At 46.3% G+C, this 57,671-nt stretch carries 40 protein-coding genes (2 of these 40 only partly in view); 18 read left to right on the top strand and 22 right to left on the bottom strand.

Translation table 11 applies throughout. The features are described 5' to 3' along the window. The 5 genes from PUW25_RS10905 to PUW25_RS10885 form a co-directional block, all read right to left on the bottom strand. Window positions 1–118, bottom strand: the beginning of a protein-coding gene (locus PUW25_RS10905) for a MarR family winged helix-turn-helix transcriptional regulator (protein WP_047914011.1). The gene continues 320 nt to the left of window position 1, outside the view; the window shows 118 of its 438 coding nt (coding positions 1–118); its start codon is at window positions 116–118; its stop codon lies beyond the left edge, outside the window. Window positions 119–244: 126 nt separating this feature from the next. Next, window positions 245–1,276, bottom strand: a complete 1,032-nt coding sequence (locus PUW25_RS10900) for an NADH:flavin oxidoreductase/NADH oxidase (RefSeq protein WP_205053226.1) — start codon at window positions 1,274–1,276, stop codon at window positions 245–247. Window positions 1,277–1,586: 310 nt separating this feature from the next. Continuing rightward, the gene (locus PUW25_RS10895; RefSeq protein ID WP_047914013.1) at window positions 1,587–3,269 is read right to left on the bottom strand and encodes a glutamine--tRNA ligase/YqeY domain fusion protein; all 1,683 of its coding nucleotides are present in this window, start codon (window positions 3,267–3,269) and stop codon (window positions 1,587–1,589) included. A gap of 388 nt (window positions 3,270–3,657) precedes the next feature. Beyond that, on the bottom strand, window positions 3,658–4,494 hold the full coding sequence (locus tag PUW25_RS10890) for a class I SAM-dependent methyltransferase (RefSeq protein ID WP_238546500.1): 837 nt from the start codon (window positions 4,492–4,494) through the stop codon (window positions 3,658–3,660). 109 nt (window positions 4,495–4,603) lie between these two features. Continuing rightward, window positions 4,604–5,380: a hypothetical protein gene (locus PUW25_RS10885; protein WP_047914014.1), complete on the bottom strand. Its 777-nt coding sequence runs from the start codon at window positions 5,378–5,380 to the stop codon at window positions 4,604–4,606. Between the two features lie 362 nt (window positions 5,381–5,742). Between PUW25_RS10885 and PUW25_RS10880 the strand changes: the two genes are divergently transcribed. Beyond that, window positions 5,743–6,498 (top strand): DeoR/GlpR family DNA-binding transcription regulator, encoded by a 756-nt coding sequence (locus PUW25_RS10880; protein ID WP_047914015.1) that lies wholly within the window; start codon window positions 5,743–5,745, stop codon window positions 6,496–6,498. 56 nt (window positions 6,499–6,554) lie between these two features. On the opposite strand, the gene PUW25_RS10875 is transcribed toward PUW25_RS10880, so the two are convergent. The 4 genes from PUW25_RS10875 to PUW25_RS10860 form a co-directional block, all read right to left on the bottom strand. Beyond that, on the bottom strand, window positions 6,555–8,123 hold the full coding sequence (locus PUW25_RS10875) for a YcdB/YcdC domain-containing protein (RefSeq protein ID WP_047914016.1): 1,569 nt from the start codon (window positions 8,121–8,123) through the stop codon (window positions 6,555–6,557). A gap of 169 nt (window positions 8,124–8,292) precedes the next feature. Continuing rightward, on the bottom strand, window positions 8,293–9,483 hold the full coding sequence (locus tag PUW25_RS10870) for an MFS transporter (RefSeq protein ID WP_047914017.1): 1,191 nt from the start codon (window positions 9,481–9,483) through the stop codon (window positions 8,293–8,295). A gap of 35 nt (window positions 9,484–9,518) precedes the next feature. Next, window positions 9,519–9,965: a MarR family winged helix-turn-helix transcriptional regulator gene (locus PUW25_RS10865; RefSeq protein ID WP_047914018.1), complete on the bottom strand. Its 447-nt coding sequence runs from the start codon at window positions 9,963–9,965 to the stop codon at window positions 9,519–9,521. Between the two features lie 201 nt (window positions 9,966–10,166). Beyond that, entirely contained in the window at window positions 10,167–11,924 is a 1,758-nt protein-coding gene (locus PUW25_RS10860) for a glycoside hydrolase family 2 protein (RefSeq protein ID WP_420799947.1), read from the bottom strand. A gap of 172 nt (window positions 11,925–12,096) precedes the next feature. On the opposite strand from PUW25_RS10860, the gene PUW25_RS10855 reads away from it, so the two are divergent. Further along, window positions 12,097–12,999 (top strand): ArsR/SmtB family transcription factor, encoded by a 903-nt coding sequence (locus PUW25_RS10855; RefSeq protein ID WP_205053234.1) that lies wholly within the window; start codon window positions 12,097–12,099, stop codon window positions 12,997–12,999. 223 nt (window positions 13,000–13,222) lie between these two features. On the opposite strand, the gene PUW25_RS10850 is transcribed toward PUW25_RS10855, so the two are convergent. Genes PUW25_RS10850 through PUW25_RS10825 form a run of 6 tightly spaced genes read right to left on the bottom strand, consistent with a single transcriptional unit; the run spans window position 13,223 to window position 25,346 of the window. Continuing rightward, window positions 13,223–13,417 (bottom strand): MbtH family protein, encoded by a 195-nt coding sequence (locus PUW25_RS10850; RefSeq protein WP_205053235.1) that lies wholly within the window; start codon window positions 13,415–13,417, stop codon window positions 13,223–13,225. Window positions 13,418–13,433: 16 nt separating this feature from the next. Next, the gene (locus PUW25_RS10845) at window positions 13,434–20,600 is read right to left on the bottom strand and encodes an amino acid adenylation domain-containing protein (protein WP_274338289.1); all 7,167 of its coding nucleotides are present in this window, start codon (window positions 20,598–20,600) and stop codon (window positions 13,434–13,436) included. Window positions 20,601–20,648: 48 nt separating this feature from the next. Further along, window positions 20,649–21,602: an isochorismatase family protein gene (locus PUW25_RS10840; protein ID WP_047914023.1), complete on the bottom strand. Its 954-nt coding sequence runs from the start codon at window positions 21,600–21,602 to the stop codon at window positions 20,649–20,651. Window positions 21,603–21,635: 33 nt separating this feature from the next. After that, window positions 21,636–23,264, bottom strand: coding sequence for a (2,3-dihydroxybenzoyl)adenylate synthase (locus PUW25_RS10835; protein ID WP_274337011.1), 1,629 nt, complete (start codon window positions 23,262–23,264; stop codon window positions 21,636–21,638). Further along, a complete protein-coding gene (dhbC, locus tag PUW25_RS10830) occupies window positions 23,264–24,526 on the bottom strand; it encodes an isochorismate synthase DhbC (protein WP_047914025.1) in 1,263 nt (420 codons plus the stop codon). The genes PUW25_RS10835 and dhbC overlap by 1 nt, the downstream gene beginning before the upstream one ends. 34 nt (window positions 24,527–24,560) lie before the next feature. Continuing rightward, entirely contained in the window at window positions 24,561–25,346 is a 786-nt protein-coding gene (locus tag PUW25_RS10825) for a 2,3-dihydro-2,3-dihydroxybenzoate dehydrogenase (protein WP_047914049.1), read from the bottom strand. A 550-nt stretch (window positions 25,347–25,896) separates the two neighbouring features. Here PUW25_RS10825 and PUW25_RS10820 point away from each other — a divergent pair. Continuing rightward, complete coding sequence (locus PUW25_RS10820; RefSeq protein WP_047914026.1) at window positions 25,897–26,901, top strand: ABC transporter substrate-binding protein; 1,005 nt, start codon at window positions 25,897–25,899, stop codon at window positions 26,899–26,901. An 84-nt stretch (window positions 26,902–26,985) separates the two neighbouring features. Here the strand turns inward: PUW25_RS10820 and PUW25_RS10815 are convergent, their stop codons facing one another. The 3 genes from PUW25_RS10815 to PUW25_RS10805 all read right to left on the bottom strand — a co-directional run bounded on the left by PUW25_RS10815 (window position 26,986) and on the right by PUW25_RS10805 (window position 32,852). Further along, window positions 26,986–27,915 carry an EamA family transporter gene (locus PUW25_RS10815; RefSeq protein WP_274337010.1) on the bottom strand — a complete coding sequence of 310 codons (930 nt, stop codon included), beginning with the start codon at window positions 27,913–27,915 and terminating at the stop codon, window positions 26,986–26,988. Window positions 27,916–28,046: 131 nt separating this feature from the next. Beyond that, entirely contained in the window at window positions 28,047–30,860 is a 2,814-nt protein-coding gene (locus PUW25_RS10810; protein ID WP_205053241.1) for a DUF5689 domain-containing protein, read from the bottom strand. Between the two features lie 255 nt (window positions 30,861–31,115). Beyond that, a complete protein-coding gene (locus tag PUW25_RS10805) occupies window positions 31,116–32,852 on the bottom strand; it encodes an ABC transporter ATP-binding protein (protein WP_205053242.1) in 1,737 nt (578 codons plus the stop codon). A 189-nt stretch (window positions 32,853–33,041) separates the two neighbouring features. Between PUW25_RS10805 and PUW25_RS10800 the strand changes: the two genes are divergently transcribed. From PUW25_RS10800 to PUW25_RS10775, 6 genes are all read left to right on the top strand, one after another. Then, window positions 33,042–34,502, top strand: coding sequence for an ABC transporter permease (locus PUW25_RS10800; protein ID WP_420799946.1), 1,461 nt, complete (start codon window positions 33,042–33,044; stop codon window positions 34,500–34,502). 20 nt (window positions 34,503–34,522) lie between these two features. Next, window positions 34,523–36,022 (top strand): ABC transporter permease, encoded by a 1,500-nt coding sequence (locus PUW25_RS10795; RefSeq protein ID WP_205053816.1) that lies wholly within the window; start codon window positions 34,523–34,525, stop codon window positions 36,020–36,022. A gap of 42 nt (window positions 36,023–36,064) precedes the next feature. Next, complete coding sequence (locus tag PUW25_RS10790) at window positions 36,065–37,888, top strand: ABC transporter substrate-binding protein (protein ID WP_274337009.1); 1,824 nt, start codon at window positions 36,065–36,067, stop codon at window positions 37,886–37,888. Between the two features lie 380 nt (window positions 37,889–38,268). Next, window positions 38,269–38,850 carry a hypothetical protein gene (locus PUW25_RS10785; RefSeq protein WP_047914030.1) on the top strand — a complete coding sequence of 194 codons (582 nt, stop codon included), beginning with the start codon at window positions 38,269–38,271 and terminating at the stop codon, window positions 38,848–38,850. A gap of 52 nt (window positions 38,851–38,902) precedes the next feature. Continuing rightward, a complete protein-coding gene (locus PUW25_RS10780; protein ID WP_274337008.1) occupies window positions 38,903–39,532 on the top strand; it encodes a DedA family protein in 630 nt (209 codons plus the stop codon). A gap of 49 nt (window positions 39,533–39,581) precedes the next feature. Continuing rightward, complete coding sequence (locus PUW25_RS10775; RefSeq protein ID WP_205053246.1) at window positions 39,582–40,826, top strand: cytochrome P450; 1,245 nt, start codon at window positions 39,582–39,584, stop codon at window positions 40,824–40,826. A 134-nt stretch (window positions 40,827–40,960) separates the two neighbouring features. On the opposite strand, the gene PUW25_RS10770 is transcribed toward PUW25_RS10775, so the two are convergent. The 3 genes from PUW25_RS10770 to PUW25_RS10760 all read right to left on the bottom strand — a co-directional run bounded on the left by PUW25_RS10770 (window position 40,961) and on the right by PUW25_RS10760 (window position 43,403). Next, on the bottom strand, window positions 40,961–41,593 hold the full coding sequence (locus PUW25_RS10770) for a hypothetical protein (protein WP_205053247.1): 633 nt from the start codon (window positions 41,591–41,593) through the stop codon (window positions 40,961–40,963). Between the two features lie 29 nt (window positions 41,594–41,622). Next, complete coding sequence (locus PUW25_RS10765; protein ID WP_205053248.1) at window positions 41,623–42,087, bottom strand: hypothetical protein; 465 nt, start codon at window positions 42,085–42,087, stop codon at window positions 41,623–41,625. A gap of 122 nt (window positions 42,088–42,209) precedes the next feature. Further along, window positions 42,210–43,403, bottom strand: coding sequence for a GTP-binding protein (locus PUW25_RS10760; protein WP_274338606.1), 1,194 nt, complete (start codon window positions 43,401–43,403; stop codon window positions 42,210–42,212). A gap of 158 nt (window positions 43,404–43,561) precedes the next feature. Here PUW25_RS10760 and PUW25_RS10755 point away from each other — a divergent pair, with 158 nt between their 5' ends. The 8 genes from PUW25_RS10755 (at window position 43,562) to PUW25_RS10720 (ending at window position 51,418) form a co-directional block, all read left to right on the top strand. Continuing rightward, window positions 43,562–44,269 carry a response regulator transcription factor gene (locus PUW25_RS10755; RefSeq protein ID WP_205053249.1) on the top strand — a complete coding sequence of 236 codons (708 nt, stop codon included), beginning with the start codon at window positions 43,562–43,564 and terminating at the stop codon, window positions 44,267–44,269. Next, a complete protein-coding gene (locus tag PUW25_RS10750) occupies window positions 44,266–45,249 on the top strand; it encodes a sensor histidine kinase (protein WP_205053250.1) in 984 nt (327 codons plus the stop codon). Before PUW25_RS10755 ends, PUW25_RS10750 begins: the two co-directional genes overlap by 4 nt. Before the next feature lie 200 nt (window positions 45,250–45,449). Then, window positions 45,450–46,199: an ABC transporter ATP-binding protein gene (locus tag PUW25_RS10745; protein ID WP_143042056.1), complete on the top strand. Its 750-nt coding sequence runs from the start codon at window positions 45,450–45,452 to the stop codon at window positions 46,197–46,199. Continuing rightward, window positions 46,196–48,139, top strand: a complete 1,944-nt coding sequence (locus tag PUW25_RS10740) for an ABC transporter permease (RefSeq protein WP_274337007.1) — start codon at window positions 46,196–46,198, stop codon at window positions 48,137–48,139. Before PUW25_RS10745 ends, PUW25_RS10740 begins: the two co-directional genes overlap by 4 nt. A gap of 50 nt (window positions 48,140–48,189) precedes the next feature. Beyond that, complete coding sequence (locus tag PUW25_RS10735) at window positions 48,190–48,804, top strand: DedA family protein (protein WP_047914039.1); 615 nt, start codon at window positions 48,190–48,192, stop codon at window positions 48,802–48,804. Window positions 48,805–48,848: 44 nt separating this feature from the next. Next, window positions 48,849–49,706: an undecaprenyl-diphosphate phosphatase gene (locus PUW25_RS10730; protein WP_274337004.1), complete on the top strand. Its 858-nt coding sequence runs from the start codon at window positions 48,849–48,851 to the stop codon at window positions 49,704–49,706. Window positions 49,707–50,097: 391 nt separating this feature from the next. Continuing rightward, complete coding sequence (locus PUW25_RS10725) at window positions 50,098–50,814, top strand: GGIII-like transmembrane region-containing protein (protein ID WP_274337003.1); 717 nt, start codon at window positions 50,098–50,100, stop codon at window positions 50,812–50,814. Window positions 50,815–51,040: 226 nt separating this feature from the next. Continuing rightward, a complete protein-coding gene (locus tag PUW25_RS10720) occupies window positions 51,041–51,418 on the top strand; it encodes a hypothetical protein (protein ID WP_205053256.1) in 378 nt (125 codons plus the stop codon). A 147-nt stretch (window positions 51,419–51,565) separates the two neighbouring features. On the opposite strand, the gene PUW25_RS10715 is transcribed toward PUW25_RS10720, so the two are convergent. Continuing rightward, window positions 51,566–52,336: a GTP pyrophosphokinase gene (locus PUW25_RS10715; RefSeq protein WP_274337002.1), complete on the bottom strand. Its 771-nt coding sequence runs from the start codon at window positions 52,334–52,336 to the stop codon at window positions 51,566–51,568. A gap of 237 nt (window positions 52,337–52,573) precedes the next feature. Here PUW25_RS10715 and PUW25_RS10710 point away from each other — a divergent pair, with 237 nt between their 5' ends. Further along, window positions 52,574–57,671, top strand: the 5' portion of a protein-coding gene (locus PUW25_RS10710) for a DUF7507 domain-containing protein (RefSeq protein WP_274337001.1). Its footprint extends 1,613 nt past the window's final position; only the first 5,098 of its 6,711 coding nucleotides appear in the window; it begins with the start codon at window positions 52,574–52,576; the stop codon falls past the right edge of the window.

Below are 57,671 nucleotides of genomic sequence, written 5' to 3'. Positions count from 1 at the left end.
TTAATGACAGATCATGTTTAGCCTGCAATGACTGATCAAGCAGACTCTCTATATTCATTTGGATGTGAGTCAGTGATAACCAGCTCGTTATAAGGTCATGCTCTTGATTCATGTCCATAAGTAATTCCCCTCGGCTTCATAAGATGAATCTCTAACAATAATCTTACTACTTATCATCTTATTATAACAAACAACTTCAGATTACAGAAGTTCGATTCATCCTGATAAAAGCCAGAGAGAGAGTTTAGCCTAACCGGAATCCACCTGCGTATTGTCTTGGGACATCTGTTTGTTTACGCAGAGATTCGGCAGCAGTTAAAGGCCAGTACGGATTCTTAAGCATCCCTCTGCCTACAGCAACCAGATCAGCATCCTCATTACCGATCACGGAATTGGCTAATCCCGGCTCATCCAGTCTACCAACAGCAATGACTGGAACATTCAAGCCCTGCTTAATTACTCTGGCAAGCGGCACCTGATAAGCCGTATGAGTGCCTGGTCGTCCATCCGCACCAATAGGACCTTCTCCTCCAGAGCTTACATGGAACATGTCAACGCCTGCTTCTTTGTAGGCCTTGCTGAATTCAAGACTCTCCTTAATGCCATATCCGCCCTTCACATATTCTTTAGCGGAGATCCGCATGATGAGCGGCATATCCTCCGGCATTTCACTCTTCACCGCACGGATAATCTCCACACCGAATTTAGTCAGATCCTGACCATATTCATCCGTTCTTCTGTTCGTGAGCGGGGAATGGAATTGATGGATCAGGTAGCCGTGTGCACCGTGAAGCTCGATAACATCCACACCTGCCTGTACGGCACGGCGAACAGCAAGTCTGAATTTCTCCACCATCCCCTTCACTTCCTCAGTAGAAAGCTCACGCGGGGTCTTGGATTGTTCGTCAAAAGCAATAGGTGAAGGAGCAACCGGCACCTCTGCATCCTCTGCTTTACGACCCGCATGGGCGATCTGAATACCTACCTTTGCTCCGTATTTGTGTGCATCCTCTACAATACGAGCCAATGGCGCTACCTGTTCATCTGACCACAGACCGAGGTCATAGTCACTAATTCTTCCGTCGGGCTCTACATCGGTCATCTCAATGATGATCAGTCCGGTTCCGCCAATAGCTCGACTGACATAGTGTGTGTGATGCCAATCATTCACTACGCCATCTTTTTTGGTAACTGAATATTGACACATCGGAGGCAGGACAATTCTGTTCTTAAGCTCAAGCCCTTTAAGTTTATACTCGCTGAACATATCGATCATTTAACGTATCTCTCCTTTGAATATATAGGATTTAAGTTAGAAGCTTTACCAGCTGAATTCGATGACTATGATGCATGTGCATGCATGTATATTAACGGATTCGAATAGCTGTGTCAATGATAGGCCGTTCAAAATGCTTGAATTATGGCTGGGTATCACTCGAGGCCTCATTACATAGGTTGCTACATCTTCATGCTCATCATACGTGCAGACTACTGATGATCGAGATATTTAAAGTCCCTCTCCGCACAAATGAAGGCCGGGAAGGACTTTATCATGAATCTTATATAACTGAACAGCCAGACCAAGATCACTCCCGATTTTTCTTCCAACCATCCTTCAAAGCAACAATTCGATTAAAAACGATGCCCGCTGATTCAGGAGATTTGGGATCTACACTGAAATAGCCGTGCCGTATAAATTGATACGTCTCATCTTGAGCTGCCGAATTGATCATCGGTTCAATCCATGCATTCATAACTGCCATCGAGTGAGGATTAACCAGCTCTTCCCAATGATTATCAGATTCAGCAATAACCGCGTCCTCTTTAAGCAAATGGTCGAACAATCGGACTTGTGCCTTCTCCGCATGGGATGCAGATACCCAGTGTATGGTCGATTTTACTTTTCTGCCATTATAGCCGGTTCCGCTCTTGGTCTCTGGGTCATACGTACAATGAAGCTCTATCATTTCCCCGGTGTCCATATCCTTTATGACAGACTCACATCGAATATAATATGCTCCTTTTAAACGAACTTCTTGTCCGGGAGATAATCTAAAATATCCTTTCATCGGATGCTCCATAAAATCTTCTCTCTCAATAAACACTTCTCGTGAAAATGGAACCTCCCGCTCACCTAATTGCTCATTCGTTTCATTGTTTTTGATTGGAAGCATCTCTACCTCCCCTTCAGGATAATTCGTGATGACCACTTTCAGGGGATCTAGCACAGCCATGACACTGATCGCTCTGCCCTTCAGATCCTGACGAATAAAATGATCCAGCATAGCCGATTCTACAGTGCTGTTCTGACGAAGCATGCCCACCTCGGTCATAAACCGAAAAATACTCCCCGGAGACACACCTCTTCTGCGATAAGCCATCAGAGTTGGAAGCCTTGGATCATCCCAGCCATCAACGAATCCACCTTCAACCAGCTCTCTCAAATACCGTTTGCTCGTCACTTGACCCGTAAGATTCAATCGTCCGAATTCTCTTTGCTTTGGAGGCTCCGGTATTTCCAGCTCCTCCAGCACCCACTCATACAACGGGCGATGCTCCTTGAACTCTGCCGAGCACAGCGAATGGGTAATCCCTTCGATGGCATCTTGTATCGGATGGGCAAAATCATACGTTGGGTAAATACACCATGCCGTCCCTGTACGGTAATGCGGAGCATGAATGATCCGATATAATACTGGATCTCTAAGTGTGATATTGGGTGAGGACATATCTATCTTCGCACGCAGCACCTTGGCTCCACTCTCAAATTCCCCTTTCCTCATTTGCTCAAACAAATTTTTGTTCTCTTCTACTGAGCGCTCCCGATACGGACTATTCTTGCCGGGCTCTGTAAGTGTGCCCCTGTGTTCTGTTAGTTGTTCTGGATTTAGATCACATACATATGCCTTTCCTTTACTGATCAAAGTAACCGCTGCCTCATAGATTCGCTCAGAATAATCCGAGCCATAATACGCCTTAGGTGAGAGACCAAGCCAGCGGAGATCCTCCTCTATCGCTTGAACATATTTCAGATCTTCCTTGAGCGGGTTCGTATCGTCAAAACGAAGATTAAATACACCGTCAAAATGCTTCGCAATCGACGAATTGACATGAATCGCATATGCGCTTCCAATATGCAGGTACCCATTTGGCTCTGGAGGAAACCGCGTATTGATTGATCTGTTATAGACCCCGTCCTCCACATCTTGCTGAATCAGACTGGTTAAAAAATCACTTGTAGCTTCCTTTTTGTGCTCTGCTTCTTTCATTGTACATTGCCTCCTCCGGATTGAAACCATTTCGTAACTTCATCAACAGGTGAATAAAACAAAAAAATCCCGCCTCCAAGACATCTGTCTTGGGGACGAGATTTGATCAACCGTGCTGCCACCCCTGCTTCATGAATACATCACTGTATCCACCTCTTCAAGTACGGCATAATGCCCTGGCAATATACTTATACTCTAGCTCTATAACAGGAGCTCCTGTCACACCATCGCCTTAAATCCCAGGTTCCGATGCGCTGCTCAGAGGCTTGATTCAACGGCAGACTTCCTGCTCCTTCTCAGCTTCCGGAGCTCTCTGATGAGGAATTCTGTTCATTTACTCTTCTCTTCATCGCGTTTATTCATCCATTAATTTTTATAATAATAGCACTTAGAATGCCGAATGTAAACCAGATCCATACGTATCTAGTTCCTTTTCCTTCTGACATACATAGATTAGTTCCGGTTTGCTGTCCACAGGCGGGTTCTCTTCCCAGTCACCATAGAGCTCAATCACTCGAAATCCGTGTCGGGCGAGCAGCCGCTCCATTTCCATCGGATACGTATATCGCAGCTGGATCGTCGTTCTAAGCTCGTTCTCAATCGTTAGATCATCCTGTTTCGTTTTTCGAACAATAATATAATTCTGTACTTGAGTCAGTGCATCGTAATGACTAGTCGTAAATACATCCACTTGTTTTCCGTCATCCGTTACATAGGTTCTCCAGTACTCTTCCTCAGCAGGCTGCAGCAGCTCTTCCGCACTCGGAAACCGGGTATTGAATAGGAATACACCGCCTGACTTCAAATGAGCAGCTACAGACCGCAGCAGCTTATCCTGTGCTTCGTTCGTCAGAAAATGCTGAAAGGCATTGCCCACCATATAAATCATCGAGCTCTTCATATCCAGTTCCAGCTCTTCACAATTCTGCAGTTCAAACCGGATATCCGTGTGCTCTTCCTCTGCTTTGAGCTTCGCTCTCTCCAGCATCCCTTCGTGTACATCCACACCAATAACGGAATAACCTTTATCAGCGAGAGGAATAGCCGTACGTCCTGTGCCACAGGCCAGATCAATAAGAGTGCCTCCCATTAAAGATGCCCATTTCTCAATCAATGCAAAATCACCATCAAATTCGTCATTTTCCATGTCATACATGATTGGATCACTATACTCTTCCAAATTCGGTGAATGCTTATGAATACTTAAGCCCTTCTTCATGTCCATATTCAGCTTCCTCTTTTTAACCCATTTTTAATATTGGAATGAATTGCAAAATACTGACATTAAGAATAACGTTTTTTGATGGTGATTTCAAATGTACTCCTATCGAGCTCTACAACAACAGCTGAGTCAGCACATGAATGCCCTGGTCCAGCACCAGTTTGGTCTCCGTACGCTGTACATGATCGATTAGCGTAATTGGCATAAGTCCTGTCTCAGTCTCAGCTTCATTTAATGGGTCTGATTCGATTCGGATTGCATATCTCGGTGTGAGCTCATTTAATATCTCGTTCGAGTATATTGTTCTGACTGTAATACCTGCCCCCTCAAGCTCAGCCGCCGCTCTGGATGCAGCAGTACTCGACTCAGGCGCAGCAAGCAGCGAGATCAGCTCAGCCTGCTTCGTACAATTCGTCACTACCTGTTCCACTCTCAACTTCTCTATAGCTTGAAGGTCAATATTTAATTTCACCGCGGAATCCGAAGCTTTTGAAACGTACACAGACCGGGCAAGCAAGCTCTCACCTTGATCGTTAAAGATAGTGTAGATTACTATTTCTTCATCTCTGCTCTGTACCTCTATCTCTGAATCCGTTAGAAGAAGATGGGCGATTCCTGTTTTCTCGAAGGTCATTTCAGCTTCTTCAGCAGAGATTCCAGCTCTACGAAGCCACTCGGTATTCCACTCCAGCTGAACAGGTATACCTAAGTGATCAAACAAATTGAGAGCTGCGACAAGCAGCTGTGCTTCTGCTTCATATCCCGCTTGTTTCGATATAGTGAGTGAGCAGGAGCGCTCCTTGAATCCGAATTTTTCCATTTCCTCATTTATAGTCGTTTGTCGTTCATTTCTTGGATGGGTTAATTCATTCCATTTCATCGATTGCATCTGTTTCACCGTCTCCCTTCATTTGGCAAAAATAAAAAACGCGCCGGACCCCATTGGTCCTGCGCGTTTCATCTATGCCGCAGGGGGGCCGAACGCGAAATGCGTTAGCCCACCTGTGAATAACGTAACAGGTGTGCTAACGCAGATTAAAATGATAATATGGTTGTAAGCGAGATAATTTCATGAATTTCAATCTCCTTCAACAGGACAAATTTAAGTTGTTACTGATTATATATGATGCGGCTGAGGTCTGCAACATATATTTAGAGTCCATTTATGTACTTTCAAGAGCTTATTGTCTTATAATAAATTCTAGTAATAAGTCAGGTACCATGCATAACAGCATGGGGAAAGGAGTCCGCATGCTTGCAGCAGAAAGACGACAATACATTATGGACATTGCACAGAATGATAAACGTGTGCTGGTGTCGGAGCTTAGCCAGAAGTTCAATGTAACAGAAGAAACCATTCGGCGTGATCTGGAGAAGCTGGAGAAGGAAGGAATTTTGACCCGTACATATGGCGGAGCCATCATTAACAAACATACGAATGAAGACCTGCCTTTTGTAACTAGGCAGCGGGCCAATCTGGAGATCAAGCAAGCGATAGCCCGAAAGGCATTAAATTATATACACGACGGCGAGACATTAATGATGGACCCCAGCTCCAGTTCTATGGAGCTCATGAAGCTCCTTAAGCACCGAAGCCATTTAACAATTATAACGAATTCCGCCGTCTCCATGCATGAGCTGGCAAGCACAGGACACCAGATGATATCAACCGGGGGTACCCTGCGAGCATCCTCATTGTCTTTGACAGGCACGGTTGCACAGGATACCGTGCGCAAATATCACGTGGACAAGCTTATCTTGAGCTGTAAAGCTCTCTCGTTGAATAAAGGGATCATGGACTCCAATGAGCCGGAAAGTGAACTTAAGCGAACGATGCTTCAGCAGGCAGCTAAGGTGATTTTGCTCGCAGATCACACCAAATTTGATAAGACTGCCTTTGTTCAATTAGCCAGCTTCTCAAATATTGACATGCTCATCACTGACCAAGAGCCTGCCCCAGAATGGATTCAGCTTCTGCAGGATCAAGAGATTGAGCTTGTATATTAACACGTCAATCCGCCAATGCCTATGAACCATAATTCCGGCACTGGCGGACCTTTTTATTATTCTTTTCTATAAATCCATTCACCTGAGTTCGCATCTATATATACAGTACGTGTATGAAGGACCTCTGCCTCGCTCTTGTACTTCACCACAGGTTCATATACCAGCTTATATTCCTTCTCTCCCGTAGACGCGGTATGTAAGAACCATTTCAGCTGTACATCCAACTTCTGGCTATATCTTTGATACGCTTCCTCTGTCGTAAGCTTCGGTTGGTGCTCCACGGACATTAACTCTGTTATCAAATGTGGACTTATCCCCCGGTAGCTGCTAATTCGTCCGTTTCTTGTATTTACAACGATCATAACTTGCTCGTAAGCTACCTGAATACCGGACATAAATAAAGGGTAGAAGAAGAATTCCTTTTTACTCGGCTCCTCATTCTCCAGGTCGCTATCCATTTCTCTATGCAATAAAGCCCCATGCTCTGGAAAAACATCTGCAAGAAAAAGCTCGGCGATCTCCCTGCAAGCTGACCTGCCAAGCGCCTCCTGCAATGTCTCCGTTTCCCCTTCCTGTTCAAATGCATGAAATGCTAGAAGGCGGCTTGTGTTTTTATCAATGGAGAGCTTGCAAGAATAAATCATCCGGTCGAATATTTTGCCCCATCTATGTTTAAAGTAAGCTTCTGTCTGAAGCGGGTTTGGTTCTTGAGCAGCGTCTTGATCCATTTCTCTATTCTGGTTCCTTAATGCATATAAACAGCGGATCTCTCCTTCTTCATCCTTCATTTCTTCCCGCTCAAAAATGGACAAATCTATCCCTAAACGTTCCTCCCACTTCTTAAGCGCGGAATCTATAGAATCAGACACAGTCTCGCATTGAAGTTTCAGTTCAGTGAAGGATTCATCACCTGCTTGTACCATAGGCTCACTTCTAGGCAATCTATAATGATCTTTATCGAATAGATCCTCACCCGTAACTGCACAGATGATTTGTCGTTCAGGAACTGCGGTGTATACAAGCTTAAATGTGGAGTCTGAGCCTTGGTAATCATATATCGTCGAATAAAAATATTGAATTCTTAGCTCCATGTCAAATGCGCTCAACAGATTCGCTCTAATCATGTCGGGTTCGATCACCTCATGGGGCCAATGAGGGATTGCTGCGGAAATAGACTTATTACCTTCAAATCTAAATCTGAATAAGTCCAAGTCTCTGGTAAAAATAAACTCGCAGCCCGTATGAGGGAGTGGAAGGCCTCCGATCTGCAGTCTATAATCCACCTTCACTTTATCCTCAATATATTTTATTTCGTTAAACATATAACGATCCGGTTCTTGTAAGTACTGCTCCAACATTTCCTGCGCCCTATCCTTTACACTTCTATCAGAAGGTGAGCTGAACGAAGACAGTTCTGCTTGTCTATCTTTTTGTAGTCTTAAAAGTTCCTTGCTGTGGAGATCCAAATCAACCTCAATGGTTTCCTCTACATTGTCAGAATTCTCCCACACAAATACCCGGTACTGTGCATTCTCCTTCGGTATACTATCCTCCATGACCAAAGTGTAATGCGTCGGTGGATCAGCATACTTCTCAGCAAGCCTGCGCAGATGATCGTAGTCCATATTTCATCCCTCCCATATATTAGAAGTCATCTTCCTCTTTCAATATACAGCATAGATGTACTAATATCACATATCACAAAAAACAGACCGTCCCGACATGCATCGGAACGATCTGTTTTTTTGCATAGCTCTGCACCCGTTCTACACCAGGACTCCCATCAACCTCGCCTCAGCCTCTAATTCGTACATCGGTTCTTGCCCGAAGTGCGAGAATAAAGCACAGGAATAAAATAATGCTTGCTGATATATACGGAAAGTTAATATTGATATCAAATAGGAATCCGGCGATCACTGGTCCGAGTACGTTACCCATACTCGTAAATGCCGAGTTAAGTCCAGCAATATAGCCCTGCTGCTCCATTGCCATCTTGGACATCTGGGTACTCAGCGTCGGTCTCAATATATCCATGGATAAAAATACGATAAAAGTAACGACGAGGATGAGCCAGTAGTTGTGCACGAACAGCGTCAAGATAATGAACAGTCCGGCAGCAAACAAACAGACGGCTACCACGTTCTTCTCTCCGAATTTATTTAGAATCCAGCTAAAGATCGTGACCTGCACCACTGCACCAGCTATTGAGCCAAATGTAATAATAATGGCAATATCCCGTGTCGTAAATCCAAACTTCTCATCGACGAACAAGCTGAATACCGTTTCATAATTGGCAAGTCCAAACGAAGCAACGAACACAATAATGAGTGCCAGGAAGTAGGGCTCACGATAAGAATAGCGCAGTTGAGTGAACAGGCTTTGACTCGGGAGCTTCACCACTTCCTCCTCGCTCTCCGTGCTGCGCTTGGATTCTGGCAGAACCAGCAGCGTAATTACCGCTGCCACCACACCTGCTGCGGCTGCTGCATAAAAAGGAACCCGGACGCCATATTCGGCCAGAAATCCACCAATCCCTGGACCGATAATAAATCCGGTTGTTATGGCCGCATTAATATATCCCATTCCCTTGGCCCGCTCTTCACCAGAAGTAACATCCGCCGTGTAGGCCATGACAGCAGGCATAATCAGCGCAGCCCCAATACCTCCCAGGAATCTGGCAAGGAAGAGAAGCAAGGCTGTATTCGACATTCCAAACATAAGCTCGGATATGGCGAAAATGACCATCCCGATGATAATAATTTTTTTACGGCCAAGTGCATCCGACATCCTCCCTGCAAGCGGCGAGAACAAGAACTGAGTCATTGAAAAGGCTGCGACAAGCAGCCCTACAATGCTTCCGCTCATGGATAGCTCCTTCATGAAGGTGGGCATGACCGGAACAACGAGTCCTATTCCTGTGAAAACGATAAATATATTTAGCATCAACAGGAGAATCGCTCCCCTGTTTCTTAACATCAGTGACATGTGTCTTAAGTCCTCCGTCAATATTCGTGTGTAGATTACATCTCTAGTTTGCTCTTCTTAATAATCTTGTTGATTTCTTCCATCGTTTCTGTCATTTGAATCAATTTAGGCAGGTCGATCTTCGAATAATATTTGTCAATCATCACCTGATCAATTTGTGCCAGCTTCGTAATAAACGACTGACCTTGCTCATCAAGCACGATAAAGGACTCTCTTCGGTTATCCGGGTTCACCTGCTTCAGAATCATCTTTTCCTGCTCAAGCTTGGTCAGGACCTGACTGACAGCACTTTTGGTAATGTCAAAAGCTTGTGATATCTCGTTCGCTGTAATTCGCTCGTGCTTGGATATATAGATGAGAATGACCTCCTGCTGAGAAGTCAGATTATAGTCATCTAAATCCTTCACTTCTTTAGTAATCAGTACATTAAACTCATCGAGCACCTGATTCATCCGTGTAACCACCTGGATATAATCATTCATGTATTTAATATCAGCCCCTTTGCAGAGGATTCGGCTAACTTCCTCTTATGATTAAAAATTGACATCACAAGTACAGTTTAGTTCAGTTAACTAAACTGTACTAAACCAATATAGAGACACTTTGGAAACTTGTCAATGAATATTGATGGCATTGTACAATAAACCGGATGATCACGATGGATCATCCGGTTGTCGCACTTACTATGCTTTACCCAGCACGATTGCTTTAATCGTCTCCAGCGGCAGCTTAGGCACCCGATCATAAGTGAGTAGTCCGTTGATCTCTTGCTCCACATCTGTAAGCTGTGTATAACAGAAGCCCTGTACTACACTTGAACGATGCAGCGGATCAATGACAGCCTGAAGGCGGGCCGCATAATCTTCATCATTCTCTGCACCAGAGTATCCCCAGCCCTCCCACTCACTCTTCTTATATGCAATGCCTCCAAATTCACTGACTAGAACCGGCTGCCCTTCATAAGGAAATCCCGTAACTGCCAATTCCCTATTAGAAGGTCTTGAAGCCAGCACATGATCGATTGTCCGGTAACGCTCCTCTAATACCTCTTTACGCCATTCATAGTCATGGATATTAAACAGATCCGTCTTCGTCATTTCCCAGCCGTCATTCGAGACGACCGGCCTCGTCGGATCCAGCGATTTCGTCAAATAGTACATCGCCAGCGCATGATATTGCTGCTGTTTATTGGCCCATATATTCGGGACCCCCCAGCTCTCGTTCAAAGGAACCCAGCCGATGATTGAAGGGTGATTATAGTCTCGTTCAATCGATTCCTGCCACTCCTTCGTAAACCGCTCCACATATTGCTCAGAGAATTCATAAGCATTCGCCGCTTCACTATACACGAGAAGTCCAAGCTTGTCGCACCAGTATAAGTATCTGGGATCTTCCAGCTTCTGATGCTTCCGTGCGCCATTGAAGCCCATAGCTTTCGTTAACTCTACATCCTGTTTGATCGCTGCATCGCTAGGAGGTGTTAGATTTCCATCCGGAAAATAGCCTTGGTCCAGAACCAGTCTTTGAAAATACGGCCTGTTGTTCAGACACAGCTGTCCGTTCTCAATCGAAATCTTCCTCATACCGAAATAGCTCTCCACTTGATCAACTACGCTTCCATCCTGAAGCAGCTCGAAGGTCACGTCGTACAAGTTCGGGTTCTCCGGTGTCCACCATCCGCCAAGTCCGTGATCGTTAAAGTCATGAAGCTGTATGGATCTGGTTTCACTGGCTGCAGTGACAAGGCACTGATCCTCAGCGATCAGCTTGCCTTTGAATTCAATACGAGTCTTGAGGTATTGCCGTGTCTTCGTTTCAGAACGCTCAATAAATGCTTTGATCTCAATCTGTTTCCGATCAATATCCGGGGTCATACGCACTTTTGCGATGTAAGAAGGAGCTACCGGCTCCAGCCATACCGTCTGCCAAATACCGGTGGTACGCGTGTAAAAAATGCTCGCTGAATCCTGCAGCCAATACTGCTTCCCTCGCGGAAGCGTTACATCTGTACTGTAGTCCTGTGCTCGAACGACCACTTCGTTCTTGCCATCTTGGATAAAAGATGTAATATCTGCACTAAACGGTGTATGTCCTCCAGTGTGTGTCATCGCCAAACTTCCGTTAATCCAAACAGAGGCCTCGTAATCCACGGCACCGAAATGCATTATGATGTGCTTCCCTTTATAATGCTCAGGCAGCTGAAATGACCTGCGATACCATACTAGATCATGAAAATCAGATTCGGCTATCCCGCTCAGCTTACTCTGATAAGCAAATGGTACTTGAATCCGCTTGGAGTACTTCTCCTGTCTTTCCCACCACTTCTCCTCATCACCCTTCACCTGATCATCAAATTCAAACTCCCACTCTCCATTAAGATTGAGCCATTCCTTACGTATGAACTGAGGTCTTGGATAATCATTTCTATAACATTCTGACATGGTCTCTGCCTCCATTAGTTAATTTATAAGTTAATTAAAACATCCTAAACGAAACTTTATTCAAGCAAAATTATGCACCCTATGTATGAAAACGTCAACAATAAGTTGATTGATTAACTTCAAAGTTATATAATTTGATCAAAATGATACTGATGCAGAGGGTAAACGACCTATGAATATTCGTGTAAGTTCTGAACATTTCCCCTTTCTTGAAGCTTTCGCTTCGGAAACGCGAGTCAAAATTATCGAGATGCTGAATGAAAAGCCTCGAAACATTAAAGATATGGCCGCTGAGCTGTCGCTATCGTCAGCCATGATCACCAAGCATATTCAGAAGCTGGAAGAGGCCGGAATTGTAGGTACCGAAAGCTTGTCCGGAGCACGTGGAAGGCAGAAGATATGCCGGCTTATCCAGGACTCAGTCACCCTGCAATTCACCTCACCGGTAAGCACAGATCGCAGCGGTTACTCGGTCAGTATTCCTGTAGGTCAATATACTCGCTATCAAGTCAACCCAACCTGCGGACTGGCTTCCGAGAGCGGCCTCATCGGCATGATGGACGATCCGCGTTATTTTGCCGATCCTGACCGTGTAATGGCCAAGCATTTATGGTTTGGCACCGGTTATGTTGAATATTCCATCCCCAACTATTTGGTAGGCGATCAAGCGATCAAGAGCCTTAGTATGACTCTTGAGATCTGTTCGGAAGCCCCTGGGTATAATGAAGACTGGCCCTCGGATATTACATTTTATATTAACGATACCGAGCTAGGCACTTGGACATGTCCTGGAGACTACGGTCATGCGCCTGGTGTATTCACCCCTGGATGGTGGACGCTCGGAACACAACACGGGTTGTTAAAAACAGTGATGCTCCGAGCAGAAGGAACCTTCCTGGATGGGATCCGGCTGTCGGATATAACTGCGAAGCAGCTAAATATTAGAAAAGGAGACGAGATCCGTCTTCGGATCGAGTGCAGGCAGAACTCCGAGCACCCTGGAGGAATCAGCTTGTTCGGATCAGGGTTTGGCAACTACAATCAGGATATTGATATTCATGTCTTATATGAATGACAAAAAAGCAGCAGAGTCTATGATTGTTCATCATATAGCCCTGCTGCTTTTTCGATGTTGCTTATCATTTAAGATGGTTTATATCTTGTTTTACGCCGAAACCTTGTTTTGTCATTAAGTTCTATCACTGTGTCTTTCGTGTTCTCTTTCTGATTGGTCTCTCCACTTAGCTTCTATCTATTATCTTTCTTTTCTTTCTACTATCTCACACTCTTAGCTCCGTTTATCGCAGGCTCTTGGGACGCATATCTGTCCAGTGCACTTCGATATAGTTCTGGCATGCCAGCTTATTATCTGTACCGTACACGATCGTCCAGCCTGGTGGCACATCGATCATTTCCGGCCACATGGAGTACTGCTCCTCATCGTTGATCAGCACAACGAAGCTGCTATTTTCATTGTCAAAAGGATTTGCCATGCTTCTTCCCTCCTAGTTAGACATATACTCGATTTCTGTTCGCCAAACGCTCTGCGATAATTCGTCCGATTTCTTCGAGTGGTCCCGCCTGGCACATGTCCTTATGTCTGCAATTCAGATCGTATTGTTCCATTGCTCCGCCGATATATGGCTCCCAGGTCTCAGGAGCAATCGGTTCGAACCAATCCGGGATGATCGTTGATTTGAAGAACAGGAGCTCCCCATTGTAACGGCCAGGAACGTAAGATCCCAGAATACTAACGGAATTTACATACGTGTCTTTCAGGTTGAGCAGTGTCTCCTCCGATAGACTGGCAAGCGCGCTGCCTTCCCTTTGGAGAATTTCAAATGCATGCTCGGGAGTAAGCCTATCATTCGTCACGTCGTCTGGATCATATCCTCCCAGAGCCAGTAACGCAATTAAAGCTTCTTCCTCGCTTGGACCTGTACCGAGCGGCAAGAAATGCCCAGGATACGCATCCAGCATAATCAGTATGTCGACCTCTTCACCCTGTGCTTCTAACTGGACTGCAATAGCATGAGCTACATTTCCTCCGAGTGACCAGCCGAGCAGACGATAGGGACCACTCGGCTGTACCTGGCGGATATGCTCGATATAATCTGCTGCCATCTCCTCGATAGATCCAGGCAGCAGCTCCTTCTTCCCAATGCCTCTGGCCTGCAGCCCATAAATCGGCACACTTGAAGGAAGTGTCTTCATGAGTCCTGCGTAACACCAGCTGAGTCCACCGGCAGGGTGAACACAGAACAGAGCAGACTCCTGACCGCTCTTCCTGAGTGGCAGCAGGACATGAAGTGCACTGAGGGAGTCTCCTTCCTCCAGTCTGTCGCTCAGCTTCGCTACCGTCGGTGCCTCGAACAAATTGCCGATTCCAAGCTGAATGCCAAGTGCATCATGAATTCGACTCATCAGCTTAACTGCAAGGAGGGAATGTCCTCCGAGATCGAAGAAGCCATCATCTATGCCTACCCTGGATAAGCCTAGCACCTCTGCAAACAGCTCACAAAGCAGTTCTTCCTGAGGATTCCGCGGACCGCGGGAGCTCACCAGCTGCCCGTAATCCGGTGCAGGCAGTGCTTTTTTGTCGAGCTTGCCATTTGCCGTAAGCGGCAGCCGGTCCAGGACGACAAATGCGCTTGGAATCATATATTCCGGTAATGCAGCTCCAAGCGAACGTTTCAGCTCTATCGTATCCGGCATCTCTTCACTTCTAGCTACGATATAGGCAACCAGGCGCTTGTCTCCGATTTGATCCTCTCGGACCACAACAGCGGTCTGCAGCGCAGAAGAATGCTCAGCAATAACGGTTTCGATCTCACCAAGCTCAATTCGGAAACCGCGAATCTTCACCTGATGGTCGGCACGACCAATGTAATCGAGATTCCCATCCATAGTCCAGCGAGCAAGGTCTCCGGTCCGGTACATAACTTCTCCGGGCTTACCGTAAGGATCAGCGATGAATCGTTCCGCTGTTAAGCTCGGTCTTCCCAAATACCCTCTGGCAAGGCCGGCTCCTGCTACATACATTTCCCCCGTAATTCCCCAAGGAACAGGCTGGAGATAATCATCAAGCACGTACAGCTTCAGGTCGGATATCGGTTCACCGATTAAGCTGCTCTCTGCTCTCGCCTCGGCTGCTTCCTGACTTAGAGGATTAAATGTCACATGTACGGTCGTTTCGGTAATGCCATACATATTCACCAGCAGTGGAGATTGTTCGGGGTGCCGGCTATACCATGATTTGAGGCGACCCAGCTCTAGTGCTTCTCCACCAAAGATCACATAACGTAAATTCAGATCTGCAGCGATTACAACTTGCTCCTGATCCGCCTGCATCAAGGAGTAAAATGCAGAAGGGGTCTGGTTAAGCACCGTCACCTGTTCATCGATCAGCAGCTGATGGAATTCAGCAGGGGTTCTCGTTACCGAATGAGGAACAATGACTAGCCGCCCACCGTACAGCAAAGCCCCCCAGATTTCCCACACGGAGAAATCAAACGCATAGGAATGGAACAATGTCCATACATCACTTTCATTGAAGAAATATGATTCATCTGTCGCTTTGAATAAACGCACGACATTTTGATGAGGAATCATGACTCCCTTCGGTTTGCCTGTAGACCCTGATGTATAAATAATATAAGCGGTATTCGCTGGTCTCAGCGGAACTGGCATATCTTCCTCTCCAGGATTATGGATGGACAACGTATCCAGCAAATCCATTACGGATTCATCGTCCATAACAATCTGTGGAATCCCATCCATGCCAGGAATATGAGACATCACATCTGAATGAGTGATGATGCTTACTGGTGCAGCATCTTCGATCATATAAGCCAACCTGTCCTGAGGGTATTCAGGATCTAGAGGCAGATAAGCGCCTCCGGATTTAATGACCGCCAGTATTCCAATGATCATGGACAAGGATCTAGGAAGAGCAAGGGCTACAATCTTCTCGGGTCCGACACCCTGATGTATGAGCAAATGAGCCAGCTGATTCGCCTGTGCGTTCAGCTCTTCATAAGTGAGACTTTGTCCTTCATAAGTAATCGCTGTATTATTGCCTGATCTTGCCGCCTGCTGCTCAAACCATTCCTTAATGCTCATACCCGGAATCTCAGGAGCAGCTGGGGTACCCAGCTCAAGCATAAACTGTCTTTCAGACACAGCCAGCATGGACAATCGCTCGATTGGCATATCCGGATCTGCAGCGGCAGATTCAAGCAGTTTGATATACCAGCCTGCCAAGCATTCTACTGTTTCCTCGTCGTACAAGGCTTTATTATATTCAAACCAGCCATGAATTCCGTTTGGAGCACCTTCGTTAGTTCGATGTTCACGAAGCTCCAGCGTGAGATCAAACTTGGCTGATCCCGTATTCATAATCTCCACCTTGGTGCTAAGATTTGGAATGTCAAGGATTGGATCCGGTGTATTCTGAAAAGCAAACATCAATTGGAACAGCGGATGTCTTCCGCTTACCCGGCTCGGATTTAAGTGTTCAACCAGCTGTTCAAATGGGATATCCTGATTCTCGAAGGCCATCAGATCAGATCTGCGCACTCTGTCCACGAGCTCTCTGAATGACGGACTCCCCGAAGTATCCGAACGAAGCACCAGATTGTTAATGAACATGCCGATCATATTCGTCAGCTGATCATCGTTACGACCGGCGATCGGACTTCCTATCGGAATATCAGTGCCTGCACCGAGACGGGTAAGCAGAGCCGCGAGTCCGGATTGAAGCACCATGAACAGGCTGCTCTTCGTATCCTTCGCTAGCTTAGAGAGCTGATCATGAAGCTCGGCTCCTACCTCAAGCGTCACAATTCCTGCTGCATTGCCGTGATCGGATACCCGTGGACGATTGCGAATCAGCTCCAGCTCCTCTGGCAGATCTGCAAGCTGTTCTTTCCAATACTTAAGCTGCTCTGTCAGCGGATTGCCCTCTTCCTGCTTGCGCCCGTTAAACCACTCTTCCTGCCATACGGCATAATCCGCATATTGAAGCGGCAGCGGAGCAAACGGAGGTGCTTGACCCGTCGTTCTTGATTGATACGCCTCAGACAGATCGTTTAATAAGGGGTTTAGTGACGAGCCATCACATGCAATATGATGCAGGAGCAGGACGAGCACATATTGATTAGAGTTCAGCACGAACAAGTCAGCTCGTACCGGCACCTCTGTCTCAATCTGAAAAGAATACTTGATCGCTTCATCGATGCTCGTGCACAGCTCCATCTCATCAATCTGGCTGATCGTAAATCGTGGTGCCCTCTCTCCCTCAGGTAAAACGTGCTGTCTGGCGCTTCCCTGATGTTCAGGATATAGAGTATGAAGCGCTTCATGCCGATTCGTCACATCGTAAAATGCCTGCTCCAGTGTTGCTATATCCAGCTCGCCGGTCATTTCGATCACTACGGGAATGTTATAGGTTGGCGTTGGACCTTCCAGCAAATGCTGAAACCAGATGCGTTTCTGAGCAAATGACAGCGGGATTACCTGAGGCCGCTCCGTAAGCTGAATAGACGGACGCGATCTATCAGCTGTCATCAGCTTTTTCGCGAGCTTGGCTACTGTCGGTGCCTCAAACAGATGTACAATGGAAATATCCTTGTCAAATACATCCCGAATTCGAAGCAGAAGACGTCCTGCAAGAAGGGAATGACCGCCAAGATCGAAGAAGCTGTCATCAATCCCCACTCTCGGAAGCTTCAATATTTCTGCAAAGAGTTCAGCCAGCAGATCCTCCTGCGGTGTCCGTGGAAGTCTCGAACCGGATTCAGCAGTAAAATCAGGCGCAGGCAGTGCTTTGCGATCCAGCTTTGCATTAGGAGTTAACGGAAGCTCCTCCATGAAGACGACAGCGGATGGCACCATATATTCAGGCAGCTGTACGCTTGCATAAGCACGAAGATCACTGGAATTCAGCTGTTGGCCTTCATCAGCTACAACATATGCCACCAGACGCTGCTCACCGGAGGCATCACTTCTCGCAACGACAGCAGATTTGAGTACAGCGTTGTGACTCATCAGTACGGATTCGATTTCTCCAAGCTCTATGCGATAGCCTCTGATTTTGAGCTGATGATCACTTCGGCCGATATATGCAATTGTTCCATCTGTCTGCCACCTGGCGAGATCTCCCGTGTGATACATTCTTGATCCGGGTTCGCCGTATGGATTCGCGATAAATCGTTCGGCAGTGAGTCCCGTGCGATTCAGATAACCTCTAGCTAGACCATCGCCTGCAATGTACAGATCACCGGCAATTCCTGGCGGAACGGGCTCAAGTCTCGAGTCAAGAATATACATTTGTGTATTTCTGATTGGACTGCCTATGACAGGTGTCTGACCCTTCCGCTCATGAAGCAGCGCTGCTGAGGACCAGATGGTCGTCTCTGTCGGTCCGTATAGGTTCACGACTTCGCAATTGAGCTCTGTGAAACGCTCGAAGAGCTCTTTTGTCAAGGCTTCGCCTCCTACCAGAACCTTGATACCTGTAATCTGATCGGGGCAGCTTAACACCAGAGACTGCCATAATGTCGGTGTCGCTTGCATCATTGTCATACCGGATACAGAAGCGAGTCTTGAGAACGCTTCAGGGTCCTGGACTGTTCTTTTGGGTGCGATTATCACTTCTGCCCCATGCAGAAGTGGAAGAAACAGCTCCAATACCGCAATGTCAAACGATACCGTTGTTACCGCAAGCAGTCGATCCGAGGAGTTCACCTGAAGCAAATTCTGCATGGCTAGAAGGAAATTACTGACTCCGCCTCGAGTGACAACGACTCCCTTTGGCTTGCCCGTTGAACCGGAAGTATAGATGACATAAGCCGGATGCTCGGGGGATACGGACCTAGCTCCTACCTTCTCATGCGCTGTGAATGGATGCCCTGCAGAAGCAGACAGCTCTGCAGCAAGCAGGGGATCATCCGCCACAAGCAAGGAGAGCTGATCCGGTACAAAGGTTCTTTCTTTCATTTCATGCTCAGTAATCAACAAGAGTGGTTTAGAGTCGTGAAGCATGTACTCCAGCCGATCATCTGGAAATTCAGGGTCTAAGGGCAAATATGCAGCGCCGGACTTCAGAACCGCCAGCATGGATACGACCATATCCACGGATCTGTTCAACAGAATGGCTACTAATTCTTCTGGCCCTGCTCCCTTCTTGATCAGCAGCCTTGCGAGCCGATTCACTCGAACACTTAACTCATGATAGGTTACTGATTCGTTGTTATAGGTAATTGCTGTATGATCAGGAGTTTTATCTGCCTGTTCTTCAAACCACGCGATGACGTGCTTCGCATCATTCACAGAATCCTTTGTTCTGTTCCATTCATACAATACGAGTTCTTTCTCCTCAGGAAGGAGAACCTCAGTATGCCGGAAATAGTCATCCGTACGATGACTCGCCAGATTTTCAATATAAGCACTAAGCCTGAGCAGATGCTGATGTATTTCTTCCTTACTATAGAGCTGAGGATTAGCGTCGATATCCAATCTCAGCTTTTTCCCATCCGCAGATCCGTATAGGTTAAATGTCAAATTCTCCACAGGTCCAGCAGCCAGATTATGAACAAGGCCTGTCGTGTGCCCGCCCCATTTCAAAGTCGACTCAAAAGGCATAATATTAATGATTGGTCCATATAAGTTCTGGGCCTTTAAATTAAGCTTCAAGTCTCGCCTTAACTCCTCATGCCGATAGCTTTGGTGCTGTCGTACTTCCCTCATACGAGAAGCTGTCTGCTGAATCAATGCTGTGAAAGAATGCCCTTCCTGCAATTGCAAGTGAAGCGGAATCACATTCATTACTGTAGTGGGAACAGACAGAGCTCCAGAACCCGTTCGGTTCATCATGGGCAGTCCAAATACAATCTCCTTTGACCCCGTCAGACGGTGCATATAGGCGGCGATGGCAGCAACGATAACTTCACTCCATACCGATCCTGTATTTTTGGAGGCTCGCTGAAGACTCTGGCAGCAGGATTCTGTCAGATACAAGCTTTCACGAAAAAAGGAATTCGCTTGACCCGTTGCCGCTGCTTCCTGAGCAAGACTAGCGATTTCGATCCCATCCTTGTACTTCTCCAGCCAGAAATCGCGGGCCGCGGCTCTTTGCTCAGAAGTTCTGTAGGCATTCTCCATTTGAAGTATGGAAGATATAGAGCCGAATTTGCTTGGTACCGGCTGCTCGTTCTGAACTAGTGCAGTGTAGATTTGGGCTGCTCTTCTTAGAAGCAGTGTTACGCCAAATCCATCGATCGCGATGTGATGCACACGCTGATACCAATAATAGCGGTCATTACCCAGCCTAAATAGAGCCTCGGCAAAGATAAGATCACTTCTCAGGTCTACAGGCGTCCTCAGGTCCATCTGCATCCAATTCAGTGCTGTCTGCTCAGGATTGGAAAGATCACTGACATCAATGATCTCTAGATCCCATTTCATATCCGTACGGATTAACTGATAAGGTCCTTCTTCTCCTTCTTCAAAGGTCACGGTTAACGTACCTGATTCCTCTACCATCTGCCGAACTGCCATCTCAAATTTATCCTGATCGAGAGGTCCCTGAATCTCAATGCATTCCGCTGTATTATAAATGGGGTTATCTGGATCAAGCTGCTGAGCATACCATATCCCCGCTTGCGCTTCCGTCATCGGAATCCTGTTATTTGAATTCGTTTCAACCGTCAACTCCATCCCCTCCTATTTCAGCATATAGTCCAGATTGGGAAGTGATTTGTTAACTTCTTCAGGCTTGCCTGCCCCTGCCAGCTCAGTCAGCATGTCCGACCATTCTGCAATCGTTGGCTTGTCCAATAGATCAACAAAGGTTATCTCTATTCCAGAGGATCTCCATTCCTCAACCAGTGTCATGATTCGGATGGAATCCAGCCCAAGCAGGGTCAGATCTTCATGATCATTCAGTTCAGACTTGTCGATTCCCATGAGATTCGCAATTTGGTTACGCAGTTGTTCCTTTGACCATTGATTATCCGATACCGTGCTCTTCTGAGCTTGTATCCCCTGCAATTCATCCACTAGCTGCTCGGTTGACACCACCATTGCACAACGCTCGGAAGCATACTTGAGAGCCAGCTTGTGATAATCCTCTGAGAAATCTGCCACTGCGTCTGCGACATAGAATGGCTTGATCTCCTGCATATAGGCTTCCGCAGCAGTCAAGAGACAGCCGATATGAGCGTAAATACCGGTAATCATCATTTGATCCCTGCCCATTTGTCTAAACTGCTCCAGCAGATTTGTTTTCTGAAACGCACTATAGCGCCATTTGGTAAGCACGGTATCCTGATCTGCCGGCTCGAGTTCTGCAATAATCCGCTTCTGCTCTGAACCGCCGTCAATGCCCGAACCCCAGAAATCCTGAAGCAGTCCACGCTGTTCCAATGTCTGTCCACCCGGCTGTGCCGAATAAATAACGGGGATTCCGAGCTGATGAGCTGCTTCTCTGAGTCTCGTAATATTTGCGACAAGCTCCGTAACAGGAGACTCCTCTTTAGTAAATGCGTCTACAAAATATTGCTGCATATCATGAATTAAGAGCACAGCCTTATTTGGATCGATCTGCCATTCCACCTTATTTTCAGGCAGGTCTGCATTGACCGGCATAGAATAGCTTTTAATTTTTGGAATTGCCATAATGATTCATCCTTTCTAAGTGTATCTTCGAGTTCATCTTTTTAATGATTCCTGCAATGGATTCAGCTCTGCTGCAATTTTTTCTCTTAATGCTTTCTTACTGACTTTGCCGACGGCAGTCATCGGGAATGACTCGACACACTCCACACGGTCTGGTATTTTGTAATCTGCGACTCCACGATCACGCAAAAATCTGCGTATCTCCTGCAAGGTCAGCTTGGTATCCTTCGGAATAATGTAGGCACAGGTGCGTTCTCCCAAGAAAGCATCCGGCATGGAAACAACAGCAGCATCATACACCCCTTCATGGGCCAGCAGGTGATTCTCCAGCTCTTCTGCCGCTACTTTTTCGCCGCCTCGATTGATCTGATCCTTGGCCCTGCCTTCGACAACGAGATAGCCTTCCTTCGTCAGACGAACCAAATCGCCTGTCCGGTAGAACCCATCCTTCGTGAAGGCTTTCTTGTTATGCTCATCTGCCTTGTAGTAACCCTGTATCGTATAAGGTCCCCGGGTCAGCAAATGTCCGATTTCTCCAGGAGCGACCGGTACATCATCTTCATCTACAATCCGAATCTCGTCATCAGGGGAGATCGGGCTGCCTTGGGTATATAAAATAAGCTCATCCGGATCATCAAGTCTCGTGTAATTGACGAGGCCTTCCGCCATCCCAAATACCTGCTGCAGCGTACAGTCAAATGCCGCATTCACCTTGATGGCAGCTTCTGTCGTAAAATTCGCTCCCCCTACCTGCAACACCTCAAGGGAGCTGAGATCCTCCTTACGTGTCTTCGCTGCCTCGAGCCATACGAGTGCAAGCGGCGGAACGAGTGCCGTAATGGTTACCTGTTCGCGCTCGATTAACCGAAATGCCTCATCCGGACTCGGTCCCGGCGACATCACCACTCGTCCTCCCGCATACAAAGTACCCAGCACCCCTGGGGAGCTCAGTGGAAAGTTATGCGCAGCTGGAAGTGTAGCCATGTATACACTGGATTCACTCAATCCGCATATTTCTGCGCTTCCGTGCAGGCTGTAAATATATTCATCATGCGTCCGTGGAATCAGCTTCGGCAGCCCTGTACTTCCTCCGCTCAGCTGCAGAAAGGCCACATCTCCCGAACGAACTTCAGGCAGCGGCAGCGGTTCCTGATCAAGCTCTTCAATGTTTAAAAATGAGCCTGCTTCTCCTACCACGATCACATGCTGCAATGAAGGCAATTCGGTAACAACCTCCTCTGCCAGGCTGCAGTAATTAAATCCGCTGTATTGATCAGCGATAATGTAAGCAACAGCCTCAGAATACTCGCCCAAATATTTGATCTCACTCTTTCGATGAGATGGGAGAGCAAATACAGGCAGTGCACCTATCCGAAAAAGCGCAAAAATCACCAGAGTAAATTCAGCGATATTAGGCAGCTGGAGGACAACCCGGTCTTCCTTCTTGATCCCCAGCTTCAAGAGCCCCGCAGCCAGTCGATCAGCCTTCTGATCCAGCTCGCGATAGCTCCATCTTTTTGAACCGCTGACAACAGCAAGATGATCACCGTAAACCTCAGCCCTCTGTTTCAGCATCTCTCCAAACGTAATTCCTTGCCAATAACCCGCTTCACGGTATTTATCCGCTGCCTCCTGCGGCCAGGCTGTGAAGCCATCCAGCATTATACTCCCTCCTTGTTCACCATCGTCTCCGTTTCGTTCTTAAATCCGATCGCCTTAAGAAATGTTCCCATCTTGGCTGAAGTCTCTCGCAGCTCATCCTCAGGCCTCGAGCCCTCTACAATTCCAGCACCGGCATACAATCGGATATACCTTTTTCCAACCTCAGCACAGCGGATCGTGACCGCCCATTCTCCGTCTCCAGCTGCATTACACCAGCCCACCGTTCCGGAATAATAACCCCGATCAAATCCTTCAAGCTCCTTAATGAGCTCTCTTGCTTCATCTGTCGGTGTCCCGCAAATGGCAGGAGTCGGATGAAGAGCATAAGCCAGCTCCAAGGAGGAGGTATCTGAGCTAAGAAGCTCTCCCCGAATCGTTGTAGCCAAATGCCACATGGTTTCCGTTGCAACGAGTGATGGTCTGTCCGGAACTTCAAGCTGTTTACAGTAGGGTCTAAGTGCTTCTGCAACAGCTCTTGTTACAAACGCATGCTCATGTAGATCCTTGACCGACTCCATTAATCCGGCAGCCCGCTTCCGATCCTCTTCCGGATCATCACTGCGTGGTATGGAGCCTGCAAGTGGACTGGATATCACTTCAAGTCCCTTCTTCGAGACCAGGAGCTCAGGGCTGGCACCTAGCAGCGTCGTACCTGATTCTTGGTGCAATGCTTCATGCTCGTCGTGAGGCGGAGAAATCCGCTTAGTCTCAAGGGGTACAGCAAACGTATACCCGCTTGTATTCTGAGCAGCCAGCTGGTGAAGCAAAGCACGAGCATCTACTGGCCGATCAGAGACCAGTTGAAGAGAACGTGCAAGTACAGCTTTGTTCACACGACCTTGACGAATATGTTCAAGCAGCCGGGTAACTCCTTCCTGATACACCTCAGGTTCTGGAACCGGTGTTGCTGTATAGTCTGATAAATTCAGTTCATGCTGCGGTGTTTCATTCGTAAACGTTAGTCCTTCTGCCTGCCTGAATGAACTCGGTATATAGAGCTGGACAGGATCATTACAATCAAATGGCACTGCTCCGACAAGAATGCAGGGCTTCCCGGTTGATTGCTCTTGAATACGCAATATTTCCGTCGCTTGTTCGGCCAGTTCCTTCCAGTCCCTCACTTCACCATTGGTCAGAACCCGGAGAGCACAGCCTTCTGTCAACAAAGTGTGGTTATGTGTTGCAAAGAAGAAGTTCTCTCCCGGAGTGTATTGTTCAAGCAGCTGCTGTGAAGGGCTGACTTCTTTAACCCCTGTTTTCATAAAACCCGCCTCCTAAGTCGTTCATATATTCACACTACACACCAAGTGTAGCGCCGCCATCTACTCTGAGCTCACACATCGTGATATGCTTCGCCTTATCTGAGATTAGAAAAGCAACCGTATCTGCTATATCCTCTGCTTCGGCAATTCTGCCAAGCGGGATGCCGACCCGGTAGTTTTCCAGAGAACCGCCAATAACCGCTTCAGCACCTAATTCATCAGTCCACATGCCGCGCTGCATGTCTGTATCCGTTGAACCTGGCGATACAATGTTGCACCGGATTCCATGCTGAGCAAGCTCAAGTCCGAGACATTTCGTAAAGTGGGCAGCAGCTGCTTTGGAAGCAGCATAGGCTGACATGTTTACACGAGGCATGGCATATGCGTTAGAGCCGACGGTAATGATTACACCCGTTTTGCGAGGAATCATATGACGCGCTGCTGCTCTGCTCACATAGAAAACGCCGTGTGTGTTAACAGCAAATGTCTGATGCCAATCCTCGTCATCCATAAAAGCAACCGGTCCTGTATCGAGGACACCGGCTACATTGACGGCTATATCGATATGGTCCATTTCCCGGATAATTTGCTGCATCGCATGATCGACAGAGCTGCTCTCCCGCACATCCGCAGGAAATGCAGCTGCAGCATAGCCCTCCTTTTGTAATTCCTTTACGGTATCGTGAAGCTGTGATGCATTATAATCAATAAGAGCAACCTGAATTCCGTCTGCAGCAAGCACCTTGGCTACCGCTTTTCCAATTCCTTGGGCTGCTCCTGTCACGACAGCGACTTTTCCTGTCAGGCTTGCAGAAGCCATTTCGACAACACCTCTGTTTTTGTTGAGAATGATTATCATTTTGTTGATAACGGTTCTCATTATAATGTTGCCTTATGCAGCTCACCATGGATTTTATCCGGTATTTTCCATCGAAAAACCACGCGTTTATTGTCGTATTCGACATCGCATGCCTGTCATTAGTACTATTTTTATGTCTGAAAATACGGTCCTGCCTCTACACTTGTCCACATCAAAAATGGTATGTAATGGTATTTGCTTTTCATCGGAATAACCTCGCATTCCAGCAAGCGTCAATATCGGACATCCCAAAATCTGGTTTGAAGCGGCTCCTTAAATACAAAAGTCTGCCTTCACATACTGCGACCCTTGGCCTACTTCTGACACAAGCTTGAGCGCATGGACATCGGTCGGAAATTGGATGAAAAAACTGAAATTTTTGTTTCACTCTTGTGTAGTTTCTACTATATAAATAGCTACCTTTTTCTGTATCAAAAAAATAGATTGCAAATGATAATGAGAATTGTTATCATTCTTTAAGTGATTTACATACAAATTAGGGGGAACCAACATGTCGAATTCCAAAAAGAAAATCGTCTCGCTTCTGGCGAGCTTGCTGCTCGTGTCCACATTTCTTGCCGCCTGCGGCAGCAGTGAATCGGGTACAGATAGTAACACATCTCCAAACAATGCTTCACAAGCTGAGACGGAAGCACCTGTGAGCGAGGTTGAAGAACCGACAGAGAGAACTGTAACTGACGCTATGGGTCATGAGGTTACCATTCCAGCAAATCCAGAGCGCGTACTCGCGACTTATCTGGAAGACAACCTGGTTGCTCTCGGTGTAACTCCAGTAGCACAGTGGTCTGTAGCTAACGGTATTCAGGATTACCTGCAAGGCTCGCTAAAGGATGTTCCAACCATTCCACACGATCTTCCATTTGAACAAGTAGCGAGCTTTGAACCTGATCTGATTATCCTCGATTCGGCAGATATGGCGAGCGGAGATAAATATGAGCAATATTCCAAGATCGCTCCTACGTATGTTATTGGTTCAGAACAGAACAATGACTGGAGAGATGAGCTCCTCAAGATCGGGGAAGTGCTTGGTAAGGAAGAAGATGCACAGAAAGCGCTTGATGATTATGACGCCAAGGCCGCTGAAGCCAAAGCTGCGCTTAATGAAGCTGCAGGCGGTGAATCCGCTGCTGCCATTTGGCTCGTATCCGATCAGTTCTATATGGTAAGCGAAGATTTATCCAGCGGTACAGTAATGTACGATGATCTTGGACTTGCTGTTCCTGAGGTTGTGAAGGAAATTTCGACAACGGGTACTGGCAACTGGCTTCCAATTTCGCTTGAGAAGCTGGCCGAGCTTGACGCAGACCACCTCTTCCTGATCAACAGTGATAAAGGGGCAGGCGGAGAAGCATTAAACGATCCGTTGTGGAAGAACATTCCGGCTGTGAAGAATGGCAATGTGTACGAATTCAGTGCTGACACAAGCTGGCTCTACACCGGTACGGTGGCCAATACCCAAATCGTTGATAGCATTGTAGAGAGCATTACAAAGTAAAATTCGGATCATAAAAAAACCTTTGAGATCAGTGTGAACCTATCACACCGCTCAAAGGTTTTTTACATTTATTATATAATCCCCTTATGAGGAGTAGCTTTCAATTGGATTTGCTCCGCTCTCTTCCTGCCGCTTCCGGCCTGCGACCTGAGGATAGGCGATTCCGATCAGAATGACGGTAATACCGATCCATTGCAGGGCGGATACCCTCTCATTAAGCACGAATATAGAAGCAAGTATGGCAACAGGAAGTTCTCCAGCGCTTAGAATAGAAGCCAGTCCAATACTAATCTTTGGTGCACCAAGAGCTAGCAGAAGCACCGGTATGACAACACCGAAAATACCAAGGATCAGTCCGTATATCCATAATCCATTCTCTAAAGAAACCTGCAATACAGCTGATGGGCCATACATCGTGACATGAAGCAGCAGCAGGAGCAGCAAACTCCCTGTTGAGGTGAAGAAGCTTCTTGAAATCGTAGGCATTGCTGTCTCGACCCGGCCACTGAAAAATATGAACAGCGCCATCATAACCGCAGCCATGAGCCCAAGAAATACCCCCTGCACACTCAATTCCATTGGATTCGCCCCAATAACACCTCCAGCCAGTACGGTGCCCAAGAGCAATAACAGAATGGATATGACCGTTGCTTTGGAAGGTCTTTGCCGTGTTGTGATGACTTCTATGACGACCCCTATCCAAGTAAATTGAAACAGCAGCACCACGGCGATCGACGCAGGAATACTCTGCAGTGACAAATAGTAAAACACTCCTGTCAAACAAGTGCATGCTCCCACACCGGCAAGACGAATAAATGGTCCCAGCTTCACCTTTTTCCTGGAGAAAATAAGCATGAGAATCAGCATGATCAGCCAGCCTGATCCAAACTGCCCAAGGGTCACCTCCTGGAATGTAAACCCCTGCTGGTAGGCAAGCTTAACGATGCTCGACAAAATCCCAAACGAGCAAGCTGCCAAAAACACATAAAACGAGTTCTTCATAAGTTGTAACAAAGCTGTTTACCTCCATAAAAAGACCCCGCTCCTATTGTTTTAGAATCCAGAAAACAATAAAAGTGGGGTCAAATTCACGTTCTATTAATTACAGAATAAATATTAATCTAATTTGTATGGATTGTAAACCTCTATTTTACCGTTACAACGATCTTGTCTGTTTGTGTAACGCCGGCATCGTTAACCAGCTCCGCAACATATTCATAGGTTCCGGCAGCGCGATTCTGAATGGCAATCACCGCTTGCTGACCATTAGGAGAGCTCGGCACAAGTGTTGTAGTCTCGAGGAGCTCTCCGTTCTCATATAGGCGATAAGTATGAGCATTTGTTCCCCACCACAAGTTCATGAATACGGAGTAGTTGCCATCTTGATCCCAGTTGTCGTTAGAGAGCACTGCTTTTCCTGGATTCGCATCGGTCACCGTAACAACAAGCTCGGAGCCTGTAGTCGTTCCATAAGTATTCGTCAGCTCGTAAGTATAAACGTACGTACCATTGCTTTTGCCCGTAATCGAGGTCGTTGCTGTTTGTCTCTCTGGAGACTTGTCACTGAGCTTCTGCTGATCAATGAGTTCACCGTTCTCATACAGCTTGTACTCTGTTGCATTGTTTCCCCACCACAAATTCATCGTTACATCATAATTCCCATTTCTCAGCCCAGTGTATCCGTGATTGCTCGTAAGTGCAGCATGTCCAGGCACACCGTCAGCAAGTACCGGTTCTTCTGGAACCTCTGGTTCTTCAGGCTCTTGAGGCTCCTCCGTTTCTTCCGCCGGAACAATATCCTCCATCCCCCTTGGCTTTAACTGATAATTTCCACGAAAAATAGCAGAAACTCCAGTAATGCTCACTTTGTCGCCTTCCTGATAAGGGAACTCTTCGAGGCTTAGTCCTGTTCTAGTATCTACCCGAATATGATTCGTTTGATCCGAGACCGCATCAAATTCAAAAGATCCCGTCGGAGTAGCCGTGATGATGTTCTGAATGGTTACATTCGTTAATGTAACGAGCTGACCTTGGTTACTATCATTGATCGCTGTCACTTCCTTGGATTGTGGAAGATCAGCGGTGCCTGTCTTCTCAATTGAGACAACATCAGCCAGCTCAAGCTCAGTATTATACAGTGTTAAAGGTGCAGTAATCTGCACCTTATCACCTGTATTGAAGCCGCTTTGTGTTTGATAAACATAAATCCCTGCTGTTTCATCCTGAATGTAGAACGCCTGACCGCCAAATGCACCGGGCTGAGTTGTAATTACACCCTCAACTTTGACCACAGTGCCTTCAGGCTGGAGACGTGCTTCACTGATCGGAATTAAGCTTATCTGGGGAGACTCCTCTTCTTCATCGGGTAACGGTTCGGCGGTTACATTCGCAATCGTCACCGGGGAAGTCAGGAGGTTGGAGCCGTTTTGTCTAAGTCTTAAGCTCGCAGCACCTGTCGTTCCCGGTTTGATCTGTACCGTCAGATCCTTGTAAGCCGTACCTTGACTATTGGCTGTCACACTGAAGGTCTGACTATAGCCGTATGCGCTCGGCCACGTGCCATTCTCATTCTGTACCTTCGCAACTTGTGTTCCGCCTGCCAAATAAATTCCGGCACTATATCCTGATACCGTACTGTTCGGCGCAAGATTGTTGATCACGACCCGAATCTGGAACGTTTCTGCATTCGGAAGCTCGTCTTGGTGAACAAAGCTGTAAGCCGGGTTCGACGGTGCTGGAGTTGTGCTTCCATAAGATCCTGGCTTGAACGTCGATGGATCCCACCACTTGTAGCCTGCAGCAGGTTGAGACCAAGGCTCTGCTTGAGGCTCCGTTGATGCAGCCGGTTCTTCAAAAGCAAGCAGCTCTGTCGGCTGATCGAGCTCAAGACCGGAAATCTCTGTCAGATCCGTATAACTCTCTTGATCAGTCAACCAATTCATCAAATTCACCAGCAGCACGGCATCATCCTGCTCCTTGAAGCCATCATACGTCGTCTTCTTGCTTCCTGTTTCTTCTCGAACATACTTCGGTGTGGCGTCCTCGACCGGTGAGGAATCACCTATAAAGGCTGCCTTACCCTCGCCTACTTTAGATACGGCCACATAAGGTCCTTCCTCAATGCCGCCGCCATTGTATACGCCCTGATCTACTGCATTGCCCCATGCCTCATTCGTCTCAGGCACGTACACGATGCCCTTTGCCTTCTCCGGGTCAGTAATAGCAAGCGTGGAGCCCGCATGCATCGCTACAGAGTCTACCCCTTCAGTTATGCCGAAGGATTGTTCTGGTTCCACAATGACATTGGCATCCACGTCGCCAAGTGCGTTATAGCGGAAGCGGACACCAAAATTATCCGACAGCCAATCCGAACTAACGACGCCTTGCATAGCGGCTGAGTTCTTCTCCTCAGTACTCATTCCCTTGGCGGGATCTGTCCAGGCGCCTCTCCGATACCCGTTGAAGGATTCAGAGCCATCCCAGCGGTTCTTGTTACGGTCTGCATTATAATGATCACCGATGAAAAAGATGCTTCCGCCCTGCTCTACATATTGTTCCATGGCTGCTTGTTCACTTTGTTTGAAAGGGACATTCGGTTCTGCGATGACAAATGCATCGTAATCAGACAAGTCGCTTAGTGTGATCGGAGTGGATTTGCGAAGCTCTTTGACATAGAAACCATCGGCTGCCAAAGCATTGCCAAAATCGGAAAAACCACCGTCAATAACCCAATCTGCCGCACCTGCCGTCTGTGCATGCGTATTATCAAACAATATTTTCTTCCCGGCATTCTCGTTAACAACTTTTGCGTTGATAAATGGTGCCGGATCCGCAGGACCTTCTGCATGAGCGGAAGGAACGTCAATCCCCCATCCTGTGTGAATAGTAGCCGCAAGGGATAATGCGGTAACCGCTTTAAACCATTTGCTGCGTCTGATCCATCCCGAAGCTTCTCTCATCCTTCTCCTCCTAATAGTAAATATTTGGTATCTAGCAATTTATTCTATCATTTGATTAATAAAAAATATCGTACATTATGTAAAATACAGATCAATTTAATAAGCTCTTCCCTGAGAATGATGCAGCATTTTGTAGTTTGGTGACGAATTCACTGCATTCTTTATCATTCATCTTACAAAAACAAAAAAACCGTCTTATTTTGAAAGACAGTTTTTTCGCTATAGCATCGAATCCATTTCATAATATTCAATTGATTAACCTGCAGGAATAGCGACAAAATGACCTTTTGACACTTCAACCAGCTGCGAATTTCGCAAATTGTACCTATCCTCACTTGTCTGCTCTTCCAGGAGTCTTCTTGTCTTCTGGGCTTCAACCTTGGGATCCGGCACAGGGATTGCAGCAAGCAGAGACTTCGTATATTCGTGCTGCGGATTGGAGTACAGCTCCTCACTTTCAGCAAGCTCCACGATCTTCCCGGCATACATAACAGCCACCCTGTCGCTAATATGCTTAACCATCGATAGGTCATGGGCAATGAACAGATAAGTCAGCCCAAGCTTATGCTGCAGCTCTTCGAGCAGCTTCACTACTTGAGATTGGATCGATACGTCCAGAGCAGATAAAGGCTCATCACAGACGATAAACTTCGGCTCAACCGCAAGCGCACGTGCAATTCCGATTCTTTGCCGCTGTCCGCCGGAGAATTCGTGCGGATAGCGGTCTGCATATGCCGGATCGAGGCCGACCATATCCAGCAGCTCCTCTACTCTCTTCTTACGAGCTTCCTTGCTGCCGCTGAGACCATGCACATCCATTGCTTCACCAATAATATCGACTATTTTGAATCTCGGATTCAAAGACGCATAGGGATCCTGGAAGATCATTTGCATGTGACGGCGCATCATTTTCATTTCCTTGGCCTTTAATCGGTTGACGGGCATGCCTTGATACAGCACTTCACCTGCCGTCGGCTCATGCAGTCTCAGTATCGCTCTTCCTGTCGTTGATTTGCCTGAACCCGATTCACCAACGACGCCAAGCGTCTCGCCTGGTTTAACGTAAAAGCTGATATCGTCAACGGCTCTAATTACGTTTCCTTTGCCAAGATCAAAATATTGTTTAAGCCCATTCACCTCCAGCAGAGGTTCATTGCCAAATGGAGTAATAATCTGAGGTGCCGGCTTCGGCTTCTTCTTCTCATCCAGTCTTGGCAATGCATTCAGCAGCTTCAAAGTATAGGGATGCTCAGCCTGCTCGAATATCTCCGCTGTCGTTCCCTTCTCTACAATTTCTCCATCCTTCATCACCACGACACGGTCACACATTCCGGCTACAACGCCTAAATCATGCGTAATCAGGATAATAGAGGTTCCGAATTTCTCCTGCATATGCTTCATTACATTTAGAATCTGGGCCTGAATGGTAACATCGAGCGCCGTTGTCGGTTCATCAGCAATCAATAATGAAGGTCTACATGCAAGGGCAATGGCAATCATCGCACGCTGCCTCATCCCTCCCGAGAATTCATGAGGATACTGATTATACCTAGCCTCACTGTCCCGAATTCCGACCAGCTTCAGCATTTCGATCGCTTCCTGTTTCGCTTCCTTCTTCGACATGTTCCGATGCTTGATCAGACTTTCGGCAATTTGCTTGCCAATCCGGATCGTTGGATTAAGAGAGGTCATCGGATCTTGAAAAATCATGCCGATGTCTCTTCCACGGATCGATTCCATCTCCTTCTCCGATTTGTGAGCCAAATTCTGACCCAGGAACAATATCTCCCCATCCTTCATGCGGGAAGGAGGTGATGGCAGTAGCCTCATGATCGAGCGTGCAGTTACACTCTTCCCGCTTCCGGATTCACCGACAATTCCCAGGGTCTCTCCCTTCTTCACATCAAAGCTGATCCCTTTAACTGCATCAAATTCCCGTTCCTGTGATCGGAAGGATACTTGCAAATTATGAACCTGTAAAATAGTCTCCACGATGTTCACCTGCTTATAAAGTTAATGAATAGAATTCAATCTCTTAACATCTGAGAGTTATGAAATTGATAAATGAATTGACCTTATGTAAATTTTGTCACTCTGGTGATTGACAAGGTTCTAAACCGCAAATAAAATATACTATATTGATCGGAATAATGCAATTTCTTTAGAAAGGAGGTAAACGATATGGAAATTGCGAGATCACCGGAACCTTCCCAGTCACCTGTGCATTTCCGTTTTTCAGATATTATCAGTGAAGCCTATGGCAAAATGCTGCACCGACCCTTGTATGCCTGGGCACTGATCATCCTGGGACTGCCTGTTCATTTGGTCACTTTCTTCATTCATTGGTCTCGGAGAGGCAAACATTCTTCCTCTTCACTCATGGAGCAAATTAGAACAGAGCTGATCGCTTCAGGCGACCGGGATGAATTGAAACGAAAATACATAACCCAGCTGGAGCGCAAGCATGCTTTTTTCAATCAGAAGGTATCAGCAGCACAGCTTGAAGCAGAGGCTGAACAATGGACAGAGGAATCCTTCAAGTCCGCAGTATTGCTCCAGGCTGAAGAACGAGGAAGAGCCCTTGGTCTGGATCAGCGAAGCTATCATCAGAGGTTTCAGTCCTGGCTGCAGCAGCCTTTGTTCCTTGGCATTTCATTACTTCCAGGACTATTGATGTACATACTTATTCTTCTGTACAGCAACCCCTACGTGAAGTATACCTTTGAGAGACTGATCATGAGCTTTTTTGTCATCATCGGAGTCACCATTGCGGTATTTTCAATCCTGTACCTATCTCCATTCGATCCGGCTGCCAACATTCTCGGCGAAGGGGCGACGAAGGAGCAGATCGCGAATTTTAATCACATTTACGGTCTGGATCAGAGTTATTTCGCACAGCTGTGGAACAATCTGAAGGGAATAGCGTTGTTTGACCTCGGTACTTCCTACACCGGCAATGAAGATGTAGCGTCGAGTATCGCACGTAAATTTCCGATTACACTTACTTTGACCCTGATATCACTTCTAATGGCCATCATCATTGCGATTCCTGTAGGCATTATTTCAGCAACCAAGCCTAATTCCTTTTTTGACTACACCTTTATGTTCGTCGCACTGATCGGTCTGTCCATCCCGAACTTCTGGCAAGGGCTCATCTTTATTATGAACTTCTCAATTAAGCTGGGCTGGCTTCCCGCCACCTTTAATCCTGAGAATGCAGCTTCGATCATCATGCCGACCATCGTGCTCGGTACCGGCCTTACCGCCGCCGTTGCTCGAATGACCCGTTCTTCTACACTAGAAGTCATTCACGAGGATTACATTACTACAGCCAAAGCAAAGGGACTTAGCAGTAGAGCCGTACTCTGGAAGCATGCCGTGGGTAATGCCATTATCCCGATTATTACGGTCATCGGCCTTCAGTTTGGCGGAATGCTTGGCGGCGCTGCTGTAACGGAGAAAGTGTTCAACATCAGCGGGATCGGAAGCTACATCGTCGATAAACAGTTCATACCTGATATCCCCGGCATTCTTGGGGGTGTAGTATACACCGCGATCACGATCTCGATCGTCAATGTCATTATCGACATTTTGTATGCGTTCTTTGATCCTCGGATCAGATCCAGAATGAAACAATATTAAAGCAGGTGCTTCTTATGTCCATGGTATTAAAGCAGGCTTCTCGTTCCGGACAGCTTAAACTATCTACCGAATATGTACAATCTCAATTTACATGGGTTGTCTCTCTTGCTCTTACGCTGATCTTTCTATTTAACAGTTTCGATTGGGGCACAGGCAGTATGCAGACTATTGGCTTCACGGCTTTTGCAGCCTATGGCCTGTTTACGATTCTGCAGATCATCATCACTGTTCTTATAAGGACAGATCTGATGAAGCATGGCGAGATCCGCGGCTCTACAAGAGCGCTGGGATATGTGCAGCTGCTGTCCGTTGCGACAGGCAACATTTTTATCGTCGCTTCCGCATTCCATTTGATCAAGAAGAAAAAGTCCGCCGAGTATACACTCGCCGTATACCTACTTCTTACTCAGCTGTTTGTCATTGTATTATCTGCGTTGAATTTATTTAAGCCTTATGTATCCGACACATTTCTTCCTGCCATGTTTGTACTTGCGGTCGTCCTTCTGTTCGATCTCATCGTCCTTGGCTTGACAGCGAAATATGTCAGCTATGATCAGGCACCAAAATGGATGGTTTACATCGCAGTTCCACTGATCATCACGAGCATTACAGGCAACCTGTTTGCTTTACTGTTAGGTGTGAGTCTGCTGATTAAAGTACGCAGCTCTTATACGGTAACTTCCGGCAAGTGGGAACGCGTGTGGGGGAAAATTACGCAAAATACGACTTCGATGCTGGGTCTATTTTTCATCATTCTGATGTTCGCCATATCGGTATGCAGCTATTTCACATTTGACTATGATATGGCTATCGAGAACAATTACAGCGCTATCTTGCAGACACCAAGTCTGAGCTATCCCTTGGGAACCGATCATTTCGGTCGAGACTTGTTCTCCCGTATCGTATTCGGCGCAAGAATATCGCTCATCGTAGGCTTCATGTCCACCTTAATTCCGGTTATTATAGGCGGAATACTTGGAGCACTAGCAGGCTATTATGGTCGACGTGCTGACAATGTAATTATGCGTTTACTGGACGTTCTGTACGCTATTCCCGGTATATTGCTGGCCATCGCCATCATCGCTGCATTTGGTGCAAATACAACGAACTTGATCATTGCACTCAGTGTTGGCTCGATACCGACCTACGCAAGAACGATGCGCGCTAACGTACTCATGGTATCGAATTTCGAGTATGTCGATGCTGCCCGAGCCTTTGGCTCAAGCAACCTGTCTATCATTTTCAAGCACATTGTACCAAACTCGCTTGCGCCTATGATTGTCAAGTCGACACTTACGATCGGCGGAGCTGTTATCGCAACAAGTAGTCTGAGTTATTTGGGATTAGGCGTAGAGCCTCACATTCCGGAATGGGGCAATATTCTGAAGGTGGGCAGTACTTATCTTGAATCTCACTCTTATCTCGCCATCTACCCAGGTCTAGCGATCGTTGCGCTTGTCTTGTCGTTCAACTTCTTGGGAGACGGACTGCGAGACGCCCTTGATCCCAAGCTTGATTAAAGCCATCATGTTCATTCATACATTATAAGGAGGAACTTTCCCATGAAAAAAAGTCTACTACCTCTCTTGCTTGCCCTCGTTATGGTTATAGCAGGATGCTCTGTCAATACGAAATCGGATGTTGCGGAGCAAAATGAACCTACAGCTAACGAACAAACGCCCGAAGCCGGTGCAGTTCAAATCGAGCTGCTTGCTACCAGTGCCAATGAATCCGATGTCAATATTATTCGCGATCAGCTCGTGAAGAACGGCTTTGACGTCAAGCTGAACCTGCAGCCGGACTACGGCAGCTTCAAAGCTCAGCAGGATGCAGGCAATTATGATGTAGCCCTCTCCAGCTGGACTACGGTCACAGGGAATCCGGATTATGCTGTCCGCTCTTTGTTCAAGAGCGGCGGAGATTACAGCATCATGGCAGATCCCGAAGTTGACAAATTAATTGATGAAGCAAGTACACAAGCACCTGATGAATATCAGGCGACATACAAAGCTCTTGAAGATTATCTGGTCTTCGACAAAGCTTATATCGCACCGCTCTACATCTCTCTGAAGAGCCAAGGTATTAACCAAGACGTACTGAATGCAGATACCGTCCGACTGTCCAAATCCCGTTCTCAGGTATGGGAATCCATTGACTTCAATGATACCAGCAAGCGTGACACAGACCCGCTGCTCCTTACACAATCCATCTCCACTCTGACTTCACTGGATCCAATTAAGGGGAATGACGGTTCAATCAACGCATTGAATACCAATATGTATGTTCGTCTTGTCAATCTGACAGATGATGACCAAATTACTTCAGAAGACTCATTGTCCTTAAACAATGTCATTGCTGAAGGAAATTCAGAATACTATTTTGTACTGCGTGACGATATCCATTTTGCCAAAATTACGGATAAGCAAGCTGCAGATTCGGGAGAGCGCGTCGGAGCAGAGGATGTTGTATTCTCTCTGAATCGTGCTAAGGATCCTAACTCCGTTCCGGATCACCGCACCTACTCTCTGCATGAGCACATTCAAGATGTTGAGATCGTGACCGATCTGGCTGCACTTGAAGGTGTACAACAAGCAGGCAGCGGAGACAGCGTGAAGCAAGCACTTGAGACTGGCCTTGACGGACAAATTACAGAGCTTGTCGCTGACAAAACACTGGCAGATAACAAAGCAGGCAAGTATCAAGTTGTGAAGCTGACGACTACAGAGCCTTTCCCTCAGGTTCTTAACTATCTGGCTCACCAATCCGCAGGAATCGTGTCCGAGAAGCAAGTGAAGAGCATCAACACTTATGATGTAGCAAGCTTCGACGTTAACAAGGATATTCCTTATGGTGATCAAAACACAGTAACCGAAGGCGACAAGTACAAGAATACGCTATATGCGAGTGGTCCTTACATTCTGTCCTACAAGAATGACTACGAAGCTGTATTCTACAAAAACCCGGGCTATATGACCGGAACTGAGCATGAGCCTAAAATTTCAACGGTGATCGTGAAGTTCATTAAAGACGCTGACAGTGCTCTCTCTGCTCTTCGCAGTGGTGAGATCCATATGTATTATGGTGTTCCAGAAACGAAATATGATCTGGTAGAACAAGACAGCAAGCTCAAGCTTCAAACGATGGAAAGCAACGGAGTAAGTTACCTCTTGTTTAATACAAAGGGACGAGATGTAGCGGAGAGTGAAGATTTGAGAAAATCCGTACTTTACTCCATTAATCAAGATGAGATTCTTGCCTTCTATAATGGAAACAAAATCAAAGCTTCGTCAACGGTAAGTCCGCTTGTGAAGACTGGAAATGAGCTAGTAGCTGATTCGGCTAAGGTTAAAGAATTCCTTGCCAGCTATCAGGCGAGTAAACAGTAAGCTCTGTCCAGTATAGCCTTCAGTAAAAAGAGGATAGTCTTCCTAGAACCGGGAGCGCTATCCTCTTTGTTATATTAGGATTTTGTCTCTATTTTCCAGTATTCGCTTAGCCTGAATTTCACCTCTTCTAACGCATAGGATCCCTTCCATGACCGTATACATAGAGATACACTCCGCACACATCACAATATGGATACTGCCCCCATATTCACATACTTCTTGAAATTCATGTTAATAAGACAATATTGTAATAATCCTAGTCTTAAGACTAGGATTCATATAGACTATAGTCAAGATGCAAAACAATACCCCAGTACGTTTATAACTGCTTGCTAACAAGCTAGAATGGGTTTATCGATTTGTTGGAGGGGAAAAGTTACATGTCAGCGAATAGTTACATTTATATCGTTCTGACTTCTTCAGGTACGTATTTTTCTAAAATGATTAAATATTATACGAAAGCACCGCTGAACCATGCGTCGATTGCTTTTGATGCTGAACTGAACGAAGTATACAGCTTTGGCCGCAAGAACGCAGCCAATCCATTCAATGCCGGACTCGTCCGCGAGGATTATCGCTCGCCCTTCTTTCACACCTCTGAGTGCGCGGTATTTAGACTGAAAGTTACAGCTGAACAATATGAAACCATGCACCACCTGGTTAAGGAAATGATGAACAAGCAGCATACTTACAAATATCATCTATTAGGATTAATCGGAGTGATGCTGCAGATTGAGCTCCATAGGGAGAATGCGTATTTTTGCTCTCAATTCGTATCCTATGTGCTCAGCCAGGCGGGTGTTTCTCCTGTTCGGAAGCCGCCTCACTTTGTAAAGCCTTCAGATTTTGAAGATGCAGATATGCTGCAAGAGCTGTTCCGGGGAAGCCTTGCTGCCTATACGAAGCAGCCCGAATCACTTAATTCAGGCGGTATGGAGATCATTAAGGCCCGTATAATATAATGAATTTACCCTTTGTTTTACAATTTGGAACAAGATAGGATGTTTATATCAAATGGGCTATGAAATTTTATTAGACCTCATAGGAAGCATTGGATACTTTGCCTTATTCCTCGTATTGTGTCTTGGCTTGATTGGTCTTCCGATTCCCAACGAAGTCGTCGTCATGACAGCAGGTATGCTTGGCGCTTCAGGAGTTCTGATCGAGGTGCCTGCTTTTTTGGCGACAGCCCTGGGAATCTGTTCGGCCATGACTGTGGGTTATATCGTCGGACGGCACTTAACACAAACCAGTATCTTTAAAAGCTTAAGAAGAACGGAGAAGACAGAGCGTTTTTTCGCGATTTCTGAAAAATGGGTTGCCAAATATGGTGGCTTCGCTATCAGCCTCAGTCTATGTCTGCCCATATTAAGGCATGTTACGATGTATGTCGTGGGTATGAACTCCATGTCGTACCGCAATTTTGCGGCCTTCGCCTATCCATCTGCCTTTCTATGGACTCTAGTTTATTATTTGATAGGCAGAACGCTTGGAGATCATATTCTTGAGATCGGTGCGCTCATTAACCAGTACGGCATACTGATACTGATTGCATTAGTTACTCTGCTCGTCCTTTATGTGCTGTACCTGTACTTCCGCAGCAAGCAAAATCCAGAGAACAAGGAAAAGTCGATGAAGATTTGAATTGGTAAGGCTTATGATCCTAATCCTACGAAAATGGAGGCACTTAACCATGCATCATCTTGAATCGCAGCTTACAGCCCAGGAAATTGCTCATTTCTTCAGCGGTTTCCAGCCGGAACTACATAGCAATCCGTATCCATTCTATCAACGCTTGCGCAGCGAGCATCCGGTCGTCTATTTGGAGGATCGGTGGATGTGGATCGTTTCCAAATATGAGCATGTGCAGTCCATCCTTAAGAGTCCTCTCATGATACGTGAACGAGAGCGTCTCTTGACAGAGCAGGAACGGAAAGAATTACCATCTCCCCGCTATCAGAATATTCAATCCCTTGTGAAGGACTGGATGCTGTTTCGAGATCCGCCTGAGCATACCCGGCTTCGCAGTCATGTTGCCTATGCGTTTACTCCAAAGACGCTCGAGCAGAGCAGGCCGAAGATTTATTCCATTGCAGAATCCTTGGCTGATCAATTGGAATTGAACCCGGATTCTAACTTTATGCAGACCTTTGCCTTCCCGCTCCCTGTCGTTGTTATTGCGGATATGCTGGGTGTACCGGAGGAAGATCGGGAGTTTTTCAAAAAATGGTCGAACACGCTTGCCAAGCTGCTTGATGTGTCGCTGATGGATGATAATTTTTTTGAAGAAGCAGATCGCTCCTCAGCCGAGATCAGAGATTATTTTAAACAATTCGTACAAGCACGGAGAAAATCCCCTCAGGATGATATCATCAGCCAATTAATTCATGTGCAGCAGGAAGAGCACAAACTCAGTGACGAAGAGCTTATCAATAATTGTATCCTGCTCTTGGTTGCCGGTCATGAGACGACGGTGAACCTGATCGGTAATGGAACAAAGACATTGCTGGAGCATCCTGAATCCTATGAAATGCTCGCTGCTAACCCGGAGCTCACAACCTCAGCTGTTGAAGAAATGCTAAGATATGAGTCTCCTGTGCAATTCACCAATCGAGTCGCTTCTGTAGATGTAGAATATGGAGGTAAGCTGATCCCGCAAAAGGCCGAGATTCTCGTTAACCTGGGCGCCGCCAACCGGGATCCAGATTATTTTCATGACCCGGATGTATTTGATATTACACGCAGTAAAAACCGGCATTTCTCCTTTGCAAGTGGTGCTCATTTCTGCCTTGGTGCACCGCTTGCTAGAATGGAAGCCGCTATTGCTTTCGAAGTGCTTACTCGCCGTTTTCCTCATATGACAATGGGTGGAAGATCTCCTGTGTGGCGGGATAATGTGCTGCTCAGAGGACTTGAATCCTTGTATGTAAAGGTATAGAAATTACTGCGTTATCCTTATCGCAACACAGCAGAAGAGCCGGTGTAGCTGAGTCATTAGATGATGACCCAGCAAACCGGCTCTTTATTTTTCCCTAATTTATAGCTTACTGTAATCCTTGCCTGCGTTCAGTTCTAATATTCTCCATTGCTCGTCTGTTCCAGCATTGTATACATGACATATACCGTATCATTGAATGCAATCTCGTCCTGCAGTGCTGTCTCGTCTTTAGGACTAAAAGTGTTTATCCTGTCCTTGGTGTTCATGCGCAGGACACCTAATATTTGAGGTTCACCCAACTGTAGCTCAACGCGCTCCTCATCAGTGAAGCCATCGTCCCAAGCCACTGAAAAAGGAGCGTCTTCATTCATTTGGATGGAGGGTAATTCCGTAAGACTGGTACTTCCACTTCCGGCGTACAGCTTGCCGTATTTATGCTGCTGACCCTTATCCAAGATCAGGAATCCCCATTTGGTTCCTGATAACATATCAGGGTCAAACTCAGAAGCAAGCCCCAATATTTTGTCATGCAGCTCCCCATCTAGATAAACATCTGTCCATAGGCTGATTCTCAGCAGTTGACCCTCAAGCTCTTCTGGGATTGTCAGGTCATAAAATCGGGCTGTTCCCAATCTCAGGTCATCAAATGTTTGGGAATAAGCCTCCGAATCAGAATACTCAAGCGTAACTGCACTCGAATCCTTAGCACACCCTCCTATCCACAAAATACTGCTCATGAGCAATGCAATCCATTGATTACGTTTCACGTCTTATACTCACCTCACTGCTATAAACGTTATTTATAGTAAGAAGTTTGTTTAAAATTTCGCGCAACAGCGGCAAGCAGGTAACAAAACGACCGATTATGTCCTATATAAAAGGAAGAAACATCGTACCTGCCTCTGCCTGGTTCATACGTAACCAGAAGCCGATTTCCCATCCGTTCCATGGCATACTGCACAAAATATTCGGTAACCGGACCATCCAGCATGGTAACATAAGCATATAAGGAGTGATCATCCGCCTCATCCAATATACTGACTCCTGCACACGAAAATTCAGTTGGGATGGAAGCTTCTTGAAGTGCCATTAAAGCCGGGTATATTGCAGCATCTACGGACACTCCATTAAAATCACACAGCGCTTTGCCTGCGGTTATCGGTTTGGAACGCTCGATCCAGGCAGCCAGCTCTCTTCTCCTTCTCGTCCACAGGTTGGAGGATTGCTGACTGATGAGCAGCTCTTTCTCTGCTTCCAGCATAATGAAGCCACCACACTTCTTCATATATATTTATTATTACTATATAGCAGCTCTTGGTTTAAATCCAACGATCGTAAGAGATCGTTCACTATCTAACATTCCTAAATTTCATTTATTGCTTCTTAAGCTTGTGTCTGCACCCATGGTAAAGGATTTGACAGCTGAGACCAGTCCATCGTCATCTCCGCATCGGTGAGCAGACATTCGTCCAATTCAGCCTCAAGCATCGACTGATCCATCTCAATTCCGATCATTACGATCTCATTCATACGATCTCCGAATTCGTCATCCCATTTACTTCGGAGCTCCGGTTCCTCGGCTAAGAGCTCGTCCCGCTCCTGCTCCGGCAATGCTGCCACCCAGTATCCGGCTGGACCAAATTGAATAGAAGGTCCCGCTTGACTAATACTTGCCGCCATATCCTCCTGTGCTGCAATCCAGGCAAGTCCTTTAGCCCGGACAACCTCCTCCGGCCAGGTTCCCATAAATTCCGCGAGGCGCTCGGGGTGAAAGGGTCTTCTGCGTCGATAAACAAAAGAACTTATGCCGTATTCATCTGTTTCTGGTGTATGTGTCTCCTTCTGCAGCTCTTTAATCCAGCCGGGAGACAGACTCGCCTTCTCAAAATCAAACCGACCTGTATTTAAAATTTCCTTCGGATCGATCTGTCCCTGAATAGTCCGAATAAAATGTGCCTCTGGCTGCAGTTTGCGCAGAATACGCTCTATTCGAATAAGCTCTTGCTCGTGGACAAGATCGCACTTGTTCAATACAAGCACATTGCACATTTCAATCTGGTCGATGAGCAGATCTACGACATCTCGTGTATCCTCTTCTCCCGTTCCCTGGTTTCGGTCTAGCAGACTCTCTCCGGAAGAGTAATCATGCCAGAACCGATTGGCATCAACTACGGTGACCATACAATCCAGTTTTGCATAAGACGTTAGATCAATACCTGAAGCATCGTCAGCATAATAGAAGGTCTGTGCTACCGGCATGGGTTCCGAGATCCCTGTAGACTCAATCAGAATGTAATCAAACCGCTTCTCTTCCGATAAGCGCTTGATCTCATGCATCAGATCCTCACGTAATGTACAGCATATACAGCCATTAGATAATTCTACCAGCTGCTCTTCTGTCCTCGACAGATCTGCTCCGCCTTTAATCAAAGCTGCATCGATGTTGATCTCACTCATATCATTCACGATGACTGCAACCTTCAAGCCCTCACGATTGTTCAATACATAATTCAGCATGGTCGTTTTCCCTGACCCTAAATATCCACTAAGTACGGTAACTGGTATTTGTTCTTTCAAAGATAAATCCCCCTGCTGTTTTCTTATTAGTAATTATTACGATTAACAAAAGTGAATATACCTCTCTTTCTCTCACTTGTCAACTCAAATTACTGCTTCTTTTTATCAAACCAATAAATTTGGTACAATCATTACATATTCCACGAAGGAGAATAGAAATGTTTAAAATAATGATCGTTGAGGACGACCGGTCTCTGGTATCACTGCTTGTTGAACACTTACATAAATTCGGATTTGAAACCTACGCCGTACAGCAGTTTGATTTCGTACTTAGGGAATTCGAAGACTACCAGCCCCATCTGGTACTGCTGGATGTCAATCTTCCGAGCTATGACGGCTACTACTGGTGCAGACAAATCCGCGGTATTTCAACCTGTCCCATCGTGTTCATCTCCGCAAGAGACAGTAAGATGGATCAAGTGATGGCACTCGAAAATGGAGCGGATGATTATCTCACCAAGCCCTTTGATTATGATATCGTCATTGCGAAGCTGAACAGTCATCTGAGAAGAGCCTTCGGCTCGTACGCTGCTCCTTCCAATGACCGGACCGTTACACTTGCTGGTCTTACTCTTGATATGGAACGACTTGCCTTATTTTATATGGATCAGAAGCTTGAGATTAGTCATACCGAAGCCAAAATGATGGATGAATTCATGAGCAAGCCTGGGCAGGTTGTCAGCCGCGACCGACTATTGGAGAAGATCTGGGATGAGCATTCCTATGTAGATGACAACACACTGAATGTATACATAACACGTGTTCGCAAGAAGCTTGCCGGACTTGGATTGCCGGGTGTCCTTGAGACGATACGAGGAATAGGCTATCGTCTTCATCCGGAGCTTCAAGTGGAGTCTAAAGCATGAAGCAGGAGTTTAAACTGTTTTTGCGGGAACAAACTCCTCTTATCTTTATTTATTGCATTCAACTGGCTGTCATCACGTTTGTATATTGGCTTGGCGGCTTCAAGGACTGGTCCATCGCGCTGTATGCAGCTCTACTCAGCGGTGCATTGTTTGCTTCTTATCTGACATACCGATACTTAACACACCGTCGGTTTTACATGAGGCTATCCGAGCCCGTAACCTCGGTTGAAGAGATCACTTACACTTCAGAACACGCTCCCTTGGCTGAGAGCTTACAGCAGCTTATGCTGAGCCATAATCGTGTGTATCAAACTCGTCTTCTTGGCGTTAAGGAGCAGCTTGATCAGCATATCCACTTTATTCATCAGTGGGTGCATCAGATGAAGACCCCGCTGTCCGTGCTCCACCTGATGAATCAAGGACGTGATGATGAAGAGTCCGCTGCGATGGGTGATGAGCTTGACCGGATGCGCAAGGGTCTTGATATGGTGCTGTATGCGGCAAGACTTGATTCATTCGAGCATGATTTATATATTGAATCCGTGTCATTAAATACCTTGGTCAGATCTGTTACTTCAGAGCAAAAACGCTTATTTATTCGTAATCATGTCTTTCCTTATATGGAGATTGACCCTCAGCTTCAAGTGATCTCTGATGAAAAATGGCTGAAGTTTATCGTTACCCAGCTGTTGACCAATGCCGTGAAGTATTCGGGAGGCAGGAACAAGAAGATCTGGTTCCGCGGATATATGCAGGAAGATCAGATTATCCTGTCCGTGGAAGACGAGGGAATCGGCATTCCGTCAGGCGATCTAACCCGTGTGTTCGATCCTTTCTTCACAGGAGAGAATGGAAGAACTGTCCAGGAATCTACTGGGATGGGGCTCTATCTGGTTAAGGAAGTAGCCGACAGACTTGGTCATTCCATCACTATAACCTCCGAACAGCACCATGGAACAACGATTCAATTGCTATTTTAGTGGATGCTCAAGCCATGCTATGGGCGATTGAATCTATTTCATAGTACCTTTAGCTGCTTCAATCAAAGGTATATAGATCAACATGATTTTGATTGTCTTACAAATCTGTAAGCTAACTGTAAGCCTGCATACTAGCCATCACTTGGGACGGTTCATTATAATGAGTACAACGAAATAAAGAAAGAGAGGTGACTGTGACCGTGCCGCTGTTGGAAGTACAGAACGTGTCCAAAATATATGACGGTTACTCACATGATAAAGCGCTGGACAATGTTCGGTTTCAAGTAAGAGACGGAGAGTTCGTTGGCATTATGGGACCATCCGGCAGCGGCAAAACGACGCTGCTGAATGCGATAGCGACGATCGATCCTCCCTCTTCCGGAGAAATTCGGATCAGCGGTCACAATGCATATCAAATGACAGCCGAGGAAATGGCGCTGTTTCGCAGACGCAGACTTGGCTTCGTATTCCAGGACTTTAACCTCTTAGAATCACTCACTGTAGAAGAAAATATATTGCTTCCACTGACATTTGACCATGTGCCGCAGGACGAAATGCACAGAAGACTCAGCCATGTGCTGTCTAGACTTGGCATTGAGTCTATACGAAATCGAATGATCTACGAAATCTCAGGAGGTCAGAAGCAGAAGACAGCGATTGGAAGAGCCATTATTCATGAGCCTGCCGTCGTGCTTGCCGATGAGCCCACTGGAAATCTGGATTCGAAATCGGGCAGAGATGTAATGAATCTGCTGAAGATGCTGCATGAACAAGAGCAGGCGACACTGCTCATGGTGACGCATGATGCATATGCTGCAAGCTACTGCGAGCGTGTCATTTTTATTAAGGACGGGAAGCTGTATAACGAGATTTACAGAGGAGACAACCGGCAGGCTTTCTTCCAAAAGATTATGGATATGCTGGCACTGCTCGGTGGAGACCGCCCATGACGGTAAGACAGCTGGCCTTGAGGAACGTCATCCGGGGCATCAGAACGTATGCAGCTTATTTTTTATGCAGTGCGTTTTCCGTCATGATTTTTTTTGTAAATGCCTTGCTCATTTTTCATCCGGATATCAGAAACGGGCTAAGCTCGGAAACGGCTGTTCAAGCATTTGTAGTCGCAGAATGCATGATTTTTGTATTCTCCTTCTTGTTTGTGCTGTATTCCGTAAGCTCTTTTCTCACCTCGAGAAAAAAGGAATTCGGCATCTTTATGCTGCACGGCATGACGCTGGCCCAGCTTGGCAAGATGATATTCCTTGAGAACATGATTATTGGATTGCTATCCATTATCTTTGGAACGTTTGCAGGAACATTGTTTGCCAAGCTGTTCTTTATGGCCAGTGCCAAAGCGCTTGAGATTGCATCACTGCCATTTTATCTGTCGCCGTCTTCCTTGCTGCTCACGATCGGGGCATTTGTGCTGCTATTTCTACTCATATCGGCATACACATCTAGAATGGTAAGGACAAGCAAGCTGATCGAGTTATTCCAAGCAATGCCCAGGAGGGAAAAGGCACCCAACGCCTCTCCTGTTCTATCGGCTCTGTCACTCGTATTGCTGACGATTGGGTACATATTCGCAGTTACAGCGGATACGTTTACGATCTATGACAGAGTTGTACCTGTCGTAGTGATCACGACGGCGGGGACTTATCTGCTATACTCGCACCTTGGGGTGTACTGTCTTCAGTATTTCCGGAAAACACGCGGCAGAAGAATGAATGGCAGACATTTACTGACCTTGATCGGGCTGTCTTCCCGGTTGAAGGAACAATCCCGTATGTTTTTTGCAGTGACCATGTTATCAACGATCTCCTTCTGCTCGCTTGGTGTATTTGCTTCTATTAATGTCGTGTCCGGACTGTTTGAAGAGGATTATCCTGCTGCTGTCGGATATGTATCCAAGACCGGAAATCCTTATCGTGAGGAGCATCTGTCAGAAATCAGAGCAGAGCTGAGCGAGCGAAAGCTCGACTATACGGAGGATCAAATCAAGATCAAATATGCTTCTGTACAGCCGAGCTCTGAGCATGTTGAGATCGCGAGAAATGAACTTCCTGTCATTTCATACGCAGATTACAAGCAGGCGGTACTGCAGGCCGGATTTACGTTGACCGAGCAAGGACCGGGCTACAATGAGGCGATCCTCATGATCAGCTCACAGAATGACCGCAGCAAGACAAGACATTGGAACAAAAGAGAATACATGCTGAATGAGCCTCAGATCGCCATTACGGAGATCGGATTCACGGATCATGTCATTATTCCCGATAATTTGCTCGATGACTTTGACGAGAGCTTTGAGGCCGTTATTATACATGACGCGCTATATCAACAGATCAAGCAGCCTGCGAGACAGGACGTCTATACCGGCTTTTATTTGGACGATTTTACTCAAACGGCCTTTGTTGCTAGTGATTTGGCTGATCATGGCCGTACTCGTTACGATGCTCACAAGTCCTACTCTATCTCGGTCAGTGGAACCTTGTATATCTTGAGAGAGAGCATGTACCGTATCCTGCTGTTTATTGCCATGCTCCTTGCTGCCGTGTTCTTCATCGCTGCTGGCAGCTTCCTGTACTTCAGGCTGTATGCCGATCTGGATCGAGATCGGAAGCAATACCTGACATTAATGAAGCTGGGCTTAACTGACAAAGAATTCAAACGAATGGTAACCTGGCAGCTGGCAACGATGTTCTTCTTACCGACTTTCGTAGCGGTCATTCACAGCATTTTTGCATTCATTGCATTGCAGAGCTTGTTCTACTTGTCCATTGCTACTAAAATGGGAGTTGTGCTTTTTAGCTTTATGCTTGCTCAGGTGTTATACTTTTTCTTTATTAGGTTTCATTATTTAAGAAACTTAAAGAAAACGCTCCTCTAATGAATGAGGAATAAGACTAGAAAATTCATAGGATTTACAGGAGGTATATCTTGCAAAACTGGATTACTGATTTTATGGAGCAGTTTGGCTATATCGGCATTGCTCTAATTATCGCCCTTGAAAATGTATTTCCACCAATTCCTTCGGAAATCGTACTTCCTTTTGGCGGATTCATGACCACTTATTCGGACCTTACCGTTCCGGGAGTCATCATTGCAGCTACCATCGGTTCTGTTGCCGGTGCCATCATTCTATATGGAATCGGTCTGCTTCTCGATGTTGAACGTCTGGAGAAGATCATTGACCGCTGGGGCCATATCCTCCGCGTCAAAAAAGAAGACATCCGCAAGGCTGATGCTTGGTTTGATAAATACGGATACTGGACTGTTCTCTTCTGCCGTATGATTCCGTTGATCCGAAGCCTGATTTCAATCCCTGCCGGTATGTCCAACATGAAATTTGGACTATTTCTATTGTTCACCACGATAGGTACGGTCATCTGGAATACCATTCTCGTAATGGTCGGTGCGGCTCTCGGTGAGAATTGGCACTCGATAACTGAATTTATGGATGTGTACTCCAATATTGCGTACGCGGTTATTGCTGTGGTTGGTATCGCCTTTTTGATCTGGTTCTTCCGCCGCAACAAAAAACGTGCTAAATAAAATGTTAAGCTGTTACCAGATGTAAAAGGAGAAGTGAGTAATTCATGGAATTTGATTTTATTAATCTACTTAAATCGATCATTCTAGGGATCGTGGAGGGCTTAACGGAATTTGCTCCGGTATCCTCAACAGGTCATATGATCATCGTGGATGATATGTGGCTGAACTCCAAGGAGTTCTTGACTCAATATGTTGCAAACACATTTAAGGTTGTTATTCAGCTCGGTTCGATCCTAGCCGTTGTTGTCGTCTTCAAAGACCGATTTATTAATCTGCTCGGGCTTGACCGATTGTGGAGTAAGAACAAAGCTGCTGCTATACCTGCTTCGGGAACGAATCGTTTGAAGCTGATGCAAGTCATTGTTGGCTTAATTCCTGCAGGTGTGCTTGGTCTCTTGTTCGAGGATTATATCGATGAGCATCTATTCTCGGTAAATACCGTACTTATCGGGCTTGTTATTGGTGCATTCTTTATGATTGCAGCTGATCTCTTCGCTCCGAAGACACCAAGAGTAGAGACTGTAGATCAGATGAGCTACAAGCAAGCTCTATCCATCGGACTTATTCAATGCTTGTCCTTGTGGCCAGGGTTCTCCAGATCTGGCTCGACGATCTCCGGTGGTGTACTCCTAGGGATGAGCCATCGCGCTGCTTCCGATTTCACCTTCATTATGGCGGTGCCTGTCATGTTCGGTGCAAGCTTCCTGTCCCTTGTGAAGAACTGGGAGTACTTTACGCTTGATGCATTGCCATATTTCATTGCTGGTTTTGTAGCTGCATTTATATTTGCACTCATCTCCATTCGCTTCTTCCTGAAGCTGATTAACCGTGTGAAGCTGGTGCCATTCGCGATCTATCGTATCATTCTCGCAGCTGTTATTTATTTCGTATTTGTAATGTAGTGAAATCATATCATTTATAAACAACAGAAGAGGAGATCCTGTAGATTCAATACAGGTCTCCTCTTCTGTTATTTTAACGAGACAGACTTAACGCTTACTGGAACTCAGCTGAATAATCATCAAGATGAGCACAAGCAGCTGGATGAGCAATTCCGCACTCATGACAAATCCCCTCCGCTATCTTAATGCTCCTTCAGCCCGTTCCCTCCTCTGCTTCCATCGGAGATCTATACGTTTCCCATACTATACCTATGCACGGAGCTCTACGATTATGATCATCAATTGCTTAAGCACTTGTCACTCTTATGGAATAAATGTCATACTTGTCCTATACAATAATGGAGCATTGGGTACGCCCCTATCTTTAGAAGTGAAAGGTCGGTTATTATACATGATTTATACTAAGCTGAAACAAATGTCCTTACCTCTTCTTCTCATGACGATCATCCTGCTGCTTACCGCTTGTGCCAAAGGTGAGGCCCATGTAACGGTAAATACAGACGGTACAGCCGACGTGAAATTTAATATTCAGATGAACAACCGAAACCTGGAAATCATCGGTCAGCCCGAGCTGATCAATAAGTTGAAGGATACCTTCATAGAGCAAGGATTTGAGACGGAGTCGGCGGCAACAGAAGATACGCAAGGGCTGACGGCTTCAAAACAGATTGACATGAGCTCTGCAGAACAGAAGCAGGAATTACCGGACAGTGTTACTTTTACTCATGACACGGACAATAAATTCTTCTATACAACCCATCGTATCGTCGTTGATGCAGATCTGATGAGCGCCATTCCTGACAATGATTGGAAAGATACGCTTAACTCCATCCCTTCCTTTGTTCGCAATCTGGTGTTCAAAGAAGTGGATCTGGATTTTAAGCTTACGCTGCCGATTAAACCGGAATCCAGCAATGCAGACCAGACGAGTGAAGATAACAAAACAATGACGTGGAACATTAATCCATTATCGAACAACCACCTGGAGATAACTGTTAATGTCCCTAATATCCAAAATATTCTTATCGTTTCCATTGGTCTGCTTGTCCTCCTTATCGTTATCATCGTCATCCTCGTCAGAAAAAGAAAAAAGAATAAGACCTCCTAGTGCGTATAGCCACTGAAAATGCCTAGTCAGGTCTCTAAGAGACATCTTTCTCATTAGAGAAGGATGTCTCTTTTTTTCCTCCTACAAACCTTACTATGAATTTCAAATAAACATTATTAAATCTATATAAGACTATGAACCAATCGATCATCCTCGTATTGGCATACTCTATCGTATAGCACATGCTGCACAGGCGGTGTGTCATATAACAAAGGAGGAGCTGCCTATGGCTAAACCCGTCTCTACCTGTAAAACTTGCCCACGCTTGACTGTGTATAGTGAAGAAAATTTCAGAGGACTTCGAAGAGTATACCGTGGAAACCTCGGCATGCCCGATATAGACGTCATTCTTACAGGGATTGAAAGTCTTAAATTTTTCTCTACCAATCCCAATGCCACTCTCGTCTTATTTGATCGTTCTCGCTTTCGTGACAATTTTGTTGTACTGCGGGGTAATCGCAGCATCCGCGAACTGGATGATATTTTGCGCAGAGGAGATGTGGAATCCCTTATCGCATCCAATCAGCGGCTAACCCTGGCACAGATTCGTGAGATCCAAAGAACCGGAGAATTGCCTCCTGGCTACCGTACAATTACAATCTGATTAAACCAGATAGAAACCTCTTAGTATTTATATCAATCATGCAAAATTCTTAGGTAAGAAAAAAAGACGAGCTCCATTCTATAAAACAGAATGGAGCTCGTCTTTTGGGTAATCGATTATCCTTTTACTAAGTAGGCTAGTTTGAGTTTATTTATTATTATCCTTGTCAGATATAAACCGATCGGCAGCTTGATCAATGATCTCCATAAATGCGCTCGGCAGCATGAATTGCTGATCCCTGATAATAATCTTGCGAGGGTCCTCCTCCTCTGCCTGGAGATCCTTGATCTCCTGAATTTCATGATGCAATCTTTCCATCTTATGATCCAGATGATTGGCTGCATCCGCCGCGCTCTTCAGCTCTCTAAGCATATGCTCAGGAACGTCCTTGTTATATTTGTAAAATATTTTGTGCTCCAGGCTCGCCCAGAAGTCCATCGCGATCGTTCGAATCTGAACTTCAACGCAGACATTCTCTGTCCCATCAGACAGAAATACGGGCACTTCAATAATCAGATGCAAGCTCTTGTAGCCATTCGGCTTCGGATTGGCAATATAGTCCTTTACATCCAGCACTTTAATGTCACTTTGCTTCTGCAGCATATCACTGACTTTATAAATATCGGATATAAAAGAACACGTAATTCGAAGGCCAGCGATATCCTTGATATGCTCTTTAATGTTGCCAAGCGAAATCGGATAGCCCTTGCGATACAATTTCTTCAGAATGCTCTCCGGAGACTTCAATCTGGACTTGGTATGTTCAATAGGACTGTAATCATGAAAGGCTTCGAACTCTTCTTTTAGAATATCGATCTTGGTCTCAATTTCGTCCAGGGCAAATTTGTATACCATCACAAAACGGGTAATTTCATGCTTGATTCTCTTCATCTGATCTAGCTGACTCATTTGATTCATGTGTATTTCTTCCTTCCTCACTCTAGGTGATCCTACAGAAATAACTTGATTAATATTCTTTTCCTCATTTCATTGTACACGATCTGGACTCCCCATTTCAAAACACGCAGAACTCGTAAAAAAAAGTACAAATTTACATGAATTCTGGCATAAGCTGATATAAATGGTCAGACATCATGGTATAATCGCGTTCGTCAGGTTCATTGATATACAAATTCAAACTATATTTTCAAGGGGGTGACTCCAATTCCTCTTGTTTTACGTGCAACGTACAATGCAACAGGCGCAATCACCTTTACCGGTAATACACTTGGCTTAAGCCGCTCCAATACGGAGGGTGTGCCAGGTACCTTGGACAGCATCGGCGCCTTTATCACAACGAACTCGGCAGTCAGATTCGGTACATACCCGTTAGGCACAACCAGCTCATACCAGAGCAACAATTCATCAGCGGTGCTGGTACTTCCCTCAGGAAGTACGGTACTCTATGCCGAGCTTATATGGGGCGGCTCTTACATCAACGGCAGTGTCAATTTAAGTTCGGCAATCAACAACCCGGTAATCTTCACGACTCCTGCCAGCACCAGCAGCGTGACACCTGATCCCACTACTTATAATGCCTTTGATCTTGGTAACGGAGCACAGGCTTATGTAAGATCGGCCAATGTCACTTCCCTCGTTCAACAAGGGGGAGCAGGGACTTACATTACCGGCGGAGTCGTGGGAACGATCGTTGTTAATAACGATACGACAGCTAATCATGCGGGATGGACGCTTGCCGTAATCTACAATAACCCGACGCTGCCTTTTCGTAATATGACGCTTCGGGCAGGCGGTCTTCTGGTTAATGCGTCCAATCAATCGACGATTACCGGATTTGCCACCCCTACTTCAGGCGCACTTGGAGGAAGAGCCCTCTTTAGCGCCCAGGAAGGAGATGCGAACCGTACCGGAGACTCGGCACAGTTCGGACCGACCGCAGCTACGCTCGTGTCTTTATCCGGGCCGAACAATTTCGCGAACAACTTCTTCGCCTCACAAATTAATAATGATGCGGGACAGTTGAATACAACAGGAAGCTTTGGCACGTCCAATCAGACGAACGGTGCACCAGGGACGAATATCATCGCCGGACGTCAGGGCTGGGATATTACGAACGTAGATATATCCGCCAGACTTGTCAATAATCAGACCTCAGCGGTGCTTAATCTTACAACCTCCGGCGATGTTTATATCGTGAATGCCAATGCACTGCAGATCAACATTAATTCACCCAATATAACGGTATCCAAAAGCGCAAACGTATCTGGCCTGGTTGTTGGCGACACCGTCATTTACTCCGTTGTTGTTGCGAATACAGGAACAGCAAATGCAGCCAATGTCGTCCTTACCGATGTGCTGCCTGCAGGTTTAACCTTTGTTACGGGAAGCGTTACGGTTGCAGGAACTCAACGACCAACGCTGGATATTCGTTCAGGCGTACCGATCGGCACATTGAATCTGTCAAGCAGCGTGACGATTACGTATCGTGCCACAGTAACGTCCATCCCGAGCCCTCAGCAGGTGGTGAACACGGCGAATGCTGCTTTTACATTCCAAAGCGTTGCGGGTGGAAGCACCATAAGTGGTGTTATTCCTTCCAATGCTGTAACACTGCCGGTGTATGCTCCCATCTTTAATCTGGTCAAATCATCTAACATCGCTAACGCAACCGTTGGGGATACCCTTACTTATTCTGTTGCAGTTACTAATTCAGGCAATATTGGGGCGACCACCACATTTACTGACAATGTTCCGGCCGGCACCAGCTATGTGCCAGGAAGCTTTCAAGTGAATGGCAATACCATCGCAGGGGCAAATCCTGCGACAGGAGTTAATATCGGGGTCGTTGCGGCAGGCAGCACCTCACAGGTCACATTCCAGGTCGTTGTAAATTCCTTGCCTTCTCCGCCGACACTAAACAATCTAGCCTCCGTATCCTACACCTATCAACCACCGGATGGTCGTGTATTTAGTGGATCCGCAGCCTCCAATACCTTGTCAACGCCTGTATCACTACCAAATGTAGCTGTCAGCAAAACAGCAAATCTGACGGATGCCGCAGTAGGTGAGGTGCTTACGTATACAACGGTGATAGCGAATAACGGCACTACAGCCTTGGGAAGCATCGTATTTACGGATGTAATTCCTGCAGGAACCTCCCTTGTACCCGGAAGCGTCACGGTAAATGGAGTAACCCGCAATAATGCGAATCCCGGAAGCGGTATTTCGCTGCCCAGTATCACAGGAGGAAGCTCATCGACCGTAACCTTTCAGGTGCTCATCCAGTCTGTTCCTGCTAGCGGGCAAGTCGTCAATCAGGCCAGTGTCGCATACCGTTCAGGGACTTTTAACGGTCTTGGTACCTCGAACACGGTATCTACTCCTGTTTATCAGCCGATTATCAGTGCTGTGAAAGCACTAAACGACAATTATGCTACAATCGGCGATACCATTACAGTAAACATCAGCCTGCAAAATACAGGTAACATCGGTGCACAAGTATCAGTCACAGATCCTATACCTGCTGGTACCCTTTTTGTCCCAGGGAGTGTCACGATTGGAGGCACCAGTGTGCCTGGCGCTGATCCGGTATCAGGCATATTTATAGGGACACTGACAGCGGGAAGCACCAATACGATTACTTTTCAGCTTCAGGTAGCATCACTACCTTCACCGCCTTCCATATCAAATACGGCTTCGGCTAATTACTCCTATGTGCTTCCGAGCGGCCGTACGCTGACAGGCACAAGATTGTCCAATAACGTCACTATACCTGTATCGGCTCCCAACGTAACGGTTAATAAAATCGCCAATGCAACCGAAGCGGCAATCGGAGATGTCATTACTTATACCCTTACTGCTTCCAACAATGGTGTAGAGCCCGTCAGCAATGTCATTGTCTCGGATACCATCCCGCAGGGGACCGTCTTTGTACCGGGTTCAGTAAGGGTTAACGGAGTAGTGTCTCAAGCTTCCAATCCTTCTGCCGGAGTTGCCATCGGCTCCGTACCTGGTCAGTCCTCCGTCGTAGTCAGCTTCCAGCTCCAGGTTGCTGCACTTAACGAATCGGGGCTTGTAGCCAATCAAGCAAATGTCGCCTTTACCAGCGGTACATTTACGGGGGCATCTGTTTCCAATACGGTCATCTTACCGGTATATAATGCGGACATTTCAATAGCCAAGTCTGCCAGCCTATCGAATGTAACAGTGGGTCAGACCTTAACTTATACATTTATACTCTCGAATACAGGAAATACGCCGGCGTTTGCAACACTCTTCGATGAGCTTCCGCCAGAGGTCGTATTTGATGCTAACAGTGTTGTCATTGATGGCCAGCCAACTCCAGGTGCAGATCCAGTAACAGGAATCAACATTACCAGCATTCCTGTGGGCGGTACGACGACAGTCACCTTCATTGCGACCGTCAATGACCTGCCGGCATCCCAGCGGGTGATCAATCAGGCTGACGTGAACTACTTCTACCAGACAGGAAGCGGAAGAACATTAACCGGCACAGCCTCCTCCAATTCGGTCACGGTTAACGTCTCGGCTCCAAATGTGACACTCAGCAAGACTCCCTCCAGAACAACAGCTATTGTGGGAGATTCTATTATTTATACGCTCGTCGTTACAAACAATGGAGGCGCGACAATTAATAACATCGTGCTCAGCGATATGCTTCCATCCCAAGTTTCCTTCATTCCTGGGAGCGCGACTGTAAATGGAACTCCTCTTCCATCTGCATCTCCGCAATCAGGCATTCCAATCGGCAGCTTGGCTCCCGCAGCCACCAGGGCCGTAACTTTTGAGGTGAATGTGACCATGGCAGTGCCTTCAGAAATTAATAATCAATCAACCGTTAGCTTTACATCCGGCGTCTTCTCAGGTACTTCGAACTCCAATACATCTACCATTCCTGTCATACAGCCGCAAATTTCTCTGCAAAAAACAGCAAGTACAAGTAACGCAACAGTGGGTGATACCATTGTATATACCGTTGTTATTACCAACGCAGGCAATCTGGCAGCCGATTTGGTTCTGACCGATACCATTCCGGCAGGAACCACATTTTCGCCCAATAGTGTTATTGTTCAGGGCAGCCCGGTTCCGGGTGTTGTCATCAGTGATGGGGTCAGTATTGGTACCATTGCTGCAGGACAGAGTGTAACCGTCTCTTTTGCCGTCGTGGTTACTTCCCTGCCGTCGCCGCAGCTGATCACCAATCAGGCATCCTCTGTCTTTACTTTTACACCTCCGGATAATCGGACGTTGACGGGCACTGCGGTATCGAATACGGTCAGCTTCCCGGTGTCCGCTCCAGATGTAGAAGTGACGAAATCGAGCTCGCTGGCCGATGTTTCATTGGGAGATATTATCACCTTTACGGTAACTACCCTGAATGAAGGGATTGCTCCGGTCACGAACGTCCTGTTCTCAGATCCTACACCAGGCACAACCTTCATACCGGGCAGTGTGACCATTAACGGGGTGCCTGATCCTTATGCTTTTCCTTCAGGAGGAATTGATCTGGGTACCATTACTCCTGGAACCTCTACCACAGTAACCTACAACGTAAGTGTAGATACGGTACCAAGTCCTCCTCAAATAACAAATCAGGCAGCAGTTACCTATACTTCAGGAGCCTTTACTGGTACCACTTACTCCAACACGCCGGTTATCCCGGTGTATGAGCCTGTTCTTAATGCTGTCAAGTCAGGGAGCACCCTCAATGCGACTGTCGGTGATACGATCACCTATACCATTAGTGTAGCAAATTCAGGCAATTATGCTGCATCATTCACATTAACAGACCCGATCCCAGCTGGGACGTCCTTTGTTGCAAATAGTGTATTAATTAACGGACTTCCTGCTCCGGGAGCCGATCCGTCAGTAGGTATTCCCGCGGGAGTCGTGTCTCCAGGTACTTCTACAACCATCATGTTCTCGGTCGTTATTGATACCTTGCCGAGCCCGCAAATTCTATCAAATCAATCGTTTATTGCTTATGCTTACACACTTCCTTCCGGCAGAACCCTAAGCGACAACACCGCATCCAATGTCTCTGTCATAACGGTGTCCGCTCCAAACGTCGCGGTAGTAAAAATATCTGCCCTGACGGCGCTATCAGTAGGCGATATAAATACTTACAGTGTTAACGTCACAAATAACGGCATTGCTGCCGTTAATAATGTAATTTTGAGCGATCCGCTGCCATCATTTACAAACTTTGTTCCCGGAAGTGTAACGGTGGATGCTGTATCTGTTCCCGCCGCCAATCCTTCTACCGGCATCA

It is taken from the genome of Paenibacillus urinalis (assembly GCF_028747985.1).
In the GTDB taxonomy this organism is placed as follows: Bacteria; Bacillota; Bacilli; order Paenibacillales; family Paenibacillaceae; genus Paenibacillus; species Paenibacillus urinalis.
Note: the sequence above shows the minus strand (reverse complement) of the source record. Positions and strands in the feature narration are given on the sequence as shown.

Bases quoted from the DNA above. Each gene is read 5' to 3' on its own strand.
- PUW25_RS10895 (WP_047914013.1), bottom strand. From the start codon at position 3,269: ATGAAAGAAGCAGAGCACAAAAAGGAAGCTACAAGTGATTTTTTAACC.
- PUW25_RS10880 (WP_047914015.1), top strand. From the start codon at position 5,743: ATGCTTGCAGCAGAAAGACGACAATACATTATGGACATTGCACAGAAT.
- PUW25_RS10775 (WP_205053246.1), top strand. From the start codon at position 39,582: ATGCATCATCTTGAATCGCAGCTTACAGCCCAGGAAATTGCTCATTTC.
- PUW25_RS10875 (WP_047914016.1), bottom strand. From the start codon at position 8,123: ATGGACTACGATCATCTGCGCAGGCTTGCTGAGAAGTATGCTGATCCA.
- PUW25_RS10795 (WP_205053816.1), top strand. From the start codon at position 34,523: ATGGTATTAAAGCAGGCTTCTCGTTCCGGACAGCTTAAACTATCTACC.
- PUW25_RS10765 (WP_205053248.1), bottom strand. From the start codon at position 42,087: ATGCTGGAAGCAGAGAAAGAGCTGCTCATCAGTCAGCAATCCTCCAAC.
- PUW25_RS10860 (WP_420799947.1), bottom strand. From the start codon at position 11,924: ATGTCAGAATGTTATAGAAATGATTATCCAAGACCTCAGTTCATACGT.
- PUW25_RS10740 (WP_274337007.1), top strand. From the start codon at position 46,196: ATGACGGTAAGACAGCTGGCCTTGAGGAACGTCATCCGGGGCATCAGA.
- PUW25_RS10820 (WP_047914026.1), top strand. From the start codon at position 25,897: ATGTCGAATTCCAAAAAGAAAATCGTCTCGCTTCTGGCGAGCTTGCTG.
- PUW25_RS10885 (WP_047914014.1), bottom strand. From the start codon at position 5,380: ATGCAATCGATGAAATGGAATGAATTAACCCATCCAAGAAATGAACGA.
- PUW25_RS10750 (WP_205053250.1), top strand. From the start codon at position 44,266: ATGAAGCAGGAGTTTAAACTGTTTTTGCGGGAACAAACTCCTCTTATC.
- PUW25_RS10900 (WP_205053226.1), bottom strand. From the start codon at position 1,276: ATGATCGATATGTTCAGCGAGTATAAACTTAAAGGGCTTGAGCTTAAG.
- PUW25_RS10850 (WP_205053235.1), bottom strand. From the start codon at position 13,417: ATGGCAAATCCTTTTGACAATGAAAATAGCAGCTTCGTTGTGCTGATC.
- PUW25_RS10845 (WP_274338289.1), bottom strand. From the start codon at position 20,600: ATGACGGAAGCGCAAGCGGGGATATGGTATGCTCAGCAGCTTGATCCA.
- PUW25_RS10720 (WP_205053256.1), top strand. From the start codon at position 51,041: ATGGCTAAACCCGTCTCTACCTGTAAAACTTGCCCACGCTTGACTGTG.
- dhbC (WP_047914025.1), bottom strand. From the start codon at position 24,526: ATGAAAACAGGGGTTAAAGAAGTCAGCCCTTCACAGCAGCTGCTTGAA.
- PUW25_RS10835 (WP_274337011.1), bottom strand. From the start codon at position 23,264: ATGCTGGATGGCTTCACAGCCTGGCCGCAGGAGGCAGCGGATAAATAC.
- PUW25_RS10800 (WP_420799946.1), top strand. From the start codon at position 33,042: ATGGAAATTGCGAGATCACCGGAACCTTCCCAGTCACCTGTGCATTTC.
- PUW25_RS10790 (WP_274337009.1), top strand. From the start codon at position 36,065: ATGAAAAAAAGTCTACTACCTCTCTTGCTTGCCCTCGTTATGGTTATA.
- PUW25_RS10810 (WP_205053241.1), bottom strand. From the start codon at position 30,860: ATGAGAGAAGCTTCGGGATGGATCAGACGCAGCAAATGGTTTAAAGCG.
- PUW25_RS10890 (WP_238546500.1), bottom strand. From the start codon at position 4,494: ATGGACATGAAGAAGGGCTTAAGTATTCATAAGCATTCACCGAATTTG.
- PUW25_RS10730 (WP_274337004.1), top strand. From the start codon at position 48,849: ATGGAATTTGATTTTATTAATCTACTTAAATCGATCATTCTAGGGATC.
- PUW25_RS10865 (WP_047914018.1), bottom strand. From the start codon at position 9,965: ATGAATGATTATATCCAGGTGGTTACACGGATGAATCAGGTGCTCGAT.
- PUW25_RS10755 (WP_205053249.1), top strand. From the start codon at position 43,562: ATGTTTAAAATAATGATCGTTGAGGACGACCGGTCTCTGGTATCACTG.
- PUW25_RS10855 (WP_205053234.1), top strand. From the start codon at position 12,097: ATGAATATTCGTGTAAGTTCTGAACATTTCCCCTTTCTTGAAGCTTTC.
- PUW25_RS10825 (WP_047914049.1), bottom strand. From the start codon at position 25,346: ATGGCTTCTGCAAGCCTGACAGGAAAAGTCGCTGTCGTGACAGGAGCA.
- PUW25_RS10715 (WP_274337002.1), bottom strand. From the start codon at position 52,336: ATGAATCAAATGAGTCAGCTAGATCAGATGAAGAGAATCAAGCATGAA.
- PUW25_RS10840 (WP_047914023.1), bottom strand. From the start codon at position 21,602: ATGGCAATTCCAAAAATTAAAAGCTATTCTATGCCGGTCAATGCAGAC.
- PUW25_RS10785 (WP_047914030.1), top strand. From the start codon at position 38,269: ATGTCAGCGAATAGTTACATTTATATCGTTCTGACTTCTTCAGGTACG.
- PUW25_RS10870 (WP_047914017.1), bottom strand. From the start codon at position 9,483: ATGTCACTGATGTTAAGAAACAGGGGAGCGATTCTCCTGTTGATGCTA.
- PUW25_RS10725 (WP_274337003.1), top strand. From the start codon at position 50,098: ATGATTTATACTAAGCTGAAACAAATGTCCTTACCTCTTCTTCTCATG.
- PUW25_RS10780 (WP_274337008.1), top strand. From the start codon at position 38,903: ATGGGCTATGAAATTTTATTAGACCTCATAGGAAGCATTGGATACTTT.